At 69.5% G+C, this 56,817-nt stretch carries 60 protein-coding genes and 2 tRNA genes (2 of these 62 only partly in view); 55 read left to right on the top strand and 7 right to left on the bottom strand.

Features of this window, described 5'->3' with window-relative positions; translation table 11 throughout:
* The 8 genes from IPJ78_17605 to IPJ78_17640 form a co-directional block, all read left to right on the top strand.
* Positions 1–34, top strand: partial view of a cytochrome c3 family protein gene (locus IPJ78_17605; protein MBK7908359.1) — the 3' portion only. 692 nt of this gene lie to the left of the window's left edge; only the last 34 of its 726 coding nucleotides appear in the window; its start codon lies beyond the left edge, outside the window; it ends in the stop codon at positions 32–34.
* Between the two features lie 5 nt (positions 35–39).
* The gene (locus tag IPJ78_17610; GenBank protein ID MBK7908360.1) at positions 40–3,096 is read left to right on the top strand and encodes a 4Fe-4S dicluster domain-containing protein; all 3,057 of its coding nucleotides are present in this window, start codon (positions 40–42) and stop codon (positions 3,094–3,096) included.
* A 13-nt stretch (positions 3,097–3,109) separates the two neighbouring features.
* On the top strand, positions 3,110–4,510 hold the full coding sequence (gene nrfD / locus IPJ78_17615) for a polysulfide reductase NrfD (protein ID MBK7908361.1): 1,401 nt from the start codon (positions 3,110–3,112) through the stop codon (positions 4,508–4,510).
* A gap of 1 nt (position 4,511) precedes the next feature.
* Positions 4,512–5,015, top strand: coding sequence for a DUF3341 domain-containing protein (locus tag IPJ78_17620; GenBank protein ID MBK7908362.1), 504 nt, complete (start codon positions 4,512–4,514; stop codon positions 5,013–5,015).
* Positions 5,005–5,751: a c-type cytochrome gene (locus IPJ78_17625; protein MBK7908363.1), complete on the top strand. Its 747-nt coding sequence runs from the start codon at positions 5,005–5,007 to the stop codon at positions 5,749–5,751. Before IPJ78_17620 ends, IPJ78_17625 begins: the two co-directional genes overlap by 11 nt.
* Positions 5,748–7,091: a hypothetical protein gene (locus IPJ78_17630; GenBank protein MBK7908364.1), complete on the top strand. Its 1,344-nt coding sequence runs from the start codon at positions 5,748–5,750 to the stop codon at positions 7,089–7,091. The genes IPJ78_17625 and IPJ78_17630 overlap by 4 nt, the downstream gene beginning before the upstream one ends.
* A gap of 147 nt (positions 7,092–7,238) precedes the next feature.
* Positions 7,239–7,311, top strand: a tRNA-Ala gene (locus IPJ78_17635).
* 181 nt (positions 7,312–7,492) lie between these two features.
* Complete coding sequence (locus IPJ78_17640; GenBank protein ID MBK7908365.1) at positions 7,493–7,960, top strand: redoxin domain-containing protein; 468 nt, start codon at positions 7,493–7,495, stop codon at positions 7,958–7,960.
* A gap of 64 nt (positions 7,961–8,024) precedes the next feature.
* Here the strand turns inward: IPJ78_17640 and IPJ78_17645 are convergent, their stop codons facing one another.
* On the bottom strand, positions 8,025–8,465 hold the full coding sequence (locus IPJ78_17645; protein MBK7908366.1) for an Hsp20/alpha crystallin family protein: 441 nt from the start codon (positions 8,463–8,465) through the stop codon (positions 8,025–8,027).
* 214 nt (positions 8,466–8,679) lie between these two features.
* Between IPJ78_17645 and IPJ78_17650 the strand changes: the two genes are divergently transcribed.
* From IPJ78_17650 to IPJ78_17690, 9 genes are all read left to right on the top strand, one after another.
* On the top strand, positions 8,680–10,230 hold the full coding sequence (locus IPJ78_17650; protein ID MBK7908367.1) for a PAS domain-containing protein: 1,551 nt from the start codon (positions 8,680–8,682) through the stop codon (positions 10,228–10,230).
* Positions 10,231–10,899 (top strand): response regulator transcription factor, encoded by a 669-nt coding sequence (locus IPJ78_17655; GenBank protein MBK7908368.1) that lies wholly within the window; start codon positions 10,231–10,233, stop codon positions 10,897–10,899.
* Positions 10,900–10,907: 8 nt separating this feature from the next.
* Complete coding sequence (locus IPJ78_17660; GenBank protein ID MBK7908369.1) at positions 10,908–12,407, top strand: HAMP domain-containing protein; 1,500 nt, start codon at positions 10,908–10,910, stop codon at positions 12,405–12,407.
* A 113-nt stretch (positions 12,408–12,520) separates the two neighbouring features.
* Positions 12,521–13,234, top strand: a complete 714-nt coding sequence (locus IPJ78_17665; GenBank protein ID MBK7908370.1) for a TonB family protein — start codon at positions 12,521–12,523, stop codon at positions 13,232–13,234.
* A 41-nt stretch (positions 13,235–13,275) separates the two neighbouring features.
* Positions 13,276–14,013, top strand: coding sequence for a MotA/TolQ/ExbB proton channel family protein (locus tag IPJ78_17670; protein ID MBK7908371.1), 738 nt, complete (start codon positions 13,276–13,278; stop codon positions 14,011–14,013).
* A gap of 30 nt (positions 14,014–14,043) precedes the next feature.
* Positions 14,044–14,511, top strand: a complete 468-nt coding sequence (locus tag IPJ78_17675; GenBank protein MBK7908372.1) for a biopolymer transporter ExbD — start codon at positions 14,044–14,046, stop codon at positions 14,509–14,511.
* Between the two features lie 17 nt (positions 14,512–14,528).
* On the top strand, positions 14,529–14,939 hold the full coding sequence (locus IPJ78_17680; protein ID MBK7908373.1) for a biopolymer transporter ExbD: 411 nt from the start codon (positions 14,529–14,531) through the stop codon (positions 14,937–14,939).
* Between the two features lie 115 nt (positions 14,940–15,054).
* A complete protein-coding gene (locus IPJ78_17685; GenBank protein MBK7908374.1) occupies positions 15,055–15,894 on the top strand; it encodes a hypothetical protein in 840 nt (279 codons plus the stop codon).
* A 36-nt stretch (positions 15,895–15,930) separates the two neighbouring features.
* A complete protein-coding gene (locus tag IPJ78_17690; protein ID MBK7908375.1) occupies positions 15,931–17,439 on the top strand; it encodes an amino acid permease in 1,509 nt (502 codons plus the stop codon).
* Positions 17,440–17,475: 36 nt separating this feature from the next.
* Here IPJ78_17690 and IPJ78_17695 read toward each other — a convergent pair whose 3' ends face one another.
* From IPJ78_17695 to IPJ78_17715, 5 genes are all read right to left on the bottom strand, one after another.
* Positions 17,476–18,420 carry a hypothetical protein gene (locus tag IPJ78_17695; GenBank protein MBK7908376.1) on the bottom strand — a complete coding sequence of 315 codons (945 nt, stop codon included), beginning with the start codon at positions 18,418–18,420 and terminating at the stop codon, positions 17,476–17,478.
* Entirely contained in the window at positions 18,417–20,378 is a 1,962-nt protein-coding gene (gene nagB / locus IPJ78_17700) for a glucosamine-6-phosphate deaminase (protein MBK7908377.1), read from the bottom strand. Before nagB ends, IPJ78_17695 begins: the two co-directional genes overlap by 4 nt.
* A gap of 33 nt (positions 20,379–20,411) precedes the next feature.
* The gene (locus tag IPJ78_17705; GenBank protein ID MBK7908378.1) at positions 20,412–20,759 is read right to left on the bottom strand and encodes an iron-sulfur cluster assembly accessory protein; all 348 of its coding nucleotides are present in this window, start codon (positions 20,757–20,759) and stop codon (positions 20,412–20,414) included.
* Between the two features lie 103 nt (positions 20,760–20,862).
* Positions 20,863–21,921, bottom strand: coding sequence for an acyltransferase (locus IPJ78_17710; protein ID MBK7908379.1), 1,059 nt, complete (start codon positions 21,919–21,921; stop codon positions 20,863–20,865).
* 104 nt (positions 21,922–22,025) lie between these two features.
* Positions 22,026–24,938, bottom strand: a complete 2,913-nt coding sequence (locus tag IPJ78_17715) for a serine hydrolase (GenBank protein ID MBK7908380.1) — start codon at positions 24,936–24,938, stop codon at positions 22,026–22,028.
* On the opposite strand from IPJ78_17715, the gene IPJ78_17720 reads away from it, so the two are divergent.
* The 20 genes from IPJ78_17720 (at position 24,930) to IPJ78_17815 (ending at position 41,330) form a co-directional block, all read left to right on the top strand.
* Positions 24,930–26,240, top strand: coding sequence for a DUF1343 domain-containing protein (locus tag IPJ78_17720; protein MBK7908381.1), 1,311 nt, complete (start codon positions 24,930–24,932; stop codon positions 26,238–26,240). The two genes, IPJ78_17715 and IPJ78_17720, sit on opposite strands and share 9 nt — an antisense overlap.
* An 11-nt stretch (positions 26,241–26,251) precedes the next feature.
* Complete coding sequence (locus IPJ78_17725) at positions 26,252–26,872, top strand: CDP-alcohol phosphatidyltransferase family protein (GenBank protein ID MBK7908382.1); 621 nt, start codon at positions 26,252–26,254, stop codon at positions 26,870–26,872.
* A 58-nt stretch (positions 26,873–26,930) separates the two neighbouring features.
* Positions 26,931–27,362 (top strand): hypothetical protein, encoded by a 432-nt coding sequence (locus tag IPJ78_17730; protein MBK7908383.1) that lies wholly within the window; start codon positions 26,931–26,933, stop codon positions 27,360–27,362.
* Positions 27,363–27,455: 93 nt separating this feature from the next.
* Positions 27,456–27,767, top strand: coding sequence for a hypothetical protein (locus IPJ78_17735; protein ID MBK7908384.1), 312 nt, complete (start codon positions 27,456–27,458; stop codon positions 27,765–27,767).
* A gap of 57 nt (positions 27,768–27,824) precedes the next feature.
* Complete coding sequence (locus IPJ78_17740) at positions 27,825–28,913, top strand: thiamine pyrophosphate-dependent dehydrogenase E1 component subunit alpha (GenBank protein ID MBK7908385.1); 1,089 nt, start codon at positions 27,825–27,827, stop codon at positions 28,911–28,913.
* Positions 28,913–29,890, top strand: coding sequence for an alpha-ketoacid dehydrogenase subunit beta (locus tag IPJ78_17745; protein MBK7908386.1), 978 nt, complete (start codon positions 28,913–28,915; stop codon positions 29,888–29,890). Before IPJ78_17740 ends, IPJ78_17745 begins: the two co-directional genes overlap by 1 nt.
* A 1-nt stretch (position 29,891) precedes the next feature.
* Positions 29,892–30,182 carry a hypothetical protein gene (locus IPJ78_17750; GenBank protein MBK7908387.1) on the top strand — a complete coding sequence of 97 codons (291 nt, stop codon included), beginning with the start codon at positions 29,892–29,894 and terminating at the stop codon, positions 30,180–30,182.
* Between the two features lie 35 nt (positions 30,183–30,217).
* Positions 30,218–31,525: a 2-oxo acid dehydrogenase subunit E2 gene (locus IPJ78_17755; protein MBK7908388.1), complete on the top strand. Its 1,308-nt coding sequence runs from the start codon at positions 30,218–30,220 to the stop codon at positions 31,523–31,525.
* Positions 31,526–31,786 carry a hypothetical protein gene (locus tag IPJ78_17760; protein ID MBK7908389.1) on the top strand — a complete coding sequence of 87 codons (261 nt, stop codon included), beginning with the start codon at positions 31,526–31,528 and terminating at the stop codon, positions 31,784–31,786.
* A complete protein-coding gene (locus IPJ78_17765; protein MBK7908390.1) occupies positions 31,786–32,052 on the top strand; it encodes a hypothetical protein in 267 nt (88 codons plus the stop codon). The genes IPJ78_17760 and IPJ78_17765 overlap by 1 nt, the downstream gene beginning before the upstream one ends.
* On the top strand, positions 32,049–32,924 hold the full coding sequence (locus IPJ78_17770) for a PHP domain-containing protein (protein ID MBK7908391.1): 876 nt from the start codon (positions 32,049–32,051) through the stop codon (positions 32,922–32,924). The genes IPJ78_17765 and IPJ78_17770 overlap by 4 nt, the downstream gene beginning before the upstream one ends.
* Positions 32,921–33,649, top strand: a complete 729-nt coding sequence (locus IPJ78_17775; GenBank protein MBK7908392.1) for an SDR family oxidoreductase — start codon at positions 32,921–32,923, stop codon at positions 33,647–33,649. Before IPJ78_17770 ends, IPJ78_17775 begins: the two co-directional genes overlap by 4 nt.
* Complete coding sequence (locus IPJ78_17780; GenBank protein MBK7908393.1) at positions 33,636–34,412, top strand: hypothetical protein; 777 nt, start codon at positions 33,636–33,638, stop codon at positions 34,410–34,412. Before IPJ78_17775 ends, IPJ78_17780 begins: the two co-directional genes overlap by 14 nt.
* Positions 34,413–34,506: 94 nt before the next feature.
* Positions 34,507–36,192, top strand: coding sequence for an amidohydrolase (locus IPJ78_17785; GenBank protein MBK7908394.1), 1,686 nt, complete (start codon positions 34,507–34,509; stop codon positions 36,190–36,192).
* Positions 36,193–36,380: 188 nt separating this feature from the next.
* Entirely contained in the window at positions 36,381–37,313 is a 933-nt protein-coding gene (locus IPJ78_17790) for an FAD-dependent oxidoreductase (GenBank protein MBK7908395.1), read from the top strand.
* The gene (locus tag IPJ78_17795) at positions 37,313–37,963 is read left to right on the top strand and encodes an MBL fold metallo-hydrolase (protein ID MBK7908396.1); all 651 of its coding nucleotides are present in this window, start codon (positions 37,313–37,315) and stop codon (positions 37,961–37,963) included. The genes IPJ78_17790 and IPJ78_17795 overlap by 1 nt, the downstream gene beginning before the upstream one ends.
* A 101-nt stretch (positions 37,964–38,064) precedes the next feature.
* The gene (locus IPJ78_17800) at positions 38,065–38,826 is read left to right on the top strand and encodes a hypothetical protein (GenBank protein ID MBK7908397.1); all 762 of its coding nucleotides are present in this window, start codon (positions 38,065–38,067) and stop codon (positions 38,824–38,826) included.
* Complete coding sequence (locus IPJ78_17805) at positions 38,823–40,232, top strand: aspartate ammonia-lyase (protein MBK7908398.1); 1,410 nt, start codon at positions 38,823–38,825, stop codon at positions 40,230–40,232. The genes IPJ78_17800 and IPJ78_17805 overlap by 4 nt, the downstream gene beginning before the upstream one ends.
* A gap of 51 nt (positions 40,233–40,283) precedes the next feature.
* Positions 40,284–40,754, top strand: coding sequence for an Rrf2 family transcriptional regulator (locus IPJ78_17810; GenBank protein ID MBK7908399.1), 471 nt, complete (start codon positions 40,284–40,286; stop codon positions 40,752–40,754).
* Between the two features lie 9 nt (positions 40,755–40,763).
* Entirely contained in the window at positions 40,764–41,330 is a 567-nt protein-coding gene (locus tag IPJ78_17815; protein MBK7908400.1) for a hypothetical protein, read from the top strand.
* 154 nt (positions 41,331–41,484) lie between these two features.
* Here IPJ78_17815 and IPJ78_17820 read toward each other — a convergent pair.
* Positions 41,485–41,568: transfer RNA gene (locus tag IPJ78_17820), tRNA-Leu, on the bottom strand.
* A 63-nt stretch (positions 41,569–41,631) separates the two neighbouring features.
* Here IPJ78_17820 and smpB point away from each other — a divergent pair.
* From smpB to IPJ78_17910, 18 genes are all read left to right on the top strand, one after another.
* Positions 41,632–42,102 (top strand): SsrA-binding protein SmpB, encoded by a 471-nt coding sequence (gene smpB / locus IPJ78_17825; GenBank protein ID MBK7908401.1) that lies wholly within the window; start codon positions 41,632–41,634, stop codon positions 42,100–42,102.
* Positions 42,102–43,457: an N-acetylmuramoyl-L-alanine amidase gene (locus IPJ78_17830; GenBank protein MBK7908402.1), complete on the top strand. Its 1,356-nt coding sequence runs from the start codon at positions 42,102–42,104 to the stop codon at positions 43,455–43,457. The genes smpB and IPJ78_17830 overlap by 1 nt, the downstream gene beginning before the upstream one ends.
* On the top strand, positions 43,454–44,380 hold the full coding sequence (locus IPJ78_17835; GenBank protein MBK7908403.1) for a dihydroorotate dehydrogenase: 927 nt from the start codon (positions 43,454–43,456) through the stop codon (positions 44,378–44,380). The genes IPJ78_17830 and IPJ78_17835 overlap by 4 nt, the downstream gene beginning before the upstream one ends.
* Before the next feature lie 5 nt (positions 44,381–44,385).
* Entirely contained in the window at positions 44,386–45,072 is a 687-nt protein-coding gene (gene pyrF / locus IPJ78_17840) for an orotidine-5'-phosphate decarboxylase (protein MBK7908404.1), read from the top strand.
* Between the two features lie 184 nt (positions 45,073–45,256).
* Complete coding sequence (gene rpmJ, locus IPJ78_17845) at positions 45,257–45,373, top strand: 50S ribosomal protein L36 (GenBank protein MBK7908405.1); 117 nt, start codon at positions 45,257–45,259, stop codon at positions 45,371–45,373.
* A 6-nt stretch (positions 45,374–45,379) separates the two neighbouring features.
* Positions 45,380–45,757 (top strand): 30S ribosomal protein S13, encoded by a 378-nt coding sequence (gene rpsM / locus IPJ78_17850; GenBank protein MBK7908406.1) that lies wholly within the window; start codon positions 45,380–45,382, stop codon positions 45,755–45,757.
* Positions 45,757–46,134: a 30S ribosomal protein S11 gene (gene rpsK / locus IPJ78_17855; GenBank protein MBK7908407.1), complete on the top strand. Its 378-nt coding sequence runs from the start codon at positions 45,757–45,759 to the stop codon at positions 46,132–46,134. Before rpsM ends, rpsK begins: the two co-directional genes overlap by 1 nt.
* A gap of 3 nt (positions 46,135–46,137) precedes the next feature.
* Positions 46,138–46,770, top strand: coding sequence for a 30S ribosomal protein S4 (gene rpsD / locus IPJ78_17860; protein MBK7908408.1), 633 nt, complete (start codon positions 46,138–46,140; stop codon positions 46,768–46,770).
* Between the two features lie 185 nt (positions 46,771–46,955).
* Complete coding sequence (locus IPJ78_17865) at positions 46,956–48,026, top strand: DNA-directed RNA polymerase subunit alpha (GenBank protein MBK7908409.1); 1,071 nt, start codon at positions 46,956–46,958, stop codon at positions 48,024–48,026.
* Positions 48,027–48,031: 5 nt separating this feature from the next.
* On the top strand, positions 48,032–48,388 hold the full coding sequence (rplQ, locus tag IPJ78_17870) for a 50S ribosomal protein L17 (protein MBK7908410.1): 357 nt from the start codon (positions 48,032–48,034) through the stop codon (positions 48,386–48,388).
* Positions 48,389–48,392: 4 nt separating this feature from the next.
* Positions 48,393–48,614: a 50S ribosomal protein L28 gene (locus tag IPJ78_17875; protein MBK7908411.1), complete on the top strand. Its 222-nt coding sequence runs from the start codon at positions 48,393–48,395 to the stop codon at positions 48,612–48,614.
* Between the two features lie 97 nt (positions 48,615–48,711).
* Entirely contained in the window at positions 48,712–49,689 is a 978-nt protein-coding gene (gene gmd, locus IPJ78_17880) for a GDP-mannose 4,6-dehydratase (GenBank protein ID MBK7908412.1), read from the top strand.
* A gap of 1 nt (position 49,690) precedes the next feature.
* Entirely contained in the window at positions 49,691–50,650 is a 960-nt protein-coding gene (locus IPJ78_17885) for a GDP-mannose 4,6-dehydratase (protein ID MBK7908413.1), read from the top strand.
* Complete coding sequence (gene carB, locus IPJ78_17890) at positions 50,637–53,864, top strand: carbamoyl-phosphate synthase large subunit (GenBank protein ID MBK7908414.1); 3,228 nt, start codon at positions 50,637–50,639, stop codon at positions 53,862–53,864. The genes IPJ78_17885 and carB overlap by 14 nt, the downstream gene beginning before the upstream one ends.
* On the top strand, positions 53,861–54,445 hold the full coding sequence (locus IPJ78_17895) for an N-acetyltransferase (GenBank protein MBK7908415.1): 585 nt from the start codon (positions 53,861–53,863) through the stop codon (positions 54,443–54,445). Before carB ends, IPJ78_17895 begins: the two co-directional genes overlap by 4 nt.
* Positions 54,442–55,488 carry a Gfo/Idh/MocA family oxidoreductase gene (locus IPJ78_17900; GenBank protein MBK7908416.1) on the top strand — a complete coding sequence of 349 codons (1,047 nt, stop codon included), beginning with the start codon at positions 54,442–54,444 and terminating at the stop codon, positions 55,486–55,488. Before IPJ78_17895 ends, IPJ78_17900 begins: the two co-directional genes overlap by 4 nt.
* Before the next feature lie 100 nt (positions 55,489–55,588).
* Positions 55,589–56,701, top strand: a complete 1,113-nt coding sequence (locus IPJ78_17905) for a DegT/DnrJ/EryC1/StrS family aminotransferase (GenBank protein ID MBK7908417.1) — start codon at positions 55,589–55,591, stop codon at positions 56,699–56,701.
* A 22-nt stretch (positions 56,702–56,723) separates the two neighbouring features.
* Positions 56,724–56,817, top strand: partial view of a nucleotide sugar dehydrogenase gene (locus tag IPJ78_17910; protein ID MBK7908418.1) — the 5' end (the start) only. Its footprint extends 1,250 nt past the window's final position; 94 of the gene's 1,344 nt are visible here — the first part of the coding sequence; it begins with the start codon at positions 56,724–56,726; its stop codon lies beyond the right edge, outside the window.

The raw sequence follows: 56,817 nt of genomic DNA on the forward strand, positions 1-56,817 counted from the left end.
GGCGACGTACGACTGCGCCACCTGCCACTACTAGACCCCATGACCACTGATTCGAAGGACGTGACCCACGGGGCGCAGGGCGAGTCGGGCGTCGATCGCCGCGGCTTCCTGAAGGTCCTCTCCGTCACCGGCGCGGCCACCGCCGCCGTCGGATGCGGCACCGCGAACGTCGAGAAGCTCATCCCGTACCTCGTCTCGCCCGATCAGACGACGCCGGGGGTCTCGAACTACTATGCGACCACCTGCCGCGAGTGCGCGGCCGGCTGCGGCCTGATCGTCGAGGTCCGTGACGGGCGCGCCATCAAGGCCGAGGGCAATCCGGAGCACCCCGTCAATCGGGGCGCCCTCTGCGCCCGCGGGCAGTCCGGCCTGCAGGGCCTCTACAACCCGGATCGCTTCCGCGGCCCGATGAAGCGCGAGGGCGACAAGCTCGTCCCGACCACGTGGACGGAGGCGATGCAGACCCTCGCCACCAAGCTCGGCGAGATCAAGTCGCGCGGGCAGGGCAGCAAGGTCGCCTTCGTCAACCAGCACGAGCAGGGCTCGTTCCCGGCCTTCCTCGACGGCATCCTCGCCGGCTACGGCATCGCGCCGCACATCAGCTACGACGCCGAGGCGCCGATCGCCGTCGCGCAGGCCAACAAGGCCGCCTACGGCGCGTCGTGGCCGCACATCGACTTCTCGGCCGCCTCGCTCATCGTCTCCTTCAGCGCCGACTTCCTCGACGGGTGGGGCCTCCCGGTCCCGCAGCAGCTCGCCTTCTCCGAGGCCCGCGGCAAGGTCGAGGGGGCGCCGCGCTTCATCTATGTCGGTGCGCGTCGCTCGCTGACCGGCCTCAATGCCGACCAGTGGATCCCGGCCAAGCCCGGCTCCGAGATCGACATCGTGAACGCGCTCCTCGGCAAGGCGTCGGCCTCGCAGGCGGCCGAGGCGGCCGGCGTCGGCCTTCATCTGATCGAGGGGCTCATCGCGGAAGTGCGTGGCGCCAGCGCCAGCGCGATCCTCGCCGGCGGTTATGACGCCGAGGCGGGGGCACTCGCCGCCGCGGTCGCCGAGCTCAACAAGTCGCGCGGGAACGTGGGCAAGACCATCAAGCCGGGCGACGGCCTCCTCGCGTTCGAGGGTGTGGCCGGCCACGCCGAGATGCGTGAACTCTCCGGCCGCATGAATGCCGGCGACGTGCCGCTCCTCATGGTGCGCCACGCGAATCCCGCCTACACCACCGCCCCCGCCGTCGCCTTCGGCGTCGCGATGGCGAAGGTGCCGTTCAAGGTCTCCTTCTCCAGCGTGCCGGATGAGACGACGTCGCTCTGCGACCTCGTGCTCCCCGACCATCACGCGCTCGAGAGCTGGGGTGACGCCGAGCCGGTGCGCGGCACGCTCTCGCTCCAGCAGCCGACGATGGACCCGGTGTTCGACTCGCGCGCGACGGCCGATGTCCTCCTCGCGGTCGCGAAGGGCGACCAGTCGATGGCGGCGCGCTACCCGCAGGCCGACTATCGCGGCTGGCTCGCGAACCGGATCGGCGGGAACCAGGCGCTCAAGAACGCGCTCCCGACGGCAATGATGGCCGGTGGGGCGGCGACGCGCTCCAGCACGTCGAAGACGGTCTCGGGCCGCCCGACGATCGCCGCCCAGACGGGGGACTACACCCTCATCGCCTATCCCTCGCCGACGCTCGGCGACGGGCGCGGCGCGAACAAGCCGTGGCTCCAGGAGCTGCCGGACCCGGTCACCAAGATCGTCTGGCAGACCGTGGTGGAGATGCACCCGGAGACGGCCGAGAAGCTCGGCGTCACCGACGGCGAGCACGTGACGGTGAAGACGGGCGCGGGGGAGATCACTGCGCCGGCCTTCGGCTACATCGGACTGCGGCCCGACACCATCGCCATCGCGCTCGGGCGCGGCCACACCGCCTCGGGCCGGTATGCGGTCGCCGGCCAGAACGCGTGGACGCTGTTGGCGCCCGCCGAGGATCGCGCCGGTGGCGTCGCGCTCGGCGCGACGAAGGCATCGGTCACCAAGGCGAACGGCAACGAGCGCATCGTCACCGTCGAGGGCTCGGGCCGTCAGCACGGCCGCGGCATCGCGCAGGCGATCGCCCTCCCCGCGCTGCTCGCGGGTGAGGAGGAGCATCCGCACACGTTCGACGGGCAGGCGAGCACCGAGTTCCTCCCGGGGCTCCGCTCGCCGACCGCGAACGACGCGCAGGGCGAGTTCGGCGTGCCGGGCTCGAAGGACAAGGGCCAGTACGACCCGAACCACTGGTCGGGGGCCGCGAAGCGCCGCTGGGCGATGACCATCGACCTCGCCAAGTGCACCGGGTGCTCGGCCTGCGTCACCGCCTGCTACGCCGAGAACAACATCCCCACCGTCGGCGCGGCCTGGCAGGGCGCGCAGGTGATGCCGGATCGCACCGGCTTCGGTGCCAACATCACGCGCTCGCGCGAGATGGCCTGGATCCGCCTCGAGCGGTACTGGGAGCTCGACCGCGAGCCGAAGGACGTGAAGTTCGATCCGGAGCACCCGGACTTCGAGACGCGCTTCATCCCGATGATGTGCCAGCACTGCGGCAACGCGCCGTGCGAGCCCGTCTGCCCGGTGTACGCGACCTACCACGCGCCGAACGGCCTGAACGTGCAGGTCTACAACCGCTGCGTCGGCACGCGCTACTGCTCGAACAACTGCCCGTACAAGGTCCGGTACTACAACTGGTTCGGCTATGGCGACCCGAACCGCACCCAGTACGCGTTCCCGGAGCCGCTGCACTGGCAGCTCAACCCGGACGTGACGGTGCGGCAGAAGGGCATCATGGAGAAGTGCTCGTTCTGCGTGCAGCGCATCAAGGAGGCCGAGAACCGGGCCTCGCTCGAGCAGCGCGACCTGCACGTGGACGAGTTCACGACGGCCTGCGCGCAGGCCTGCCCGTCGCGCGCGATCGTCTTCGGCGATGCGGCCGACGAGAACTGGTCGGTGGCGAAGTGGGCGAAGGATCGCCGCGCGTACCACGTGTTCGAGGAGCTCAACACCTTCACGGCGGTGGTCTACTTGAAGAAGGTCAACCATCCGGCGCCGACGGCGTCGGCCACGGCGTAAGGGGGCGCGACCAATGACTGCCATCGCGCATCCGGACGAGCCGCGCCGGCCGAACATCGCATCGGCCGACATCCAGCTCCCCGCGGTCAAGGACTACGAGCAGGTCGATCGCGAGATCCTCGCGATCCTCAAGCCGACGAAGGCCTGGTTCGGCGGGCTGTTGCTCGCCCTGACCTGCCTCGCGTTCGGCGCCGCGTCCTGGGCCTACCAGATCCACCAGGGCCTCGGCGTCGCCGGCTACAACCCGCCGGTGATGTGGGGCGTCTACATCATCACGTTCGTGTTCTGGGTCGGCATCGGTCACGCGGGCACGCTGATCTCGGCGATCCTGTACCTGTTCCGGGCCGGGTTCCGCACGACGATCTACCGCGCCGCCGAGGCGATGACGGTCTTCGCGGTCATGACCGCGGGGCTCTTCCCGATCATCCACATCGGCCGGCCGTGGAAGTTCTTCTGGCTCATCCCGTACCCGAACTGGCGGCTGATCTGGCCGAACTTCAAGTCGCCGCTCGTGTGGGACGTGTTCGCGATCACGACCTACCTGACGATCTCGACGACGTTCCTCTTCGTCGGCCTGATCCCCGACATCGCGGTGCTGCGTGACCGCGAGACGAACCCGCTGCGCAAGCAGATCCTGTCGGTCCTGAGCTTCGGCTGGCGCAACAGCGAGCGCGAGTGGCGCCATTTCGCCCGCGCCTACCTGTTCCTCGCCGCCTTCTCGACGCCGCTGGTGCTCTCGGTGCACTCGGTCGTGTCGTTCGACTTCGCGATGGGCATCGTGCCGGGCTGGCACACGACGATCTTCCCGCCCTATTTCGTCGCCGGCGCGATCTTCTCCGGCTTCGCGATGGTGTGGACGATCATCATCCCGATGCGCAAGTGGTTCGGGCTCAAGCACTACGTGACGCTCAACCACCTCGACGCCTCGGCGAAGATGGTGCTCTTCACGTCGCTGGTCGTCGGCCTCGCGTACATGATCGAGTTCTTCATCGCCTGGTACGGCGGCATCCCGGCGGAGCAGGACTACTTCTGGAATCGCGTCTTCGGGCAGTGGTGGTGGGCCGCCTGGATCATGCTCACCTGCAACATGATCCTGCCGCTCTCGCTCTTCTCGCAGAAGCTGCGCCGCAACCCGACCTGGCTCTGGATCCTGTCGATCTTCATCAACATCGGCATGTGGTTCGAGCGCTTCGTGATCGTCGTGCCGTCGCTCTCGCATGACATGGAGCCCTGGCAGTGGTCGAGCTACGTGCCGACCTGGGTCGACTACGGGCTCCTCATCGGCTCGTTCGGCTGGTTCTTCATGTGGTTCCTGCTCTTCGTCAAGCAGCTGCCGGTGATGGCGCTGGCGGAGATCAAGGAGATCATCCCGCCCAAGATGAAGCACGGGCACTCGCACCACGGGGGGCACTGAGATGCATCGCGGAATGATCGGCGTCTTCGCAGAGCTCGACAGCACCGTGGAAGCGATCGAGGAACTGAAGCACAAGAAGCTCGGGGACATCACGGCGTACACGCCGACCCCGCGGCACGAGCTCGAGCACGCGGTCGAGCCGCCGCCGTCGCCCGTCCGGAAGTTCACGCTCGTCGGCGCGCTCGCGGGCGTCTGCTTCGGCTACTGGCTCGCGATCTGGGGCTCGGAGTACTGGCCCCTCGTCGTCGGCGGCAAGGCGATCTCCACCTGGATCCCGTACACGGTGTTCGGGTTCGAGGTGATGGTCATGGTCGGCGCGCTCTCGACCGTGTTCGGCATGTTCTACCTGGCCGGCATCCCCCGCCTGACGATGACCGTCGGGTACGATGCGCGCTTCAGCCAGGGCAACTACGGCGTCTGGTGCGAATGCGCGCCGGACAAGCTCGCCGAGGTGGAGGCGATCATGCGCCGCCATGGCGCGGTGGAGGTGCGTGGTGACCGGTAACCTCATGCGTCGGCTGGCCGTCGTCGCGCTCCCGCTGGCCCTCGCGGCCTGCGACCCGAACGACTGGCTGACCGACATGAAGCAGCAGCCCTCCATCGGGACCTGGCAGAAGTTCTCCAGCGACTCGGCGGCGGGCGACACGATCCCGTTCCGCGGCAACCCGCAGGGCTCGGTCCCGACGCACGGCCTCGCCGTCGCGTCGTGGCAGGTCTCCTACGCGGTGATGCCCGCGACGATCGACTCGCTCTCCGGCGTCGCGAACCCCGTCGCGGCGGACGCGCGGTCGCTCGAGAACGGCCGCAAGCTCTACCAGATCAACTGCGCGGTCTGCCACGGCGACCTCGGCGACGGCAACGGCGCGCTCAAGCAGCTCAACCCGATGTACGGCTTCGCTCCGCCGATCAACGGCGCGGCGACCCAGGCGCGGACCGATGGCTACATCTTCGGCATGCTGCGCAACGGGCGCGGCCTGATGCCACCCCAGAACCGCATCCCCGAGGAGATGCGCTGGGATGTGGTGAACTACCTGCGCGGCCTCCAGGGCCGCTACGCCGTCCAGACCGGCCCGGTCGGGTTCCCCGGCCAGACCGGCACCGCGCTCCCGGGCTACTCGAAGGTCGGCCCGACGGTCCCGCACCCCTACGCGCGGCCGAGCACGACGGGCATCACCCTGAAGGCCGAGAAGCCCGCTGGTGAGGCCAAGGCCGACCCGGCGCACAACGGAGGTCACGAATGAGCGGCCAGCACCATTACTCCCCGCCGCGCGACCAGTTCGTCGGCATCCTGCAGAAGAAGTCGATGCCGGCCGCCCTCAAGAAGGGCGGACTCGTGGTCGGCGTCCTCGGCATGATCCTCTTCGCCGTCGGGGCGGCCACCGGAGAGGCGCGGGCCTGGCAGGCCTTCCTCCTCAACTGGCTCTTCTTCACCACCATCGCCTCGGCCGCCGTCATGTTCTCGGCGGTGCAGCGCATCACCACCGCGCGCTGGTCGCGCGGCGTGATCCGCTTCCTTGAGGGGTATGTCGCCTTCCTGCCGATCGCGGCGGTCGGCCTGCTCGTGATCATCATCGGTGGCAAGTCCCACATCTATCCGTGGTGGGACCTGGTCGGCACCGGCGAGCTGATCAAGGAGAAGGAGACCTACTTCAATCACGGGTTCTTCTACGCCCGCTCGGTGATCGCGTTCGGCGCGCTGTTGCTCCTGCAGGTCTGGTACGTCTGGACCTCGGTCCGCCTCGACGTGGGCATCACGCCGGAGCATGGCGCCTCGTGGGCCGCCGGCCTGCGCGCGAAGATGCGCGCCGGCTTCGGCGAGGAGCGGCGCGAGCTGCACTCGACGCACTCGCTGCAGGGCAAGCTCGCGGTGATCATGGCGATCGTCTTCGGCTTCGCCTGGTGCGTCCTCGCGTGGGACCACTCGATGTCGCTCGACTTCCACTTCTTCAGCACCATGTACGGCTGGCAGGTCTTCATGGGCGGCTGGCTCGTGGCGCTCATGACGTGGGCCGTGCAGCTCCGGTGGTGGAAGGGCCAGTTCCCCGAGCTCCCCGAGCTGATCACCGACAAGCACTACCACGACATCGGCAAGCTCTGCTTCGCGTTCACCGCGTTCTGGGGCTACCTGACCTTCTCGCAGTTCCTGATCATCTGGTACGGCAACCTCGCCGAGGAGACGCACTTCTTCACGCTGCGGCTCTCGGGCGCGTGGAAGCTGACGACCATGGCCGCCGCGGTCCTCACCTTCGTCGTGCCGTTCTTCGGCCTGCTCTCGGTCAAGGCCAAGCTCTACTCGCCGACGATGATCCTCTTCGCGGCGGCGTCGTTCGTCGGCCTCTGGTTCGCGCGCTACACCGAGATCTATCCGTCGATCTACGGCACGCGCGTCGATCATGCGCCGCTCGGGTTCTGGGAGCTCGGCATCTTCGCCGGCTTCCTCGGGCTCTTCGTCTGGAGCTACGCGCAGTTCATGGACGCGTTCCCCAAGGCGCAGGTCTTCAAGATGACGTCGCCCTACCGCGACGAGGTGCAGGTCCCGGTGAATCCGGACACGATGGAGCCGCTCCCGGCGCACGAGTAGCGCGACGCGGGGGGCAGGTGACGGGGGCGGCGTGCCGAGGTGGCGCGCCGCCCTCTCGCGCGTTCAAGAGCCCCGAGATCGTGCTGGCGCGGTCGAGGCGCGGACGTCCATTCGCTGGAGGCGGCGGCCTGATTATATTGTGTTCGCGGGGCGTTAGCTCAGCTGGGAGAGCACCTGCTTTGCAAGCAGGGGGTCGCCGGTTCGATCCCGGCACGCTCCATCGCAGGCGCCGGGCCACCTCGTGGTCCGGCGCTTCGCCGTTCCGGGGGACAGGACCCGCGGGCGCGCGGCTCGCCCCCCTCCGGCCCTCACGCGGCCCGCACGCCCCTTCGACCGACGGGAACCCCCGTCCGACGCGTCCGGTTCATCCCTGAGTCCATCCTCCACCCTTCTCTCCGATCATGAGCGCCTCCGTCCCCGCCATCGGCACGCCCGCCCCCGACTTCACGCTCGACACCACCGCCGGCAGCGCGGTCACGCTCTCGAGCTTCCAGGGCAAGCAGAACGTCCTGCTCGCGTTCTTCCCCCTCGCCTTCACCTCCACCTGCACGGCCGAGCTCTGCGCCTTCAGCGACGACTACTCGGCTTTCGCGGGGAAGGACGTGACGGTGATCCCGATCAGCGTCGATGCCGTGCCGTCGCTCAAGGAGTTCAAGGCGAAGTACGCCATGGGCGTCGATCTCGCCTCCGACTTCAAGCGGACCGCCTCGCGCGCCTACGATGTGCTGCATCCCGAGCGCTACTTCTCGCAGCGGGCCTACTTCCTGATCGACAAGGCGGGCGTGGTGCGCTGGTCCTACGTCGAGGCGACGCCGGGCACCAAGCGGGAGAACGCCGAGATCCTGGCCGAGATCGCGAAACTGAGCTGACCGGCGGTTGCGGACGCAGGCCGCAGGACGAGGGGCGACGCCCTCATCCTGCGGCCTGCGTCGTTCACGCCACGGTCACGTCGATCTTCCGCGCCCGAGGGGCTTCCTTCGGCACCACCACCGTCAGCAACCCGTTGGCGAAGCTCGCGGCGATCCGGTCTTCCGACACTGCCTGCGGCAGCTGGAACGTCCGCTTGAACGCGCCCTGCACGCGCTCGGCCACGTGCCACTTCGGGGCGGCGGCCTCGGTCGTCGTCGCGGTCGTCGCTCGCTTCTCACCGCGGACCGTCAGGACGCCCTGCTCCAACGTCACCTCGACCTGCTCGGGGGCGATGCCGGGCAGCTCGATCTCGAAGCGATAGCCGTCCGCCTCCTCGCGCACATCCGTCGCGGGACTCCAGGTCGCCGGCGCGGCCGCGGCGCGACCGAACGCATCCTCGAAGAGGCGGTCGACCTCGCGGCGGAGCGTGAAGAGCGGGGGCAGGGTCGTCGTGCGATATACCATGGGTCGATCCTCCGAAGGGCAGATGTGAGACGCTGATGGCACAGGCACCCGTGTGCCCGTCTGTCTCCTCCTCGCGCATGCGGTGTGCCCGCGCCGCCCGGCCGTCACGGCACATCCCTCTGCCGACGCGACCGGAGCCGCTGTCAGCTTGACCGTTCCCGACCTTGTCGCGCGCCCCGGCCGCGGCATAGCTTCCGCTCATCCCTCCGCACCGATGACCACCCCGCCCACCCTGCCGACCGACGCGGACGCGCGCGCTGCGCGCGCCCTCCGTGCCCTCGCCGGCATCAGTGCGGAACTCGCCTCGGCACGCGCCCTGGAGACGAGCATCGAACGGATGCTCACCACGGTGCGCGAACTGGTGGAGGCGTCGGAGACGGCCGTCTGGCTGCACGCGCCGCAGGGCATCATCCGCGGGTGGACCAGCGGCGGGACGAGCATCACCGAAGCGGAGGTGCGAGTCGGACTCGCGGCCGGGGGCGTCCCGGGCGGTCCGCACATCGAACCGATCGTCCTTGGCGAGCGACGGGTGGGCGTTCTCGCGCTGCGTCTCACGCGCCCCCTCGCGTCCGAGGAGCGGTTGCTCGTCACGGCGCTCGCGAATCTCCTCGCGCCCGAGCTCACGCACGCCGAACGGTCGCGCCAGCTCGAGGTGGAGGTGGCCTCGCGCACGGCCGAGATCGAGCGGGGGCGGCGATTCACCGAGAAGATCATCGACTCGCTGCCGCTCGGGCTCTACGTGATCGACCGCGAGTATCGCATCCAGAGCTGGAACCGCAAGCGCGAGACCGGCATGCAAGGCGTCTCGCGCGAGGAGGCGCTCGGCCGCACGATCTTCGAGATCCTGCATCGCCAGCCGGCGGAGATGCTCCGGCGCGAGTTCGATGACGTCTTCTCGACGGGCCGGATGCAGGAGTACCAGATGGAGTCGCTCGCCTCCGGCGAGCAGCGGACCTACCGCATCACCAAGATCCCGATGCGGCTCGGGGACGGCGCGGTCACGCATGTGATCACGATCGGCGAGGACATCACCGACTGGCGGCAGGCGCAGGAGCGGTTCACGCAGGCGGAGAAGCTGGCGGCGATCGGCCAGCTCGCGGCCGGCGTCATGCACGAGATCAACAACCCGCTCGCGACCATCGCCGCCTGCGCCGAGTCGCTCGGCTACCGGATGGAGGACCTGGAGCGCTCCGGCGTCACCATCGCACCCGAGACGCAGGACTTCCTCGACATCATCGACAAGGAGGTCGTGCGCTGCAAGCAGATCGTCGACGGCCTGCTCGACTTCAGCCGGCCCAAGCAGCCGCGCAAGGAGCGGGTCGACCTCAACGACGTCATCCAGCGGACGCTCTTCCTCCTCAAGCATCACGTCCGCTTCAAGCGCCTCCATGTCGAGACCGAGCTCGACCCGCTCCTCGGCCGCGTGCCGCAGGCCAACACCGAGCAGCTCGTGCAGGTCTTCATGGCGCTGCTGCTCAACGCCATGGATGCGATGGGCGAGAAGGGCACGGTGCGCATCGTCACCCGTCGTGACGGCGACACGTCGGCGATCGCCGAGGTGGTCGACACCGGGCACGGGATCGCGCGCGGCGAGCTCGGCAAGATCTTCGAGCCGTTCTACACCACCAAGCCGCAGGGGCAGGGCACTGGGCTCGGCCTCAGCATCTGCTATGGCATCGTGCAGGAGCACGGGGGGAGCATCGAGGTGGACAGCATGCTGGGGCAGGGGAGCACCTTCCGCGTGATCCTCCCGGTGGTGGGCTAGATGAAGGTCCTGGTCATCGAGGACGACCCGACGGTCGGGCAGTTCGTCAAGCGCGGGCTCGAGGAGCAGCGCTGGTCGGTGGATCTCGTCGCCGACGGCGAGGAGGGCGAGGCGCTGGCGCGGTCGCAGCCGTACGACATCATCGTGCTCGACCTGCGCCTCCCGGGGCGCACGGGGCAGCAGGTGCTGCGGAACCTGCGCGCCCGCGGGTTCGAGAAGCCGGTACTCGTGCTCACGGCGCAGGACGCGGTCGACGCGAAGGTCGAGACGTTGCGGGCCGGCGCCGACGACTACGTCACCAAGCCGTTCGCCTTCGAGGAGCTGCTGGCGCGCGTCGAGGCGCTCGCCCGGCGGCCGCGCGCGATCGTCTCCCCGCGCATCACCGTCGCCGACCTCGTGGTCGACCTCGACGCCCGCGAGGTCTCGCGCGCGGGCAAGGCCGTCGAGCTCACGCCGAAGGAGTTCCTCGTACTCGAGTACCTCGCCCGGCACGCGGGGCGCGTCCTCTCGCGCACGCTCATCACCGAGTACGCCTGGGGCTATCACTTCGACCCCGGCACCAACATCGTCGATGTGGTGATCAACCACCTCCGCAAGAAGATCGACGCGCCGCACGACAAGAAGCTCATCACCACCGTGCGCGGGGTGGGCTACGTGCTCAAGGCCTAGGGCGGCGCGTGCGGACGATCCGCGGGCGGCTGACGCTGGCGTACGCGGTCGCGCTCGCCGCGACGCTCCTCGTCTTCGCGGCCGTGATGCTCTCGGCCAGCCGCCGCTCGGCCGAACGCGTGCTGCAGATGCGCGTGGAGAGCATCGCGCGCCTCGGCTCCCGCGTGCTCGAGCAGGCGGGGACGAGCCTCTACGGCAGCGTCGTCATCCCCGAGGATTCGGTCCTCCGCGCGCTCCCGCCGCTCTCGGCGAGCGTGGGGAGCCGGTTGGCCGCGCTACCGGGCTTCGTGCTCGTCGCGGACACGGGACGACTCCTCTATGCCAGCGCGCCGGTCGCGGCCCTCCAGGAGAAGGACCAGACGAAGCTGATCTCCGCGATCCTTCGCGCCTTCACGCCGGAGCGTCCCGCGGGATTCATCACGCTCGATTCGCTCCCGGGTCGCCTCTTCGTCCGCGTGAACTTCGAACGCCCGGCCCAGCGCGGCCCCGCGCTGCGGGTCGTCGCGGCCGAATCGGCGGAGGAACTCGAGTTCTACCGGCTCGACATCTTCACGCCCATCCTCATCGCCTTTCCGCTGATCTTCGTCCTCTCGGTGTTCGCCGCGTGGGCGCTCGCGGGGGCGTATCTCGAGCCGGTGAACCACCTCATCGCCGACATCGAAGCGATCCAGGACGGGCGATCGCTCCACCGCCGGCTCCCGGTGGAGAGCGGCGAGAACGAGCTCGACCGGGTGGCGGAGAAGGTGAACGCGATGATCGCGCGACTCGAGGGCTCCTTCGCCGCACTGCGGCGCTTCACCGCGGACGCGAGCCACGAGCTCAAGACGCCGCTCACCGTGATGCGCGCGGACATCGAGCGCGCCATGTCGGCCCCGAACGTCCCGCCTGACCTGCTCCCGCCGCTCGAGGAGGCGCTCGCCGAGTCGGCTCGGATGGCGGACCTGGTGGACTCGCTGCTCACGCTGGCGAGGGCCGACGAGGGTCGGTTCGACATCCACCGCGAGCGGGTGGACCTGCACGCGATGGTCGAGGACGTCTACGAGACGGCGACGATCCTGGGGGAGGGGCAGGGGGTGAGGGTGTCGCTGGTCGCCATCGAGCCGGTGCAGGTGCTGGGCGACCCGGTCCGGCTGCGCCAGCTGTTCCTCAACCTGATCACGAACGCCGTCAAGTACACGGGGCCGGACGGGTCGGTGACCGTGGCCCTCGAACGGCGTGGGGACCAGGCGGCCTTCGCGGTACACGACACCGGGCTGGGCATCGCCGCCGCCGACCTGCCGTTCATCTTCGACCGGTTCTGGCGCGCCGACCGGGCGCGCTCGCGGGCCTCGGAGCGGGGCGGCTTCGGCCTCGGGCTCGCGATCGCCCAGTGGATCGCCCATGCGCATGGCGGGGCGATCAATGTGGCCTCGCGCCTGGGGCGCGGGAGCACCTTCACGGTGACGATCCCGGCGGAGCCGGCCGCTGCGCCCCCGGCGAAAGCTCACGGGGCATTAAGCGAATCTTAATCTTCCCCCGATTACCAGCGTCATCCGGCGCCCCTAGTTTCCGGCCACGGTCGACGCCCTGACGAACGATCCCGGGCGCCGTCACGCGACTTTTCACCCTCGGAGACGTACGCGTGTTCAACAACCTGATCGAGTCGAAGCCGCAGAAGACGCGCTCGCTGGGCTCGACGATCTTCTCCATGGTCTTCCATGGCCTCGTGATCACCGGGTCGCTCATCGCGACCAAGCAGGTCGGTGAGGCGGTGGCGGAAGAGGTGATGCAGAAGGTCGATTTCGTCGAGATCAAGAAGGACGAGCCGCCTCCGCCGGATGAGCCGCCGCCGCCGCCGCCCGACGCGGTCGCCGCGCCGCCGGTGGCGAAGGGCTTCCAGGTGCTCACCGCGCCGATCAACATCCCGGACGTGATCCCGGAGATCGACCTGTCCAAGAAGCTCACGAACGAGGATGACTTCTCGGGTCGTGGCGTGGCGGGCGGCATCGCGGCGGGCGTGGTGGGTGGCCAGGCGCAGACCATCCAGACGGACCAGCCCTACTTCGACTTCCAGGTCGAGAAGCCGGTGGCGCCGGTCCCGGGCACGGGCGTGCCGCGCTACCCGGACATCCTCCGTTCCGCCGGCGTCGAGGGCGAGGTGCTCGCGCAGTTCGTCGTCGACACGACGGGCCGCGTGGAGCTCAACACCTACAAGACGATCCGCAAGTCCCATGACCTGTTCGAAGCGGCGCTGCGTAGTGCGCTGCCCAACATGCGCTTCCTGCCGGCCGAGGTCGGCGGACGCAAGGTGAAGCAGCTCGTCCAGCAGCCGTTCGTCTTCGCCCTCCAGAAGTAGACCAGACCCTTCCCTATCCGACCCATCAGGAGATTCGTCGCATGAACATGGATATTGGCCACATCTTTGCGCAGAGCCCCGCGTTCGCGAAGGGCATCTGGTTCACGCTCGCCGTGATGTCGCTCTGGTCGCTGACCGTCGCGTTCGGCAAGTGGTGGAACCTGCGCAAGGCCCAGAAGGAGACGCTCAAGTTCGCGCCCGAGTTCTCGCAGTTCCTCGAGGAGGACAACCTCTCCGAGGCGATCAACCTCGCGCAGTCGTACAAGAAGTCGCACGTCGCCCGCGTCCTCGGTGGCGCGCTCGATGAGGTCAAGCCGCTCATCCTCGATGGCTCGGTCACCGTCTCCGACATCAACTCGGCCGAGCGCGCCGTCGAGCGCAACATGCTCGTCGAGATCGTCTCGCTGAAGCGCGGCCTCGCGGTCCTCGCGACGGTCGGATCGACCTCGCCGTTCGTCGGCCTCCTCGGCACCGTGTTCGGCATCATCAACGCCTTCGCCGCCATGGGCACGTCGGGCTCGACCGGCATCGCCGCGATCACGATCGGCATCGCCGAGGCGCTCATCGCGACCGGCTTCGGCCTCCTCGTCGCCATCCCGGCGGTGTGGTTCTACAACTACTTCCAGACCAAGATCGACAACCTCACTTCGGAGATGACCTACGTCTCGAAGGAGATGATCGACTACCTGATCAAGGGCGTCTCGGGCGAGTTCGGCCGTTCGCGCTTCACCCGTGAGTTCTCGACGAAGGCCGGCGGCAACGCCCCGATCTCGCAGTAATCTCCTCGACGATCCCAGGAGGGATTCGCGATGGGTATGTCAGTCAACGCCGGGGGCGGCGTCAAGGCAGAGCCGAACGTCGTCCCCATGATCGACGTGATGCTGGTGCTCCTCATCATCTTCATGGTGGTGACGCCGGCGGTCGCGACGGGCTTCACCGCCGAGCCGCCCTCGGGCATCAACCTGAAGGCGCACCCCGAGGCCGACGAGGATCAGATCCTCGGCATCGACAAGTTCGGGCAGTACTTCCTGAACAAGCAGCCGATCGCCAACGAGACGCTGGGTGATGCCCTGAAGAACATCTACACCGTCCGGACGGTCGACCAGATCCTCTACCTCAAGGCCGACAAGGGCCTCGAGTACGGGAAGATCCTCGACGCGATGGACATCGCCTCGAAGAATGGCGTCCGCGTGGTCGCCGCGATCACGGACCAGACGCCAGGGACCGAATCCTCGGTGGCGGGTGACGAGATCAAGCAACCCACCAAGACGCCGTAAGGGAGCCGACCATGGGAATGAGCGTAGGAAATGACCACGGTGGGCTGAACAACGAGCCGAACGTCGTGCCGATGATCGACATCATGCTCGTGCTGCTGATCATCTTCATGATCATGCAGCCCATGATGCGCAAGGCGATCGACCTCCAGCTGCCCGATCCGCAGCCGGCGGTGGTCACGGCGAACAACGCCTCCGACCAGATCGTGCTCGAGGTCCTGCCCGACGGCTGGTTCGCGGTCAACCGTGACTCGGTCAAGAAGGAAGGCCTCGGTGCGCGGCTCAAGGAGGTCTATGACCCGCGGCCGGAGAAGATCATGTTCATCAAGGGGCATCCGTCCGTGCAGTACCAGGACGTGATCTTCGCGATGGACGTCGCCCGTGGTTCGGGCGTCAAGGTCATCGGCGTCACGCCGAAGGACACGCAGTAAGCGCCTCGGTCCCCGGGGCAGATACGGCGGACGAACCTTTCCAGGCTCGTCCGCCGTATTACTTCAGGAGCCTGACTCGGGAACGCGCCGACCCGTTCGCCCCTTTCATTCCCAGATGAGCACCACCGACCTCACGCCCGCTGGCTTCCCCAAGCGCCCGATCCGGCCCCTCCACGGGATCCCGGACCGTGACCCGCGCGGGCGTGCGGGGCTCGTCTTGTCGACGCTCTTCCATCTGCTGATCGTGGTGCTGCTGGTCCTCCCTCCGATCATCGCCACGTCGGTCGTGTTCGACGAGACCACGGGCGGCGGCGGTCCCGGTCCGGCCGGCGGTGGCGGTGGGGGGCGTGGCGGGACCGGCGGCGAGGAGATCAAGCCGGAGAAGCTTCGATATCTCCAGGTGGCGCCCATTCCGAAGGTCTCCCCGTCCGCGATCCCGCCCGTCGTCCCACCGCCGCCGAAGCCGCCGGAGCCGACCAAGCAGCCGGACCCGACGCCAACGCCGCCCACACCGACCCCGCAGCCGGCGGAGACGCCCTCCAGTGGCCCGACCACCCCGACCCCAGGCGCGGGCGGTGGTACGGGCCACGATGGCAGTGGTGGCAACGGGCCGGGGAGTGGTGGTGGCGTCGGGTCCGGCGTCGGAACGGGGCGCGGGTCCGGGGTGGGGCCTGGCACCGGTGGTGGGCCGGGTGAGATCTCACCGGCCCGCGTGACCGATCTCGCCATCCTGCCGATCCCCGTGCCGAACAAGGTCAAGCCATACGATATGGTCGCCGTGTTCGAGGTGGACGAACGCGGCGTTGGCAGGCTCATCGCCTTCAATCCGTCGCGCGACAGCGGATACAACAAGAAGATCCGCGAGATGCTCGCGTCGGTCCGGTTCCGTCCCGCCGTGCGGCCGGATGGCACGCCGGTGCGCGACACCGTATCGATCCAAGCCTCCGCGCGCTGACTGGTCCGGCGAACCGGGGGCGCGTAGCTTCCCCGGATGAATTCGCTCTGGGCTCGCAAGCCGATCGCTGACGCCGTCCCCGAAGGGCACGAAGGCAAGGGGATGCAGCGCACCCTCGGCACCAAGGACCTCATCGCGCTCTCCATCGGCGCGGTCATCGGTGCCGGCATCTTCTCCACGCTGGGGACCGCCGCGGCCGGTTCGATCGGCCCGAACGGCGAGATCCTGCGCTATGGCGCGGGACCCGCGCTGATCTTCTCCTTCCTGCTGCTCGGCGCGGTCTGCACCCTCGCCGCGCTCTGCTATGCCGAACTCGCGGCGATGATCCCCCAGGCCGGTTCGGCCTACGCGTACAGCTACGCCTCCTTCGGCGAACTCGTCGCCTGGATCATCGGCTGGGACCTCATCCTCGAGTACGCCGTCGGCAACGTCGCCGTCGCGATCTCGTGGAGCGGTTACTTCAACTCGCTCATCTCGCCGTTCGTGGAGCTGCCCGGCTGGCTCACGCACGGCTACTGGCAGGTCGCGGCGAGCAGCAACCCGGAGATCCACGGCCTCCTCGACACCGCGCCGCGGCTCGCCGGCATCCCGATCCTCGTGAACGTCCCGGCCTTCGTGATCGTCATGCTGATCACCTGGCTGCTCGTGATCGGCGTGCGCGAGAGCGCCCGCGCGAATGCGATCATGGTCGGCATCAAGCTGCTCGTGCTGGCGCTGTTCGTGATCGTCGGCTCGCAGCACATCGACACGGCGAACTACACGCCGTTCGCGCCCAACGGCTTCCGGGGCATCCACCAGGGCGCGGCGATCGTCTTCTTCGCCTACATCGGCTTCGACGCCATCTCCACGGCGGCGGAGGAGGTGAAGGACCCGCAGCGGACCATGCCCCGCGGGCTCCTCTGGGGCCTCGGCATCTGCACCCTCATCTATGTGATCGTCGGCGCGGTCGCCACCGGCCTCGTACCCTACCAGCAGCTCGCCTCGTCGGATCCGCTCGCGCACGCCTTCGACGTCGCCGGGTTGCAGCGGTTCGAGTGGATCATCTCGGCCGGGGCCGTCGTCTCGATGTCGGCCGTGCTGCTCGTGTTCCAGTACGGCCAGCCGCGCATCTTCTACGCCATGGCGCGCGACGGCCTGCTCCCCGAGGGCGCCGCCAAGATCCACAAGAAGTACCGGACGCCGCACGTGACGACGATCATCACCGGCGTGCTCGTGGCGCTCGCGGCACTCGTCGCCGACGACGTCGCAACGTACGACCTGACGAACATCGGCACACTCTTCGCGTTCGTGCTCGTCTGCGGCGGTGTGCTCATGCTGCGGATCAAGGACCCGAATCGGCCGCGTCCCTTCCGCGTGCCGTTCGTCTGGATCGTCGCTCCTGCGGGGTTGCTCGCCTGCATCTTCGTGATGGTCGGCCTGCCGATGAACGCCTGGAAGGGCTTCGGCGTCTGGCTCGTGGTCGGCCTGGTGCTGTACGCCGTCTATGGCTGGAAGAACTCGCGCCTGCGCCGCGGGCTCCCGCCGCACGACTTCGGCGCGGAGTGAGGCTGCGGCCCTGGTCGAGACCAGGGCCGCGATGGCTCAGGCGTTGACCAGTGCCCGCCGGGCCAGCTTCACCGCACCGCGCGCGGCGACGACCTCCTCGCCGTGCAGGTGCGACCCCGGCACCGCCGTCTTCAGGCGGTGCTCGACGAGGCGACGGAGGAACGACCCGCGCCTGAGCATCCCGCCTGCGAGCGCCACCGGGACCGCCGCGCGCTCATCGACGAAGAGCTGACGCGCCAGCGTGCGCACGTGGAGCACGAGCTCCTCGGCCGCGATCGTGCAGATGGAGTTCGCGCGCAGGTCACGCTCGGCGGCGAGCGCGACCACCGGGACCGCGAGGGCGGCCAGATCCTTCGGCGTTGCGGCCGCGGCCCATGCGATGAGGTCATCGACCTCGTCGAGTTGCAGCGCGGTCAGCACCGCGCCGACGAGGCGCGTCTCTGGCTCGCGCCCATCGTGCGACGCGGTGAGGACGCTGAGCGCGCGGCGGCCGATCCAGGCGCCGCTCCCTTCGTCGCCGCAGGTCGGGCCCCAGCCGCCGGCCCGCAGCAGCGTCCCGGTGGGACCACGGCCGTACGCCACCGATCCCGTACCCGAGATGAGCAGGATGCCGGCCCCTTCGCCGAACGCGTCCTCCAGGGCGATCTCGCCGTCGGTGGTGACCACCACCTCATCGGCGATGCCTTCGCCCTCGAGCGCGCGGAGCAGGTTCTTCCGCTCCTTCTCTCGCCCGGCGCCGGCGACGCCCACCACCAGCACGCGGGGCCGCTCCTCGCGCTCGGCGGTGGCCAGCGTGTCACGGACCAGCGCGCCGATGACCTCGGCGGAATGCAGCGCTTCACCCGGGCGGATGGCGCTCCCGGCCCCCGTGAGGGTCGCGAGTTCCTTGCCGCGGCCGTCGGCCACGATCACCTGGGTCTTGCTGCCACCACCATCCACACCGACGACGAGATGCGACATGAGCTCACGGGAGGGGGTCAATCGACGACGTACGCTTCGATGGCATTGTACTCGGCCAGCCCGAGCCGGTCCAGCAGGTCGGCGGTGCCCGTGTTCCGCTGCTCCACACGCTGCCAGAACTCGCGCTCGTCCTGGCCGGGGAAGGGGGCGGAGTCCTTCTGCGACTGGTGCTTGAAGATCGCCTGGATCTTGAGGCGCAGCTCCTCCCGCGAGAGCGGGACGAGCCAGGTCGCCTCGGAGACGGGCCATTCCTGCCAGGCCCCGCGATAGAGCCATACCTCGGGGGTCCAGGCGCCGCCGGTCCGCTCGATGTACTCGGGCGGCGGCTCCTGCGCCCCATGCGTGCGGACGGGGTGGAGCTGGGCGACCGCCGCGTCGATCGCGTCCTTGCAGACGCGATGCGTGCCGTGCGGGTCGCTCAGGTCGCCGGCGACGAAGATGTAGTGCGGACGCTTCTCCTCGAGGAGCGCCTTCACGATCGCCACATCCTCGGGACCCACCGGCTTCTTCTCGATGGTCCCGGTGCGGTAGAAGGGGAGGTCGAGGAATCGGCCGTGCGAGCCGTCGAGGCCGAGCGTCTCGATGCCGGAGACGGCCTCGGACTCGCGGATGATGCGCTTCAGGTCGGCCACCTCGGGCGGGTCGATCTCGCCCGGCTGCTTCGCGTCCATCGCTTCGAGCACCCGGTCGGTGTAGGCCTGGAGCTTCCCCTCGGCGAAGCCGCGCTCCCGCGCCACCCGCATCACGACGTCGAGGTGTCGGCGCACGTCGTGATCGAACACGGCGATGTTCCCGCTCGTCATGTACGCGACGGTGATCTCGTTGTCGTTCTGGATGAGCTTGCGCAGGATGCCGCCCATCGAGATCACGTCGTCGTCGGGGTGCGGCGAGAAGCAGACGATGCGGGCATGGTGCGGCAGCTTCGCGCGCCCGCGGATCCGCTCGCTGAGCGCACGGAAGACCTTGCCGTTCACGTCGCCGGCCTCACCGTGTCGCGCGACGAGGCCGGAGAGATGATGCTCCTCGTAGTCCGTCTCGGAGAGCTTGAGCACCGCACGGCCGGTCACCCCGGAGAGCCAGATCGCGGCGCGGATCTCGAGGGCATCCGTCCACTGCACCTCGTCCACCAGCCAGGGCGTCGCGACGCGCGTCAGCTCCGCCGCGGCCGCGCCGTCGCAATAGAACGTCGCGTCGGGATGCCGCTGCAGGAACGTCGCCGGCACGCCGTGGTCGACCTCCCCTTCCACCGCCCGTCGGACGATCGCCGACTTGTGCTCGCCGGTGGCGAGGATCGCGATCTCGCGCGCGGCGAGGATCGTCGCGATGCCCATCGTGAGCGCCTCGCGCGGGACGTTCTTCTCGCTGAAGAAACCGCTCGCGGCGTCACGCCGCGTGACGCGGTCCAGATGCACGCGGCGCGTGCGGCTCTCGAGCCCCGAGCCCGGCTCGTTGAAGCCGATGTGTCCCGTCTTGCCGATGCCCAGCAGCTGGAAGTCGATGCCGCCGGCCGCGGCGATCGCCGCCTCGAAGGCCGCGCAGTGCGCGGCGACCGCGTCGCCGGTGAGCGTGCCGTCGAGGATGTGCACCCGTTCCGGCGCGATATCCACCTGCGAGAAGAGGTGCGTCCACATGAAGCGGTGGTACGAATGCGGGCTCTCCGGGTGCATCGGCAGGTACTCATCGAGATTGAACGTCTCGACCTGCACGAAGCTGAGCCCCTCTTCGCGGTGCATCCGCACGAGTTCCCGATACACACCGATGGGCGTGGAGCCCGTGGCGAGGCCGAGTACCGCACGCCGACCCCCGGCGTTGGCGCGGCGGATGGCCGCGGCGATGCGTTCGGCCACGGCGCGGGCGAGCGCCGGCGGCGTGTCGAAGATGCGGGTGCGGATGCGTTCCCGCGCCTCGGCGATCGGAATGGCGCGAGGCTCGCGGTCCTCATGGGAGCCGCGAGCCTCGGAGTGGTGGTGCCCGGTCATGTCAGTACCGGCGCCATCAGGCGCATCGCAGGGTCAGGCCGAGAAGCTGCTGCCGCAGCCGCAGCCGCCGGTCGCGTTCGGGTTCTTGAAGGTGAAGCCGGAGCCCTGCATCGAAGTCACGTAGTCGATGATGACGCCATTCAGGTACTGCATCGAGAACGGGTCGACGAAGACGTTGAACCCACCCTGCGGCAGGATCGTGTCGTCCTCGGCGGGCTTGTCCTCGATGAGCAGGCTGTACTTGAAGCCCGAGCAACCGCCGGGCTGCACGCTCACGCGGAGCCCGCCGACCTCTGGGGCGACGTTCTCCGCCGTCATGAACTTCTGGACTTCGGTCGTGGCGGCCGACGTGATGGTGACCGCGACCTCGGGCGTATTCATCGTGCTCATGGGTCCCTCCGAAGTGGGATCTGGGCCGCGGGTGCGGCGTGTCCGTACTAATCCTGAATATAGGCTTCGGGGTTCCGCCGACAAGTCGGTACCGTCAGTCAGTCCGGCCTGACAGTCCGAACCGTATCCGGAGTCGACGGCGCCACGGCAGCTCGAACGCCCGGTGGATCCCCACCGCCAGAAGCACCGCGACGGCCAGATAGGCGGCGAAGAGCGGCCACGAAGCATCATACCCTCTCCCCACCAGCCGGTTCGTCGCGGCGAGCAGGTACCCGTGCAGGGGCGCATGGAACAGATAGAGCGCGTAGCTCGCTTCGCCGAGCAGCACGAGGGTGGCCGAATGCAGGCCAAGCCCCGCATGCTCGCGCAGGCCCCAGCAGGCGCCGACCACGAGCACGAACCCGGGCAACGCGACCGGCAGCAGATGGAGCCCATTCGCCGCGACGAAGCCGCGCGCGCTGACGGCGAGAGCGAGCCAGCCGAGTCCGACGGCGAGCAGGAAGAGCCCCGGTGCCCGCGTGGGGGGGCGCCAATCGCGGAGCACCGCCGCCAGTCCGATCCCGGCCAGGAACTCCGGCCACCGCGCGAGCGGGGAGAGCGAGTAGACGGGTACCGGCCAGCTGCCACCGAACCGCTCGCCATTCGGGAAGATCAGCGCGGAGGCGAGGAGCGATACCACGAGGAGCATCGCACCGCGGCGCATCGCAGCGCGCGCGGGCCCGCGCAGGAGCCACGCCCCGAGCCCGGCGATGACGAGCGGGAACGCGAGATAGAACCACGCCTCGACCGAGAGCGACCAGGCCGGGCAGTTCCACTGGCACGCCGTCTCGGGGCGCCACGCCTGCTGCACCGTGAGCACCGACGAGACGATCGCGGTCACGTGCCCGGCGGCGAGTCCCTGCACGTGCGCATCCCGGGTGAAGAGCGCGGCCGCGAAGAGCAGCGCCAGGAGATACGTCGGCGCGAGGCGGGCGACCCGCTCGAGCAGGAAGGTGCGCGGCGTCCCGCGCAGTGCGCCGTTGGGCGCATAGCGCACCGTCAGCAGGAACCCGGAGAGGACGAAGAAGAGGGAGACGCCGAGCCATCCGCTGCCGCCGAGCGCCGCGGTGAACGAGGTCGCGTCGCCCTGCGGCAGGGCGTGGTGCAGCAGCACCCAGAGCGCGGCGAGGAATCGCAGCGCGGTGAGCGGACGGGCGTGCGCGAGCGCGGCGCCGACGGCGGACGCCCCGTCGCGCCCGTCCGCGCGGACGGGCGCGCTCAGGGCGGTGAGCCGCGCACCGCGCCCGACGGTCCGAGCGGCGCGGTGGTGACGAGATCGCCGACGGCCGTCCGGATGGGGCCGATCCGCGAGTTCTCGCGCGTCGGGTTCACCCGGTTGGTCAGCAGGATGACGAAGCGACCGTTCGGCGGGTCGATCCAGATGGAGGTGCCCGTGAAGCCGGTGTGGCCGTACGCCGGCCGCTTCATGAGGCGCCCGGCGGAGTTGGTGCCATTCGGCGTCTCCCACCCCAGCGCACGATTGGACAGCTGCACGTTCTGTACGCGCGTGAAGTCGCGGACCGTCTCGGCGCGCACGATCCGCGTGCCGTCGAGGGTGCCCTCGTTGAGCAGCGCGCGCGCGAAGCGGGCGAGGTCGTGTGCCGAGCTGAAGAGCCCCGCATGCGCGACCGGGCGCTCGAGGAAGTAGGCGTTCTCGTCGTGCACCTCGCCGCGCAGGTGCCGTCCGCGCCACGGATCACGTTCCGTAGGGGCGATGCGGGCACGCCACTCGGCGGGCGGCAGGTACCGTGTCTCCGTCATGCCGAGCGGCGTGAAGACCCGCTCCGCGAGATAGGCGTCGAGGGCCTGGCCGCTGACCCGTTCGATGATCCACCCGAGCAGGATCGCGCCGATGTCGGAATAGACCATCCGGGCGCCGGGCATGGTGTCGAGCGCCGTGTTCATGAGGATGGCCCGCGCCGAATCGGCGGTGCCGGTCATCTTCCAGAGTTGCTTGAAGGCCGGAAGGCCCGCCGAGTGCGTGAGGAGGTGGCGGACGGTCACACGCTCCTTCCAGCGGCCGGTCCATTCCGGGAGGTAGCGCTGTACCGGCGCATCGAGCACGACCTTCCCCTGCTCGGAGAGCTGCATCATCGCGGTGGTCATGCCGACGACCTTCGTGAGTGACGCGAGGTCCCAGATCGTGTGCAGGTCCGGGGCCGGCGCGTCGGCGGCCCAGTCGATGCGGCCGGCGCTCACCTGGGTGACGATGCCATTGCGGTCGCCGACGATCGCGATCGCGCCGGGGAAGACCGAATCGCGGACGCCGCGCGAGAGGAGGGTGCGCAGCGAATCCTCGAGCGATGCCGGCGCCGCGGGCCGTGTGATCGCGAGGCCGTCGCCCGCGCGGAAGAAGCCGGGCAGCGAGATGGGCGCGTGGCCCTGGAAGGGGATCCGTCCCGCGAGGGCCCGCGCGGCGGCCCGCTCCATGGCGTCGCCGCGCCCGAAGGCCGCGACGTAGCCCGAGACCCACCCGAACTCGCGGATGATGTAGGGATTGGAGAACGCCACGACGGTCACCGGCCGCGTGAGCGCCACCGAGTCGACCCAGCGGGCGACGTGCTCGCCGATCGCGAAGCGTCCCTCGCCCTCGATGGTGCGCACGAAGGTCGCGAGCACGACGCGGTCGGCCGGGCGGAGGAGCGAGTCGAGCCGGGCCCGCGGCGTGGTCGGCGCGATGCGGAGCACGCGCGAGTCGGGGAGCAGTGCGCGCAACTCATTGCCGAAGGTCCGCCCGGCACTCACGTCCGACTCGCTCGCGAAGGTGATGATCGCGGTGCGCGGGCCGGGGACGAGCGGTACCTGGCCCTCGTCATTGCGCAGGAGCGTGACGGCACGGTCGGCGATCGCCTGCGCGGTCTGGCGATGCGCGTCGCTGCCGACGATCACCCGCAAGGAATCGAGGTCGACGAACGGGCGCTGGATCGCGCCGGTGCGGAGCTTCCACTCGAGAAGCCGGCGTACCGACGCCTCGATGCGGGCGGGCGGGATCTCGCCGCGCTCGACCGCGGCGGCCACGGCCGAGATCGCGGCGGGGATGTCACCGGGCATGAGGAGCACGTCAGCGCCCGCGAGCACGGCCTTGACCGAACTCTCCTCGACGCCGTAGCCCGCGCCCACGCCGCGCATGTCCATCGCGTCGGTGAAGGTCATGCCGCGGAATCCGAGGGTGTCGCGCAGCAGGTCCTGCATCACCGCCGGGACGAGCGTGGCGGGCGTGCTGTCATGCGAGACCGCGGGCAGCGCGATGTGGGCGCTCATGACGGCCGCGGCCCCCGCGGCGATGGCCGTTCGGAACGGGAGCAACTCGAGCGTGTCCATGCGCGCGCGGGAGGCGGAGACGACGGGGAGCGCGAGATGCGAATCGGTGTCGGTGTCGCCGTGGCCGGGGAAGTGCTTGATCGTCGCGGCCACGCCCGCCGACTGCACGCCCTCCACGAACGCGGCCCCCATCGCGGCGACGGCCCGTGGCTCCTCGCCGAACGACCGCACGTTGATGACCGGGTTGGACGGGTTGTTGTTCACGTCGACGGCGGGGCCGAACGCGACGTGGAGCCCGATCGCGCGCGCCTCGAGCCCGGTGATGCGACCGGCGGCGCGCGCGAGTTCGACGTCGCCCGTCGCGCCGATCGCCATGTTGTTCGGCAGGACCGTGGCATCGCCGCCGCGGAGGAGGCCCGGCGTGAAGGTCCCGCCCTCGAGCCGGCCCAGGCCGGGTTCGACGTCCGACGCCACGAGCAGCGGGAGCGATGCGCGCGCCTGCATCGCATTCACCTTGGCCGCGACCTCGATGGGCGAGCCGAGCGACATCACGACCCCGCCGACGTGGTCGAGCCGGATGCGGTCGATCGCCCAGGCGAACGAGGAGTCCGTCGTGCTCGTATAATCCCCGAGGACCCAGATCATCACCATCTGTCCGATCCGCTCGTGGAGCGGCATCTTGGCCACCGTCTCGTCGATCCACCGCGAAGCGGCGGCGGGGAGGGGACCGGTGAGGGGGACCGTGACACCGCGCAGGGCCACGGGGCCGGGCGTCGGTGCGAGGGTGCCGGGCGACGCGGGCGCGGCGCACGAGAGCAGGGCGAACGTGCCGGCGATGCCGGCCAGACGGAGGTGCGACGAGTGCGACATCAGGCCCTGAGGGGAAGGGGAGCGTGGATCGGCGCGCTGTGGCTGTTGACGAGCGTGGCGTGCGCCACGCCACCGCGGGCACAGGAGGGGCGACGCGCCCCCGACCGGCCGGCCTTCCGGCCGGGGATGACGGTGCTGCTGGAGGACTCGCTCCAGGTGATCGCCGGTCGCCGGATCGCGCTCATCACGAACCATACGGGGGTCGACGCCAAGGGCCAGTCGCTCGTGGACCTGCTGCAGGCCGATCCGCGCGCCAAGCGCGCGAACGTGAGCCTCGTCCGGCTCTTCTCGCCCGAGCATGGCATCCGCGGCGACCAGGACGTGGAGAACCTCCCGGACATGCGCGACACGAGGTCCGGGCTCATGGTCCACTCGCTGTACCTCAGCGGGACCGTCGGGCCGCCCGACAGCCTCCTGCGCGACCTCGACGGGCTCGTCTTCGACCTGCAGGACATCGGCACGCGCACGTGGACCTACGTGGGAGTGATGGTCTATGCGATGCGGGCTGCCGCGCGGGTCGGCATCCCGTTCGTGGTGCTCGATCGCCCCAATCCGCTTGGCGGCCGCACCGAGGGGCTCCTGCTCGACTCGGCCCTCGCCAACCCCGAGGATCCGACGCCGCAACGGCGCGGTCAGGCCTACGCATTATATCCCGCGCCGCTGCGGCACGGTATGACGATGGGCGAGATGGCGCGGTGGTTCGCGGCCGAGCTGAAGATCCCGGTCCAACTCACCGTGGTCGCGATGGGGGGCTATCGCCGCAGCATGTGGTGGGACGAGACCGGCATGCCGTGGACGACCCCGTCTCCGTCCATGACGTCGCTCACCAGCGCTATCGTGTATCCCGCCCTCGTGCCCTTCGAAGGGTCCAACCTCTCGGTGGGCCGAGGGACCGACCTGCCGTTCCAGCGACTGGGGGCCAGCTGGCTCGATGCACGCAAGGTCGCGGCGATGCTCGAGGAGCGAGGCCTGAGCGGCGTCCGCTTCGTCGCCGAACGGTTCACGCCGGTCCGGCCGGGCGACGCGAAGTTCGCCGGGAAGGAGATCCCCGGGGTGCGCATCGTCGTCGAGGACCGCGACCGGGTCCAGGTCGCCCGCGTCGGAACGGCACTGCTGTGGGCGATGCAGAAGGCCCACCCGGATTCGTTGCGGTTGACGGCGCGCACGGTCGACCTGCGCCTCGGGGCGACCGCGGCGCGTGAGGCGCTGGTGCGTGGCGAGGATCCCGATGAGGTGATCGACCGGGCCCAGCCGTCGATCGTGGCGTTCCAGCGGCGCGTGAAGCCGTACCTGCTCTACTGAGCTGGGGCGGCTTGCTGCGGCTCTGGCATGCGATCCGCGACGGGTACCTGCGGCTCATCGAGCCCTTGATCGCCTGGTGCGTCGCCCGACGGATCAGTCCCAACACCATCACCTCACTCGGCACGGTGAGCGCGGTGGGGGTGGGGGTGCTCTTCGCGGCCGGTTGGATCCGCACGGGGGGGTGGACGCTCGGGATCCTCGCGTTCTTCGACGTGGTGGACGGCGCCGTGGCGCGGCGGACCGGGACGGCGACCGCCTTCGGTTCGTTCTACGACGCGACGCTCGACCGGGTCGCCGACGGGGCGCTCCTGGGGGGGCTCATGCTGTTCTATGCTTGGCACGCGGTGCCGCGCGCCGACCCCATGCTCGCGGTGGCCTTCGTGGCGCTGGTCGCGACCTTCCTGACGTCGTACACGCGGTCGCGCGCCGACCTCATCGGGGTCGACATGAAGGGGGTGGGGTGGATGGAGCGGCCGGAGCGGATCACGCTCCTCGCGGCCCCCCAGGCGTTCTTCGGCCGCGACCTCGGGGGGTGGGTCATGGACGGGGTCGTCATCCTCCTGGCCGTGACCGCGGTCGTCACCTTCGCGCAGCGGGTCCGGCACGTCGCCCGCGCGACGGCGCTCCGCTAGGTTTACCTGGTGCGCGCCGCGGCTCCCGCGGCGGCCGCTCGACCCCAGGAGCCCGTCCATGAGCCTCACCCGCCTCCGTTTCCTGGCCTTCGCGATCCTCGCGGCGGCCGCGCTGAGCTGCGGCCCGGCCGACGACCCGTCGGTGATGCGCTTCGCGACCGACGACTTCGAGTTCAAGGTCTGGCCTGACGTCTCCCCGCCGCGGGCGATCGAGCGCATCACGTACACGATCGTGGTGAAGGACAAGGCGACGCAGGAACCGATCGTCGACGGGGAGGGACGCATCTTCGCGACGAATGCTGATCGCAAGACGGTCTGGAACGGCTTCAAGTACGGCCCCGAGGCCGGGACGTATCGCGCCACGCTCACGTTCGTCACCGCGGGCGACTGGATGATGGGCATCCAGTTCCGCCGCGACTCGACGCAGGTCCTGCAGCGGACGCACGACTGGCGACAGCACGTGCGGAACGAAGCCCCGCCCGGGCAGTGAGCGCGCGTCGCTCCCGCGCCCATCGAGTGCCGCCTTCCCGCTGAGTCCCACCCGCTGCCTCTGCCCTCCGCCCCCCGTCTTCCTTCCTCTGCCATGCGCCACTTCCACCGCACCTCGCTCCACCCCGACCAGGTCCTCGCGACCGCGGACAGCTTCTTCCCGACCATCGGCCTCCGCCAGACCGGCGCCACGCCGCGCGGCCGCACCTTCACCGGGGTCGTCGGCGCACCGGACGTGCCGTCCACGCTGGAACTGTCGGTGCGGATGGAGGGCGGGCACTACTGCTTCGTCGAGGCCCACACCGACCAGATGGGGGAGAGCCGGCTCGACCGCAACGTGAAGAAGTTCTTCGTCCAGCTGCATGTGCAGGTGGACGCGCGGCACCAGTTCGCCCCGGCGTACTGAATGAGCGGTCGACGGCGCCGGGCCGGTGAAGGCCCGAGCGAGCGGCACCTCGGCGAGATGCTGCCGCTCGAACGCAAGCTCGAGCTCTACCACTGGATGCGCCTCACCCGCACGCTCGAGGAGCGGCTGGTGGCGCTCTATCGACAGACCAAGGTCGTCGGGGGGCTCTTCCGCTCGCTCGGTCAGGAGGCGGATGCGGTCGGGTCATGCTACGCGCTCGAACGCCGCGACGTGATGTCGCCGCTCATCCGCAACATGGGCGCGATGCTCGTGAAGGGCGCGACCCCGGTCGAGATCCTCAAGCAGTACATGGCGAAGGGCGATTCGCCCACGCGTGGCCGCGAGCTCAACATCCACTTCGGCGACATCGGCGCGGCCGAGACGACGCGCGGCTTCCTCGGCCAGATCTCCCCGCTCGGCGACATGGTCCCGGTCATGGCCGGCGTGACGATGAGCTTCAAGATGCGCGGCGAGGACCGCGTCGGCCTCGTCTACGTGGGCGACGGCGCGACGAGCACCGGCGCCTTCCACGAGGGGATCAACTTCGCCGCGGTCCAGCGGCTCCCGCTCGTCGTGATCATCGAGAACAACGGCTACGCCTACTCCACGCCCACCGAGAAGCAGACCGCGGCCAAGCAGTTCGTCGACAAGGCCATAGGCTACGGCGTGTACGGCGAGCAGGTGGACGGCAACGACGTGCTCGCGGTCTACGACTGCACCAAGCGCGCGGTGGACCGCGCGCGCGCGGGCGGCGGGGTCTCGCTCCTCGAGTTCATGACCTTCCGTCGCAAGGGGCACGCGGAGCACGACAACCAGTCGTACGTGAAGCCGGGGGAGGTCGAGGCGTGGGCGGCGGACAACGACCCGATCGACCGCTTCGTGCGCGTGCTCCTCGATCGCGAGAAGGTGCCGCGGTCGACGCTCGAGGCGATCGACGCGCGCATCATCGCCGAGGTCGATGCCGCGACGGACGTGGCCGAGGCGTCGCCGCTCCCGCAGCCGCTCGATGCGCTCGTGGGAGTCTACGCCGATCCGCCGGCCGAGCGACCGCTCTGGTATCGCGAGGGCGCGGACGTCTCCACGCTCGGCAAGGAGCGCGCTGAAGGCTGGGGGACGTACGACGTCGCGAAGGGAGCGGCGCTCTGATGGCCGAGATCACGTATCTCGAGGCGATCCGCGAGGCCCTCGACGAGGAGATGCAGCGCGACGCGAACGTCTTCATGCTGGGGGAGGACATCGGGGCGTTCGGTGGCGCGTTCAAGGTCACCGACGGGCTCATGGCGAAGTACGGCGAGTCCCGTGTCATCGACTCGCCCATCTCGGAGATCGCGATCGTGGGGGCGGCGGCGGGGGCGGCCCACATGGGGATGCGTCCGGTGGTCGAGATGCAGTTCATCGACTTCGTCGCGAACGCCTACGACATGCTCACGAACTACGTCGCCACGGCGCGCTACCGCGCCTTCCTGCCGTGTCCGATGGTCGTGCGCGGGCCGAGCGGCGGGTACGTGCGCGGCGGCCCGTTCCATTCGCAGAACCCCGAGGCCGGCTTCATCCACACGCCGGGGCTCAAGGTCGTCTATCCGGCCACTGCCGAGGATGCGAAGGGGCTCATGAAGGCCGCGATCCGTGACGAGGACTGCGTCCTCTTCTTCGAGCACAAGTATCTCTATCGCCGGATCAAGGGCGTGATGCCCGCCGGCGACCATGTGGTGCCGATCGGCAAGGCCCGCGTCGCCCGCGAGGGGAACGACCTCTCGATCATCACCTATGCCGCGACGGTGCACAAGGCGCTCGAGGCGGCGGAGCAGCTGCAGGCGGAGGACGGACTCTCGGTCGAGGTGATCGACCTCCGCACGCTCGCCCCGCTCGATGACGAGGCAATCTTCGCCACCACGCGCAAGACCAATCGCGTGCTCGTGGTGCATGAGGACACCCGGACGGGCGGGATCGCGGGCGAGATCACCGCGCGCATCAGCGAGAGCTGCTTCGCGCACCTTGATGCTCCGGTACTGCGGGTGACGGCGCACGACATCCCATTGCCCTATGCGCCCGCGCTGGAGGACTTCGTGCTCCCACAGGTGAACGACATCAAGGTGGCCGCGCGCCGCCTGGCGGCGTGGTAGCATGACCACGCCCCACGCGCCGGTCGCCCCGGCCAAGTCCCGCGTCGCCGCCATCGGGTGCTTCATGGCCGTGATCGGCGCCTTCTCCGGCGGCATGATCGCCGTGCTGATCTCGATGGGAGTCGCCAAGGTGACCGGCGCCCCCCGCTGCGACGGCATCCCGACGTGCAACTGGCACTATTATTGGGGGGTGGGGGCGCTGCTCGGCCTCGTCTCCCTGCCGTGGTTGGTCGTGTCGGCCCTATTGAGCGCGCCGCGGAGTGATGCGGCGGCCCCCGAGTCCAAGAACTGAGCGAGGTTGCGCCCGTGGCCCGTGTAGACGTCATCATGCCCCAGATGGGCGAGTCGATCGCCGAAGGCACCCTGTCGCGGTGGCTCAAGAAGGTCGGCGACGAGATCAAGCGCGACGAGCCGATCTTCGAGATCTCGACCGACAAGGTTGACGCGGAGATCCCCGCTCCCACCGCAGGGGTCCTTGCGGAGATCATCGTGCATGAGGGGACCACGGTCCCGGTGAATGCGATCGTGGCGCGGATCGAGACCGAGAAGGGAGCGTCGATCGCGCCGGTCGCGACGCCCGTCGCGTCGCCTGCCGCCGCTTCGGCGCCGGCCGCTGCGCCGGTCCCATCGGTGGCGCCGGTCGCCGCGTCGGCGCCTGCCGCGCCCGCGCGACCTGCCGCCGCGGCCGGCTCATTCGAGGAACGCATCCGCACCAAGTCCTCGCCGCTCGTGCGCCGCATGGCGGCGGACGCGGGCGTCGACATCAGCGGTCTCTCGGGCTCCGGCATCGCCGGCCGTGTGACCAAGAAGGATCTCGTCGAGCACCTCGAGAAGGGCCCGCGCACCCCGGCACCGGTCGCGATGCCCGGCGGGCTGCCGGCCTCGGTCGCGGTCCCGGTCGGCCACGCGCACGAGCCGACCTTCGCGCCCTGGCCCGGCGACGTCGTCGAGCCGATGAACAAGATCCGCAAGCTCACCGCCGACCACATGCGGCAGGCGAAGCAGGTCGCGGCGCACGTGACGAGCTTCTTCGAGATCGACCTCACGCGCATCGCGCGGATCCGCACCAACACCCGCGCCGCCTTCGAGGCCGAGACGGGGCAGAAGCTCACCTACCTGCCGTTCATCATCCGCGCGGTGGTCGAGAATCTCCGGCGCCACCCCGTGCTGAATGCGACGGTCAGCGGCACCGACGTGATCCTCCGCAAGCGCTTCAACATCGGCATCGCCGTGGCGCTCGATCCGACCGGGCTCATCGTCCCGGTGCTGAAGGACGCCGACGGGCTCAACCTCACCGGCATCACGCGCGGCACGAACGACCTCGCCGCGCGCGCCCGGTCCAAGAAGCTGAGCCCGATGGATGTGCAGGACGCGACGTTCACCATCACGAACCCCGGCGTCTTCGGCTCGCTGATGGGAACCCCGATCATCCCCGTCGGCACGACGGCGATCCTCTGCCTGGGCGCCATCGAGAAGCGCCCGAAGGTCATCACCGGACCCGACGGCGAGGACACCATCGCCATCCGCACCTGCGCCTACTTCTCGATCAGCTTCGACCATCGGGTCGTGGACGGCGCGGACGCCGACCGATTCATGGCCGACCTCAAGAAGACGCTCGAGAACGTCACCGGCTGAGTGGCCCGCTCCCTGACCATCCATCGCACGGTCGTCACGCCGCCGGATCGCGCCCGCTGGCTCGACCGGGTGCGGGCGCGCGAGGCGTACTTCGCGGGTGCGGGGTGCCGTTACTGGGTGTTCGAGGAGCAGTCGCTGCCGGGCGCCTTCGTGGAGTTCTGCGAGGCGAACGACGCCAAGTCCCTGCAGGCCGCGCATGCGGCCGCCCCGGATCCGGTCCTGGATCCGACCCGAATCTATTCCATCGTGGAGCTCGCCTGATGCCGACCCGCTCGCTCGAGATCGACGGCCGCACCTGGAAGGTCTATCCCAGCGGCTACATCACGCAGTATGACGCCGACGAGTTCGGCCTGCTCTTCGTGCAAGGTGTCGCCGACGAACGCGAGGTACGTGTCACGCGCTACTCGCCGTCGGGCGCACGCTCCCGTGAGCGGTCGCTCGCGGACCTGGACGACGCGGCGCTGCGTCGGCTCTTCACGCTGTCGCAGCCGAGCGCGCACTCGCCTGAGGCCGGCTACGCGCCGTGACCGCTGAGCCGGGGACGTCGGCCGCGGCGCCGGCGCCCCACGCGAACCCGCACGTGGACCTGCACGCCCACTCGACGGCGTCCGACGGTGCGCACGCGCCGGCGAGTGCGGTCGCGGTCGCGCATCAGGCGGGACTCGCGGCCTTCGCGCTCACCGACCACGACACGCTCGCCGGCATCCCCGAGGCGCAACGCGCTGCCGATGCCGTTGGCCTGCGCCTCGTGCCGGGCGTGGAGCTGTCGGTGCACCAGGATGGCGTCGAGGTCCACCTGCTTGGCCTGCACATCCGCGACGTGTCCGCGCTGCAGGACCGGCTCGAGCGCTACCGGGACCATCGGCGCGCCCGCGCCGAGGAGATGGTCTCGCGCCTCAACGCGATCGGCGTCCCCGTGACGATGGACGCGGTGCTCGTCGCGGCCGGCGACGGCGCGCTCGGCCGGCCGCACGTGGCGAAGGCGCTCATTGCCGGGGGGTTCGTGAAGGACTCCCGTGAGGCGTTCGACCGCTACCTCGCGGCGGGCCGGCCGGGCTATGTCGAGAAGGAGCGATTGGAGATCGCCGAGGGGATCCGGTTCATCCACGAGGCGGGGGGCATCGCGATCGTGGCCCATCCCGGACCCGATGGGCGCCGCGAGCGCATCGAGCCGCTCGTCCCGCTCGGCCTCGATGGGCTCGAGGTCCGACACCCCAGCCATTCGGCCGAGGACATGAAGCGGATCGCCGCGCTCGCCGCGCACTTCGGCCTCGTGTCGAGCGGAGGCTCCGACTGGCATGGGGCGATGCATGGCGGCCGTGTGCTCGGCGCACTGCAGGTGCCGCTCGCGTGGCTCGATGCGCAGGATGCGCGCGTCGCGCAGGTCCGCGCGGGATGAGCGCCGCGCGTGGCGTCGTCCTCGTCACGGGGGCGGGGCAGCGCGTGGGGCAGGTGATCGCGCGCCATCTCGGGGCGCACGGCTGGCGCGTCGCCGTGCACCATGGCGCGTCGGTCGCAGGCGCCGCGGCGACCGTCGAGGCCATCCGCGGTGCGGGAGGCGACGCCGAGGCCTTCCGCGCCGACCTGCGTGAGGCGGACGCGGCACCGGAGCTCATCGGGGCCGTGGTCGCGCACTTCGGATCGCTCGACGCGCTCGTGAACTCCGCCGCCGGCATGGAGCGCTCGCCCATCGGCGGGACCACCGCCGCGGACTTCGATCGCATCATCGCGCTCAATCTGCGCGCGCCCTTCCTGCTCGCGCAGGCGGCGGCCGGCGTGCTCCGCGATGGCGGGGCCATCGTGAACATCGCGGATCACATGGCGGATGAACCGTGGCCCGACCACGTGGTGCACGGCGTGAGCAAGGCGGGGATCGTCGCGCTCACGCGCCACCTGGCCGCGGCGCTCGCGCCGCGCCTGCGCGTGAACGCCGTCTCGCCCGGCTTCGTGCTCGCACCGCCCGGGATGCCTGCGGCGGTCGCCGAACGCTTCGCGGCGGAGACGCCGCTCCGCCGCCTCGGCACGCCCGATGACGTCGCGCAGGCGGTCGCGTACCTGCTCGACGCCACCTACGTGACGGGCGAGACGTTGCATGTGGACGGGGGACGGCGTGTCCGGCCCTGAACGGCCGATGCAGCGGTTCGGCGATATCGTGGTGGTGGGCGGCGGCTGCTACGGGTCGTACTACGTGCGTCAGTTGCGCCGCGCGCGGGCGGCGGGAGCCGTCGCGTGGGATCGGCTGCTCGTCGTCGACCATGATCCGGGGTGCGCCATCGCGGCGGATGCGCCCGGTGCCTCCCCCGCAGAGGCGGTGACGCTCGTCGTGCGCGATTGGACGCTCTTCTTCAACGAGTACCTCGCGGCCGCGGCCGCGCGGGGCGCCGATGCCGTCGCGACGGATGCCATCGTGCCTTCTCCGCTGATGCCGCATCTCATGAGCCATTGGCTCGTCGCGCGCGCGCGGGCGCGCTGGTCGGGCCGGGGGATCCGGGTGTCCCCGCTCGCGGGGGCGCTCGACGTGCCCTGGCAGCGCGCTGGCGAGGACGGGACGCACTACGTGAGTTTCGCGACGTGGGAGTGTCCCATCAACTGCGTCGAACCGGCGCGGTGCCCGCACACGCGCGGCGCGCGCGCATGGAGCCTCCCGCCCTCGATCGTCGCGTTCGTCGAGACCGAGCGGCTCCGGGGGCGACGGATCGACGGACCGGCGGTGTTCCATTGCGCGCATCGCGCCTACGGCGTGGGCATGTTCGATGTCGCCGCGGTCGTGCGCGCCGATGCGCTCATCGCGTCGGTCGCCGAGGGACGCGGCGCGGAGATCCTGGTCGGGACCGTCTCCCACTGCCATGGCGCCCTCGCGGTGCTGGAACTCGCCGCACCCGCGTGACGGGTAGGCCGCGGGCGGGCCGACTGGCGATCACGACCCGGCGCCTGTAACTACAGGGACGTTCCCCGCGCCCTTTCTCCCATCCGCTTCGACCATGGCCTCGTTCGCGCCTGTATCACTCCGCTCCCTCACCCTCGCCGTCACGTGCGCGCTGCTCCTGCCCTGTGGGGCCGTGCGCGGCCAGGCTGGCCAGCGGCGCCCGACGGCGGCGCCCGCCGTCGACTCGGTCCAGCTCGCGCGCCAGGCGAGTGAGCGCCGCGAGGACCCGGCGCCGGCGCCGCGTCGGCGCGAAGGGGAAGGGCCGTTCGATCGGCTCATCATCCGCGGCGTGAACCTCATCGATGGCTACGGCAGCGCGCCGCGCGGCCCCGTCGACGTCGTCGTCGAGGGGAACCGCATCACCGCGGTCGTCAGCGTCGGGGTCCCGCGCGTGCCGATCGACCCCGCTCGGCGCCCGCGCGGCGCGACGCGCGAGCTCGATGCCACCGGCATGTACCTCATGCCCGGCCTCGTCGACCTCCACGTGCACCAGGGGACGCAGCAGAAGGCCCCCGAGAGCGAGTACTACAACAAGCTGTGGCTCGCGCACGGTATCACCACGGTGCGCGGTGTGCCGTTCGCCAGCTTCGACTATTCGGTGCGCGAGCGCGCGCGCAGTGCCGCGAACGAGATCGCCGCGCCGCGCTACGTCGTGTACCAGCGCCCCGGCACCGGGTGGGGCCGCGGAGTGCCGCGGACGCCAGACCAGGCGCGCGAGTGGGTCCGCTGGGCCAAGGCCAACGGGGCGGACGGGCTCAAGCTCGGCGCCGAGCGTCCCGACCTCATGGCGGCGTATCTCGACGAGGCGAAGAAGCAGGGCCTGGGGACGACCGCGCACCTGCAGCAGAGCGGCGTCGCCCAGATGAACGCCGAGGTCGCGACGCGCCTCGGGCTCGAGACCGTGACGCATTTCTACGGACTCTTCGAGTCGATGTACGACGAGCATCAGGTCCAACCCTGGCCCCTCGACGCCAACCTCGGCGACGAGCAGACGCGGTTCGGCCAGGTCGCCCGGCAGTGGAGCCTCGTCACCCCGCGTGGTCCGAAGTGGAACCAGCTGCTCAAGGATCTCCTCGCCCGCGACGTGACGCTCGACCCGACGATGACGACGTACCTCACCGGGCGCGACGTCATGGCCCGCGTCAACGCGCCGTGGCACGCGAAGTACACCATCCCGACGCAGTGGGACTTCTACGTCTCGGACCGGTCGAATCACGGGGCGTACTTCTACGACTGGACCACCGACGACGAGGTCGCCTGGCGCAACTTCTACCGCGTCTGGATGCAGTTCCTGAATGACTACAAGAACATGGGGGGGCGCGTCACCGCGAGCTCCGACGCCGGATTCATCTACAACACGCCCGGGTTCTCCACGATCCAGGAGCTCGAACTGCTGCAGGAGGCCGGGTTCTATCCGGGCGAGGCGATCCGGGCGGGGACCTTCCACGCAGCGCAGACGATCTTCCAGCCGCGCAACACGCCCATCGAGTATGGCGTCGTCGAGGCAGGGATGCTCGCGGATCTCGTGATCGTCGATGCGAACCCGTTCCAGAACCTGAAGGTCCTCTACGGGACCGGGTGGTTCCGGCTGAACGACGCGACCGGGACGGTCGAGCCGTACGGCGGCGTGAAGTGGACCATCAAGGACGGCATCATCTACGACGCGAAGCAGCTCCTCGCGGACATCGAGGAGATGGGCAACGCCCAGCGGCGCGCGCGCGCAGCGGGGCGCTCGCGCTGAGCCGATCGCGGGCTCGCGCGGCGCCGCCGGAACCGCGTGGGGCCCGGGCGGATTGAGCGGGCGGGGGTGGCCAGTGGTTGGGGCCGAACCCCGCCCGTTACATTTGGGGCTTCCTACCGACTCTTGGGGATCGCACGTTGGCGACGCACGAATACGAAGTGGTGATCATCGGCGCCGGACCGTCCGGCATGTGCGCCGGACTCTATGCCGGCCGCTCCCTGCTGAAGGCCGTGGTGCTCGAGCGTGGCTTCCCCGGGGGCGAGCTGCTCAACACCGAGGTGATCGAGGACTACATCGGCTTCGAGCACATCCTCGGGCACGAGCTCGCCACGAGGTTCCAGACGCACGCGGAGAAGTTCGGGGCCGAGATCCGCACCTCCACGCCCGTCGAGGCCGTGGCCCGGCGGGCCGACGGGCTCTTCGAGACGACCGTCGAGAACGGCGATCTCTTCGTCTCGCCGACCGTCATCGTGACCGCCGGCGGCACGCCGATCAAGCTGGACGTCCCCGGCGAGATCGCCTATGCCGGCAAGGGCGTGTCGTACTGCGCGATCTGTGACGGCGCGTTCTATCGCGGGCACACCATCATGGTCGTCGGCGGCGGCGACGCCGCGCTCGAGGAGGCCGACTTCCTCACGCGCTACGCCGAGAAGGTGTATCTCGTCCACCGGCGCGACACCTTCCGGGCGTCCAAGCTCGTGCAGCAGCGCGCGTTCGCGAACCCAAAGATCCAGGTCATCACCGACACCGTCGTCGACGAGATCGTCGGGCAGGATGGCCTCATGACGCACGCGCGCATCCGGAACACCCGGTCCGGGGCGACCTCGGACCTCGTCGCGACCGGCATCTTCATCTTCGTGGGTTTCAAGCCGAACACGGGGATCATCAGGGACCACATCGAGCATGACGCTTCGGGTTACATCGTCACCGACGCCAACATGATGACGTCGGTGCCGGGCCTCTTCGCCGCCGGCGACGTGCGCGCGCAGCTCACGCGCCAGGTGACCACCGCCGTCGGGGACGCGACCACCGCCGCGATCGCCGTCGAGAAGTTCCTGACCGCGCGCAAGAGCGGGCAGCCGGTCCCGAAGCCGATGCCGATGCTCCTCCCGTCAGCGTGATGGACGTCCGCGCCCTCGTCGTCGGACCGTTCGAGGAGAACTGCTGGCTCCTCCACGACCCGGCGCGCGGAGAGGTGGTGCTGGTGGATCCCGGCGATGAGCCGACGCGCCTCTGCACCGAGATCGAGCGCTTGGGCGCGCGACTCGTCGCCGTCTGGCTCACGCATGCGCATCTCGACCACATCGGCGGGATCGCGGGCGTACGGCGCGCCTGGCCCGAGGTCCCGGTCCACCTGCACCCGCTCGACCTTCCCGTCTATGCATGGGGTGAGAAGTCGGCGCGCGTCTACGGCATCCCGTTCGAGCAGCCGGCGCCGCCCGATCGCACCCTCACCGAGGGGCAGCGGCTCGAGTTCGGCGGGGAGTCCTTCGAGGTGATCCATCTCCCGGGACATGCCCCGGGACATGTGGCCTTCGTCGGGCGCACGCTCTGCTTCAGCGGCGACGTCCTCTTCGCCGGTTCGATCGGGCGCACCGACCTGCCGGGTGCCGATCCGGACGCGATGGAAGCGAGCCTCGCGAGGATGGCCGGGCTGTCTCCCGCGCTCATCGTGCACCCCGGACATGGTCCCGACACGACCATCGGCGACGAACTCGCCGCGAATCCCTTCCTCACCGGGGCGGCCCGGGTCGCACGGCGCCGCGGCTGACGGTGGCAACTCCCCGCCCAGGTGGGGTACTTATCTTGATGCGTACTCTCCTCGAAACCCCCTGGTCCCCCATGCGTTCCCGGATCCCTGTCCTGTTGGCGGTGGCTGCCCTGTCCGCGGCCTGCATCGATCCTCTCGAGACGTCGAACGGTCGCTTTGGAGCGATCACTGCCGCGGCATTCGACGGTGGCGCAGCGAACTACACGATGCGTCCCGAGGCGGCGTTCTACGGCGAGACGGACCTCAGTTACGAGCCGTTCACTTCCGACACCTGCCTTCTCGCCCAGTTTTTTCCGAACTCGACCACCATCAATGGGAGCCTCAGGTTCCTGGATGCCGGCGACCGGCTCCTGACCTCGGTGAGCGGCCGGGTGGATACGCTGGTCCCGGTGTCCAACATCGGCCTGCGCATCTACCAGTCGCCCAACGCGGGCGGCATCCCGTACACGCCGGGGGACACGCTCACCATCACGATCCCGGGCGCCGCCTTCCCCGCGAGCGCAATCTCGGTGCGGACCGCCGAGCCCTTCACGCACAGTGCCGTCGGCGTGCCCGTCGCGGACGAGCCACTGTCCCTCACATGGACCCCGGCGACGGTCGCGGGCTCCCAGATGACGTTCTCCCTTCGGTACGCGAACTCGTTCTCGACGACCGGACTCAACGAGCAGGTCTTCTGCTCGTTCGTGGACGACGGCGCCGCCACCGTGCCCGCCGCGATCCTCGGAGGGTGGATCAATGCCTTGAACGCACAGCGTCAGACCAAGGCGACCCGCATCCGCTCGCGCGAGGTGACGGTTGACGCGCGGACGAGACTGTCCCTGCTCTCGACGTTCTCTCAGCCGATCAACACCACGGTGCAGTGACCCCAGCGCTCCGTCTCGAGCACGACCCGCTGGGCCTAGTAGAGGTCCCCGGGGACGCCTGGTACGGGGCGCAGACGGCCCGAGCCGTCGCGAACTTCCCGGTGAGCGGCCTACGGTCGCATCCCCGCATCATCGACGCCGTCGTGCGCATCAAGCGCGCGGCGGCGTCCGTGCATCGGGGCACGGGACGGCTCGACGCGACCCGCGCCGACGCGATCCTCGTCGCGGCGGACGCGATCCTCGCCGGCGCCCATCGCGACCAGTTCGTCGTCGATGTCTTCCAAGCCGGGGCGGGCACCTCGCTGAACATGAACGTCAACGAGGTGCTCGCGAACCTCGCCAATGTGTCGCTCGGCGCGCCGCGCGGGGCCTACGCCCCCGTGCACCCGAACGATCACGTCAACATGGCGCAGTCGACCAACGACGTGATCCCCACGGCGATCCGACTCGCCGCGCTCGACGCGCTCGGACCGGCGCTCGCAGCCGTCGATGGACTCGCGCGCGCGCTCCGTGAGCGCGCCGCGGCGTTCGACGACCTCGTCAAGGCGGGACGGACGCATCTCCAGGACGCCATGCCCATCCGGCTCGGCCAGGAGTTCGCCGGATGGGCGGGCGCCGTCGAGCGCGGGACCCGGCGCGTGCGGGAGGCCGCGGACTACCTCCTCGACCTCGGCATCGGCGGCACCGCCGTCGGGACGGGGGTGAACGCCGAACCCGTCTACGCGGAGCGTATGGTCGAGGAGTTGCGCGTGCTCACGAGGCTGCCGGTGCGCCTCGGGGCCGATCGCATCCAGCTCATGCAGAGCATGGGGGATGCCGCCGGCGTGAGCGCGGCCTGGCGCACGCTCGCGCTCGACATCGGCAAGATCGCGAGCGATCTCCGGTTGCTCGCGAGCGGGCCTCGGACCGGGCTCGACGAACTCCGGCTCCCTCCGGTGCAGCCCGGATCGAGCATCATGCCGGGGAAGGTCAATCCGAGCATCCCGGAGATGGTGAACCAGGTCGTGTTCCAGGTGATCGGACACGATGCCACCATCGCGGCCGCCTGCGAGCACGGACAGCTCGAGCTCAACGTCATGATGCCCGTCATCGCGCACGACCTCGTGAGCGCCATCGAGATCCTGGGCAACGCCGTGAGGATCCTCGACGAGCGGTGCGTGCGCGGGATCGAGGCCAACACTCCCATGCTCAGCCACTGGGTCGAGCGGTCGGCGGCGCTCGCGACCGCCCTCGCGCCCCGGATCGGCTACGCCGCGGCCGCGGCGCTCACCAAGCGGTCGGTCGCCGAAGGAGTCTCGATCCGAGCGTTGGTCGTCACCGAGGGCCTGCTGAACGCCGAGGAGGCGGATCGCGTCCTGGACCTGCGCCGCCTCACCGAGCCCGGGGTGCCCGGTTCGGACGGGTGAGATTCCGAGCGCCCTTGTCCCGATCGTGCGGGGGAGGGCATCTTGCAGTCGATGCGGATCACCACTTGGGCCGAATACGGCGTCATCTGCGCGCTGCACCTCGCGCGTCGCTCCGATGAGGGGCCCGTGACGGGTCGCGACATCGCCGCGCGCGAACGGTTGCCGGGCGACTACGTCGAGCAGATCCTCCTCCGGTTGCGTCGTGCGGGCATCGTCCAGAGTACGCGCGGTGCCAAGGGCGGGTATGCGCTCGCGCGCCCGTCGGTCGAGATCACGGTGCGCGAGATCATCACCGCGGCCGAACTCGTGACCTTCGACCTCCACTGCGAGACCCATCCACTCGATTCGGAGCGGTGTGCGCAATCGTGCGACTGCAGCATCCGCCCGGTCTGGATGATGCTGCAGAAGCGGATTGACGAGGTGCTCGAGGGCGTGCGTCTCTCCGATCTCTTGCACGCGGAGCCGCAGGTCCGGGAGCGCGTCGGGCTCGAGCGCGCGGGCTTGCCGGTCCTCCAGGCCTGAGCGCGGACGGTGCCGCTCCCGTTCGTCCCGGGGTGGCGCGAGGCGCGAGAGCGCGACCGGCGCACGCGCCTCGTGGTCGATGGACTCCGGCGCGAGCCGGACGAGGCCGACGTCGAATGGCTGGCGGACGCGGCCGCCAATGGCGACCGCGATCATGCGCGCTGGGAACTCCGCTATGCCCGGATCGCCCTCGGGCTGGTGGTCGCGCAGCGGGACGCGCTCGATGACCGGACCGCGGCGGACCTGAGCCACGCCTGCTTGGTCGCGCTCGAGGACGATCCGCGTATCGCGACGGATCTCCGCGACCTCGCCGAGCGGCAGTTCAGCGAGCGGCTGCAGGCGTACCGCGAGGCGATGCTGCTGCGGGGCGGGAGCCTTCAGGCGGCCGATCGCGTCGGGCGGTGCCTCCTCGCCTTCGCGAGCGACGGGGCGCGGACCGCCGGCGCGCCGCTCGCGTACGCCATCGAGCTCCTGCAGCGCTACGCTGACGAGGCCGGCGAACTCCTCCGGACGGCGTTCGGCGAGGCCACGTTGCCCGAGGACGTGAAGCCCTCGGTGTTGCGGGACGCGCGATAGGCGGCGGTCGGCGCGGCGCTCTGGGCGCGCGCCTCAGGGACGCCGTGCGGGCGGCTCGCCGGGACGACGAGGGGGTAGCAGAAGAGCGGGAAGCGCGGTGGCGCTCCCCGCTCTTCTCAATGAGGTTCCGCGCGATGGCGGCCATCCACTCCAGTGCCGAAGGCGGGACTCGAACCCGCACGGGCTAGTGCCCACTGCGCCCTGAACGCAGCGCGTCTACCAATTCCACCACTTCGGCGAGAGGCGAAACGTACCGGGCGCGGATACCCAAGTCAACGCTGACTCGTCTTATTTCACCACGATGCCGAAGCCAGCCCCCGATGACGCGATCGTCACCGTCGCCCGAAACAAGCGCGCCCGACTCGACTACGAGATCTTCGAGACGTGGGAGGCGGGCCTCGTGCTGGCCGGGACCGAGGTCAAGTCGCTCCGCGACGGGCGCGCCCAGATCGGCGATGCGTACGGGGTGGTCAAGGACGGGGAGGTCTGGCTGCTCAACGCGCACATCCCGCCGTACGAGAAGGGCAACGTCTGGAACCATGACCCGACTCGTACCCGCAAGCTGCTCCTGCATCAGAAGGAGATCCGGCACATGATCGGCGCGGTCGAGCGGAAGGGGCTCACGCTCGTGGCGCTTGAGCTGTACTTCAAGCATGGGCGGGCGAAGATCCGGATCGGGCTCGCGCGCGGGAAGAAGTTGCACGACAAGCGCGCCGACCTGAAGGAGAAGGACGACCAGCGCGACATGCAGCGCGCCCTCCGCGTCCGATGATGCGCGCGCGTTCCGTGCTCGTCGCGTGCGCCGCACTCGCGTTCGCCACCGGCCCGGCCGGTGCGCCGCCGCCGGGCGACGTCATCCGGGTGAAGGGCATCGCCGGCGACACGGTCCTGTCGCTCGTGCCGAGCGCCGGCGGGGGCATGGTGCACGCCGGGACGATGGCGCGGCTTCTCGGAGGGTCGCTCGACAGCGTGGCTTCCGGGCGTTGGACGCTCACGCTCTATGGTGCGCGGCTCGAGCTGCGCGAAGGGGCACCGTTCGCCGGGTACAACGGGTTCGCACTGCCGCTCGTCGAACCGACGCGGCGGATCGATGGGGCCCCACACGTCGCGCTGCAGCTCTTCAGCGAGATCCTGCCGCGCTTCGGCATCGGGATCCTGTGGGACCGCACGCGATGGGAGGTCCGCCTCTTCCAGGGGATCGCGCGCCGCTCGGCCCCGAGTGGACCGGGCGATCCGCCGGTCACAGCGGTGCCCGTCGCCGCGGAGCCCGCATCCGTCGCGCCGGCGCCGCGCGCCGCCGCCGGCGTGGCATCGCGCACGCCGCCGCGCAGCACCCCGCGCGACGTCCCCATCGTCACGCCCTCGCGGAGCGCGGTCCCGGTCCGCGCGGGACTCTCGCGCCGCTACACGATCGTGGTCGACGCGGGGCACGGCGGCCGTGATCCGGGGATGCAGGGTGCGGTGGTGAACGGCCGCCGGCTCTCCGAGGCGCGCATCACGCTGCAGGTCGCCAAGCGCCTCGAACGACTCCTCGAGGCGCAGGGCTTCGACGTCGTGATGACCCGCACGACCGACACGCTCATCGCGCTCCACGACCGCGGCCCGATCGCCAATCGCGCCAAGGGGGACGTCTTCCTCTCCATCCACGTGAACTCGGCGAACCCGCGCTGGAAGAACGCCTCGGCGGCGCGCGGCTTCGAGACCTTCTTCCTGTCCACCGCGCGCACCGAGGACGAGGAGCACGTGGCGGCGATGGAGAACGAGGTCGTGCGGTTCGAGACCGAGGCGCCGACGCCCCGCGGCGACGACGCCCTGGCGTTCATCATGAACGACCTCGCGCGCAACGAGCACCTGCGCGAGTCGAGCGAGCTCGCGGCCGTCGTGCAGCAACGGCTCGGTGTGACCCATCCGAGCACCAATCGTGGCGTGAAGCAGGCCGGCCTCGCCGTCCTCGCCACCGCCTACATGCCCGCGATCCTCGTCGAGCTGGGGTTCGGGTCCAACGCCGCCGACGCGCGCTGGATGGCCAGCGATGAGGGGCAGGAGCATGCCGCGCAGGCGATCGCCGATGCGGCGTTCGAATACCTGCAGCACTACGAGCGACGTACGCGCGGCGGCCAACGGTGATTGGTCGACTCGAGGTCACCGCCGCCGGGATCACCTTCCAGAACCCGGTCGTGCTCGCGGCCGGGACGGCCGCCTACGGTCGTGAACTCGCGGACGTGATGCCACTGGAGGAGCTCGGCGGGTTCGTCACGAAGGCGGTCAGCATGGAGGAGCGCCACGGCGCTCCCGCGCCGCGCGTCGCCGACTTCCCCGGGGGGATGATCAACGCGGTGGGGCTCGCGAATCCCGGGGTGGAGAAGGTGCTCACCGAGGACCTCCCCTGGATCGCGCAGCATGTGCATCGCCCGCGCGTGCTGGTGAACGTCGTCGGGCGCGAGGCGCGGGACTTCGGTGATGTCGTCGCGCGGATGGATGGTGCGCCGGGCTACCAGGGCTTCGAGCTGAACGTGAGTTGCCCGAACGTGAAGCAGGGCGGGATGGAATTCGGGGCGGATCCGGCGGCGCTCGCCGAGGTCGTGCGCGGCGCGCGCGCCGCGACACGAAAGCCGCTCTTCGTGAAGCTCTCGCCGACGCTGCCGAAGGTCGGGGAGGCCGCGCAGGTCGCCGTCGACGCCGGCGCGGACGGGATCACGGTGATCAACACGATCCCCGGACTCGTCATCGACGTCGAGCGTCGGAAGCCGATGATCGGGTTCGGGTCCGGTGGCGTGAGCGGCCCCGGGCTTCTCGCCGTCGGCATGCTCGCGGTGCACCGCGTGCGCCAGGCGGTCCGGGTGCCGATCATCGGGGCGGGCGGGGTCCAGCATGCGACCGACGTCCTGCAGTATCTCATCGCCGGCGCGAGCGTCGTGGCGGTCGGCACCGCGGGCCTCGCAGACCCCAAGCTTCCCGCACGATTGGTGCGCGACCTGGACGCCTGGTGTGCCGCGCACGGCGTGGCGCACCTTTCCGAACTCATCGGCACACTGGAGTGGCCTTCGTGACCGCCTTGCGCGCCCAGCCCATCATCGCGCTCGACGTCCCCACGATGGACGCGGCTCGCGCGCTCTGCGACCGACTCGGTCCCGCCGCGGACTACGTGAAGGTCGGCCTCGAGCTCTACACGGCCGAAGGGCCTCGGGTCGTGGAATGGCTGCACGGGCAGGGGAAGCGGGTCTTCCTCGACCTCAAGCTCCACGACATCCCGAACACCGTGAAGGGGGCGGCGCGGAGCGCTTCCTCGATGGGCGTCTCGCTGCTCACGGTGCACGGGTACGGGGGCGCGGCGATGGTGGAGGCGGCGGTCGAGGGGGCCGGGGAGCGCACGGGGATCCTGGTTGTCACGGTGCTGACGAGCTTCGATGCGCGTACGCTCGGCGTGGCCCTCGGTCGTCCCGTGGACGAGATGGGGGCGGAAGTCACGCGATTGGCCGCGGTGGCGAGCGTGGCGCGGGCGCATGGCGTCGTCTGCTCCGGCCATGAGGTGGCGGCCGTGCGCTCCTCCTATCCGGCGCTGCGTCCCCTCGTCCCCGGGATCCGACTGGAGGGCGGGGCGACGCACGATCAGTCGCGGGTCACGACCCCGCAACGCGCGACCGCCGACGGCGCCGCCTATCTCGTTCTGGGGCGCGCAGTTACGGCTGCGGATGACCCGCCGGCGGTGCTGAACGCGGTCTTGTCGTCGCTGCGCGGCTGATACCGCTCCGGCCGCCGGCCGCTCGCGTTCTCCCTCGCGGCCGCGCAACTCACCGTCCTTTTCGTACACGTCAGCTCGGGCCTTGTGTCAAGGCCCTCAGCTGACTATTGTCCGTGTCTGCCCGAAATCGGGCATTCCCAAGCACTTCCGTTCCGTTCCGTAGTTCCGGCCTTCTGGAGTCCTCGTGAAAGTTCGCAGCAGCGTGAAGCCGATTTGCGAGCACTGCAAGGTGGTGAAGCGTGCAGGCGTGACGCGGATCATCTGCAAGCGCAATCCCAAGCACAAGCAGCGGCAGGGTTAACCGACAATGGCTCGTATTTCCGGCGTGGACCTTCCGCGTGACAAGAAGGTCGAGATCGGCCTCACGTACATCTACGGCATCGGGCGCGTCCTGAGCCGTCGAATCCTCGCGGCGACGGGTGTGAACCCGGAGCAGCGCATCCGCGACCTCTCCGACGCTGACGTGAACAAGCTCCGTCAGGAGATCGAGAAGATGTATCGCGTCGAGGGCGCGCTGCGCACCGAGATCGCGATGAACGTGAAGCGCCTCATGGACATCGGCTCGTACCGTGGCATCCGGCATCGCCGGAACCTGCCGGTCCGCGGCCAGCGCACGCACACCAATGCCCGCACGAAGAAGGGGCCCCGCCGCGCGATCGCGGGCAAGAAGAAGGTGACCAAGTAATGGCCATTGGCAAGAAGACCAAGAAGGTCGTGGACGCCGAGGGCGTCGCGCACGTCAACGCGACCTTCAACAACACGCTCATCACGATCACCGACGCGCACGGCAACGCCGTGTCGTGGGGCTCGGCCGGCAAGGCCGGGTTCAAGGGATCGAAGAAGTCGACGCCGTTCGCCGCGACCGTCGCGGCCGAGCAGTGCGCGCGCGAGGCGCTCAGCCTCGGGGTGCGCCGCGTCCACGTGAAGGTCCAGGGGCCGGGCTCGGGTCGCGAGTCCGCGATCCAGGCGCTCGCCGCCGCCGGTCTCACGGTCAAGTCCATCAAGGACGTGACGCCGATCCCGCATAACGGCTGCCGGCCGCCTAAGCGCCGGAGGGTCTAAGCAATGCGTTATACCGGTCCCAGCTGCCGGCAGTGCCGGCGTGAAGGTACGAAGCTCTTCCTCAAGGGCACCAAGTGCTTCACCGAGAAGTGCCCGGTGGAGCGGCGCCCGTACGCGCCCGGCATGCACGGCCAGAACACGGCCCGTCGCCGGAAGGTGAGCGAGTACGCCAAGCAGCTCCGTGAGAAGCAGAAGATCAAGCGCATCTACGGGCTCAGCGAGAAGCAGTTCCGCAACACGTTCGAGCGCGTCTCCGCGCTCCCGGGCGTGACGGGCCACAACCTCCTCGCCGCGCTCGAGAGCCGTCTGGACAACATGGTCTACCGGATGGGCTTCGCCGCGAGCCGCAAGGCCGCGCGTCAGCTCATCCGGCACCGCCACGTCGAGGTGAACGGCAAGTCGGTCGACATCCCGAGCTTCGTGGTCGAGCCTGGCCAGGAGATCCGGATGCGCCAGAAGTCGCGCGAGCTCGTCATCGTCGCGGCGGCCCTCGAGGTCGCGGCGCGTGGGGCGACCCCGGCGTGGCTCGCGGTCGACAAGGACACCTTCTCCGGGCGCATGCTGGAGCGTCCGCAGCGGCAGGCGATTCCGATCGCGGCGCAGGAACAGCTCGTCGTCGAGCTCTATTCGAAGTGATGAAGGCGGAAGGATGAAGGCCGAAGGACGAGAGCGCGCCTTTCAGCCTTCATCCTTGAGCCTTCATCGTCAGCAGGACTAAAGACTCCCTGACAACCGAACGAACGTACCGCGCGTCAGGGGCGGGGTACGGCGTCGGTGGCGCGTCACCGCCATCGTGAAACACTCTCCCAGGATCCAAGGCAATGGCAACCACGATCGATCTCCGCGGCTTGGTCCGCCCGCAGCTCGTCGAGATGACGAAGCGCGAGGACCAGGCGAACGCGGCTGAGTTCCGCCTGCAGCCCCTCGAGCGTGGCTTCGGCCACACGCTCGGCAACAGCATGCGTCGCATGCTGCTCTCGTCGCTGCGCGGCGCCGCCGTCTGGGGCTTCCGCATCGACGGCGTCCTCCACGAGCACCAGACCATCGTCGGGGTCGTCGAGGACGTCCACCAGATCATCGGCAACCTCAAGACGCTGGTGCTCGCGCTCGATGCCGATGTCGAGGACGCGATCCTCCGCCTCAAGGTCCGCAAGGGCGGCGCGATCACCGCGGGGCAGCTCGAGCTCCCGGCCGGCGTGAAGGTCGTGAACGGCGCCCACCACATCCTCACCCTGCAGGATGACCGCGAGCTCGCCATCGAGCTCTACGTCAACAAGGGGCGCGGCTACATCGAGGCCGACCAGCACCCGCTCGACCGCAACCTCCCGGTCGACCTCGTCCGCATCGATTCGATCTACTCGCCGGTCAAGCGCGTGAACTTCTCGGTCGCCGAGACCCGCGTCGGCCAGCGCACCGACTACGACCGCCTGACGCTCTCCGTGGAGACGAACGGCACGGTCACCCCCGAGGAGGCCGTCTCGTACGCCGCCGCCCTCGCGCAGACGCACTTCCAGTACTTCGCGAGCTTCGGCTCGTCCGCCGCGGCCGCCGTCGCCGTGCCGGGCGCCGAGGGCTCGTCCGAGGGCGCTCGCCTCGCTGAGCTCCTCCGCACCCCGATCGACGACCTCTCGCTCTCGGTCCGCTCGGTCAACTCGCTCAAGAACTCCAGCATCCGCTCGCTCGGCGACCTGGTCCGCCAGACCGAGACGCAGATCCTGCAGGTCAAGAATTTCGGCAAGAAGTCCCTCCAGGAGATCGCCGACCTCCTCGAGAAGGAAGGACTCAATTTCGGGATGAAGTTCGAGGAGTCCACGGATGGTGTGCGCGTCGCCGATTGGGGCACGCCGCCGAGCCGGGCCGCCGCGAACGCCCCCGACGACGAAGAGGAGTAGGACCCATGCGTCATCGTAAGGCCGGGCGGAGCCTCCGCCGCACTTCCGAGCAGCGCCTCGCGCTGCTCCGCAACCTCGCGACCTCGCTCATCGAGCAGGGCGCGATCGAGACGACCGAAGCCAAGGCGAAGGAGCTCCGGCCCTTCGTCGAGAAGCTGATCACCAAGGCGCGCGAGGGCACGCTCCACGCGCGGCGCCTCGCCGGCATCCACGTGCAGAAGCGCGAGGCGGCCGACAAGCTCTTCCAGGAGATCGGTCCCAAGAACGCCAAGCGCGCCGGCGGCTACACCCGCATCCTCAAGACCGCGCACCGCAAGGGTGACGGTGCTGAGATGGCCCGCATCGAACTCGTGGAGCGCTAAGACAATGCCCATCGCTCGCAATCGCTGCTATGTGTGCGACAAGGGTGTCGCGCACGGCAACAACCGCTCGCACGCCAACAACTCGACCCGTCGGACCTGGAAACCCAACCTCCAGGTCGCCCGGATCGTCGCGGATGACAAGATCATCAAGATCAAGGTCTGCACCCGCTGCCTGAACGCCGGCAAGATCCAGCGCGCGCCGCGCGGGACCGCTGCCGCGGTCTGAGGCCCGATTCTTGAAGGAATGCGACGGGGAGGGTGCTTCGGCGCTCTCCCCGTTCGTGCGAACCGAATAGGCTCCCACCTCCGTCCAACATCCTCGCTTGAAGACCGCGCTCATCACCGGCATCACCGGACAGGACGGCTCGTATCTCGCCGAGCTGCTGCTCGCGAAGGGCTATCGGGTCGTCGGCATCGTGCGCCGGTCCTCCACGACGCCGTACGAGCGGATCGCGCATCTCGTCGACCGGATCGAACTCCTCTCTGCCGATCTGCTCGACCAGACGTCGCTCATGGATGCCATGGGTGAGGTCCGACCGGACGAGATCTACAACCTCGCCGCGCAGTCCTTCGTCGCGACCTCGTGGAACCAGCCGGTGCTCACCGGTGAGTTCACCGGCATCGGGGTCACACGCATGCTCGAGGCCATGCGGCGCGTCGTGCCGACCGCGCGCTTCTACCAGGCGTCGTCGTCCGAGATGTTCGGCAAGGTGCAGGAGACCCCGCAGCGCGAGTCGACGCCATTCTGGCCGCGCTCGCCGTACGGCGTCGCGAAGGTCTACGGGCACTGGATCACGGTGAACTACCGCGAGTCGTTCGGGCTGTACGCGGTCAGCGGGCTGCTCTTCAATCATGAGTCCCCGCGTCGCGGACTCGAGTTCGTCACGCGCAAGGTGACCGACGCCGTGGCGCGGATCAAGCTCGGCCACGCGACCGAGGTACGCCTCGGGAACCTCGAGGCGCGCCGCGATTGGGGCTTCGCCGGCGACTACGTCGACGCGATGTGGCGCATGCTGCAGCGGGACGAGCCCGACGACTACGTGATCGGCACCGGCGAGACCTGGTCGGTCCGTCAACTCTGCGAGGAGGCCTTCGGATACGTCGGCCTCGACTGGCAGCGCCACGTCGTCACCGATCGGAAGTACGAGCGCCCGGCCGAGGTGGAGCTGCTCGTCGCCGACCCGTCGAAGGCCGCGCGGGAGCTCGGGTGGACGCCGTCGGTCCGGTTCCGCGAGCTGGTCCGGCTGATGGTCGATGCCGACCTCGCGCGACACTCGGTCCCTCCCATCGCGCACCCCTGAGTTGGCCAAGGCACTCGTCACCGGGGCCGCGGGATTCGTCGGCCAGTGGCTCTGTCGGGCGCTGTTGCGGCGTGGCTGGACGGTGACCGGGACGACCATCGGCATGGCGCCGTCGCCGGGGATCCTCGAGCCGGCGGAGCTCATGTCGATGCATTGGCGCGGGATGGACCTGCGGCCGGGCGTCGACCGTCGGACCCTGGCCGGCCTGCTGGACCGGGAGCGTCCGGACGCGATCTTCCATCTCGCGGCCATCGCGTTCGTCCCGGCGGCCAGCGATGACCCCATGCGGGCGCTCGACACCAACGTTTCGGCGGCCGTGCGGCTCGTCGAGGCGATGCGCGCCCACAAGCTCGCCGGGACCGCGGACCCGACCCTGCTGGTGATCGGCAGTGCGGAGCAGTACGGGGCGCAGGAGGGGCCGATGCCCCTTCGCGAGGAGGCCGACCAGCGCCCGCGCACCTTCTACGCCGCGACGAAGTGCGCTCAGGAGGCGTTCGCGCTGGCCGCGGCGCGGGCCGACGGCGTCAAGGTGGTGGCCACCCGCTCGTTCAACCACTCGGGCCGAGGGCAGGGTCCCTCCTTCCTGCTCCCGGCGCTCGTGCGGCGGGCGCGCGAGGCGGGGCCGACGGCCCCCCTGGCGATCGGGAATGCCGGGACGGTGCGCGATTTCCTCCACGTGGAGGACGTCGTGTCCGCGTATATTTCGCTCGTGGAGCGGGGGCGGCCCGGCGAGGCCTACAACGTCTGCAGCGGGGAGGGGATCACGGTGGGCGATGCGGCCGCCGAGGTCCTCGCGCGCGCGGGCGTGGACGCCGAGGTGGTCTCCGATCCTGCTCTCCGCCGCACCGTCGACGTGCCCTGGCTCGTCGGCGACAACACGAAGCTCCGCGCCGACACCGGGTGGGTCCCCGCCCGGTCGCGCGCCGACATCATCGACGACCTCCTCAATGCCACGCCGTAACGACATCCATCGCATCCTCCTGATCGGATCCGGGCCCATCGTCATCGGTCAGGGCGCGGAGTTCGACTACTCCGGGACGCAGGCCGCCAAGGCGCTGCGCGAGGAGGGATACGAGGTCATCCTCGTGAACTCCAACCCGGCGACGATCATGACCGATCCGGAGGTCGCGGACCGGACGTATATCGAGCCGGTGACGCCGGAGTTCGTCGAGCTGATCATCGCGCGGGAGAAGCCGGACGCGCTGCTGCCGACGATGGGCGGCCAGACCGCGCTGAACGTCGCGATGTCGCTCTACGAGAGCGGCGTGCTCGCGAAGTACGGGGTGGAGCTGATCGGCGCCAACGCGCGGGCGATCAAGGTGGCGGAGGACCGCAAGCTGTTCGGCGAGGCCATGGAGAAGATCGGCCTCAAGTGCCCGCAGGGGAAGATCGCGACGACATGGGCGGAAGCGCTGGACATCGCCGAGTGGACGGGGTTCCCGGCGATCATCCGGCCGGCGTTCACGCTGGGCGGGTCGGGCGGCGGCATCGCGTACAACCGCGAGGAGTACGAGGCGATCGTGAAGCGCGGCCTGGCCGAGTCGCCCATCTCGCAGGTGCTGATCGAGCGCTCGCTCCTCGGCTGGAAGGAGTACGAGCTCGAGGTGATGCGCGACTCGCAGGACAACGTCGTGATCATCTGCTCCATCGAGAACATCGACCCGATGGGCATCCACACGGGGGACTCGATCACGGTCGCGCCGGCGATGACGCTGTCGGACCGCGAGTACCAGGAGATGCGCGACGCGGCGATCAAGATCATCCGGGAGATCGGGGTCGAGGCCGGCGGCTGCAACGTCCAGTTCGCGGTGAACCCGGCGAACGGCGAGATGATCGTCATCGAGATGAACCCGCGCGTGTCGCGCTCCTCGGCCCTCGCCTCCAAGGCGACCGGGTTCGCGATCGCGCGGATCGGCACCAAGCTCGCGGTCGGATACTCGCTCGACGAGATCCCGAACGACATCACGAAGACGACGCCGGCGAGCTTCGAGCCGGTCCTCGACTACGTCGTGGTGAAGGTCCCGCGCTTCGCATTCGAGAAGTTCGCGGGCGCCGACCCGACCCTGACGACGCAGATGAAGTCGGTCGGCGAGTCGATGGCGATCGGCCGCACGTTCAAGGAGGCGTTCCAGAAGGGGCTGCGCGCGCTCGAGACCGGCCGGCACGGCTGGGACGTGGGCGCGCGGCCGGTCGATGACCGGGTGGCCGATGATTCGCTGCCGGCCGTGCAGGCGGCGCTCGCACGTCCGGTGCCGGAGCGGATCTTCCAGATCAAGCGCGCGTTGCTCCTCGGGATGTCGGTCGAGGAGCTGTTCGAGCGGACGAAGGTCGATCCGTGGTTCCTTCGGCAGTTCGCCGAGATCGTGGAGGCGGAGCGGGCGTACGCCGCGCTGCCGGCGGTCGGGGAGCCCGAGATGCGTCGGATGAAGCGGATGGGCTTCGCCGACGTGCAGCTGGCGCGCCTCCGCGGCGAGTCGGAGCAGGCGGTGCGGCAGCATCGCTGGGCCCTCGGGGTCCGTCCCGCCTACAAGATGGTGGACACCTGCGCCGGCGAGTTCCCGTCCAATACGCCCTACCTCTACTCGTCCTACGACGAGGAGTCGGAGGCGCCGCGCACGGGTCGCAAGTCGGTGGTGATCCTCGGATCGGGCCCGAACCGCATCGGTCAGGGCGTGGAGTTCGACTACATGTGCGTCCGGGCCGCGATGGCGCTCCGCGACGCCGGGTACGAGACGATCATGGTCAACTCGAACCCCGAGACCGTCTCGACCGATTACGATACCTCGGACAAGCTGTACTTCGAGCCCCTCACGTTCGAGCATGTGCTCGAGATCGTGGAGCGCGAGCAGCCGGTGGGCGTGATCGTGCAGCTCGGCGGCCAGACGCCACTCAAGCTCGTGAAGCCGCTCGAGGCCGCGGGCGTGCCGATCCTTGGCACCAGCCCGGAGGCGATCGACATCGCCGAGGACCGCAAGCGGTTCGAGAAGCTCGCGCGCGAGCTCGGCGTGACCCAGCCGCCCAACGGGACCGCGACGAGCGTCGAGGAGGCGGTGGTGATCGCGAACCGCATCGGCTATCCGGTGCTGGTGCGCCCGAGCTACGTGCTCGGCGGCCGGGCGATGGAGATCGTGTACGACGAGCCGACGTTGCGGGACTACTTCGTACGCGCCGTGCGCGTCTCGGAGGAGCGGCCGGTGCTCGTCGACATGTTCCTCGAGGATGCGTTCGAGGCGGACGTCGATGCGCTGTCGGATGGCGAGACGGTGGTGATCGGCGGCGTGATGCAGCACATCGAGGATGCGGGCATCCATTCGGGCGACTCGGCGTGCGTCCTCCCGCCGTACCGGATCACGAAGGAGCACCAGGACATCATGCGGGCCCACACCGTCTCGTTCGCGAAGGCGCTCGGCGTGGTGGGGTTGATCAACGTCCAGTACGCGGTGAAGGACGGCGTCGTGTACGTGATCGAGGTGAACCCGCGCGGGTCGCGGACGGTGCCCTTCGTCTCGAAGACGATCGGGAAGCCGCTCGCCTCGCTGGCGGCGCGCGTGATGCTCGGGGAGAAGCTCGTCGATCTGGGCTACACCGCGGAGATCATCGCCCCGTTCGTCTCGGTGAAGGAAGCGGTGTTCCCCTTCTCGAAGTTCCGCGAGTTCGACCCGATCCTCGGCCCTGAGATGCGATCGACGGGCGAGGTGATGGGCATCGCCGAGTCGTTCGGGATCGCCTTCGGGAAGGCGCAGCTGGCGGCGGGGAACGGACTGCCGGCGGAGGGGAAGGTGATGATCACCGTGAACCAGCACGACCGGGCGGGGGCGGTGCCGATCGCGCGTCGGTTCCACGACATGGGCTTCGGGATCTTCACCACGCAGGGGACGGGGCGTCACCTCGGCGAGGTCGGGATCCCGTCGCAGCGCGTGTTCAAGGTGAGCGAGGGCCGTCCGCATGCGATCGACCTGATCGTGAACGGCGAGGTCAAGCTCCTGATCAACACGCCGCTGGGGAAGGAGTCGCAGAAGGACGACTACACGTTGCGCCAGGCGGCGATCGCGAACCGGATCCCCTACACGACGACGCTGTCGGGGGCGAGCGCGGCGGCGGATGCGATCCTCGCGTTCCGGTCGGAGCCGCTCTCGGTGCGGTCGCTGCAGGAGTGGCAGGAGACGCTCGCGTGACCGGGCCGGTGGTGCACGAATCGGCGTACGTCGACGAGGGTGCCGTGATCGGCGACGGGACGCGGGTCTGGCACTTCTGCCATGTCCTCGGCGGCGCGGTGATCGGCGCACGCTGCTCGCTCGGGCAGAACGTCGTCGTGATGAACGGGACTCGGATCGGCGACAACGTGAAGATCCAGAACAACGTCTCGATCTACGAGGGCGTCGAGCTCGAGGACGATGTGTTCTGCGGACCCTCGATGGTGTTCACGAACGTCGTGAACCCGCGGAGCCACGTGAGCCGGAAGGACGAGTATCGGCGGACGCTGGTGCGACGCGGGGCGAGCATCGGCGCGAATGCGACGGTCGTGTGCGGCAGCACGCTCGGGGCGTACTGCTTCATCGGCGCGGGCGCCGTGGTGACGAAGGATGTTCCGGCGTATGCACTGATGACCGGGGTCCCCGCGCGCCGGACCGGTTGGATGTGTGCCTGCGGCGTGAAGCTGCCCTCGGGGACGGCGCCGCTCCGATGCACGGCGTGCGGGTCCACGTATGAGTCCGCGGACGGCGGGATCCGTCCCACCGCCGAGGCGGATCGATGACGGCAGAACGGAACTTCCGTGTGGCGGTCGCCGGGTGCGGCCGCATCAGCCAGAACCACTTCGAGGCGCTGGAACGGATCGACGGGCTCTCCCTCTCGGCGGTCTCCGACGTTGTCGAGGAGCGTGCGCGTGCCGCTGGCGAGCGATGGAACGTCCCCTGGTTCACGTCGGTCGAGCAGATGCTGGCCGGGGCGCCGTCGGACATCGTGACCATCGCGACGCCCTCCGGCATGCATCCCCAGCACGGCGCCCTGGCCGCGCGCGCGGGGAAGCATGTCGTTTCGGAGAAGCCGATGGCGATCTCGCTCTCCGCCGCGGACGAACTCGTCAAGGCGTGCGACGATGCCGGCGTCCACCTGTTCGTCGTGAAGCAGAACCGGCTCAACTCGACGGTGCAGCTGCTCAAGCGCGCCCTCGACAAGGGGCGGTTCGGGCGACTCTTCATGATCAACGCGACGGTCCGCTGGGCCCGCCCGCAGGAGTACTACGATCAGGCCAAGTGGCGCGGGACGTGGGAGTTCGACGGTGGGGCGTTCATGAATCAGGCCTCCCACTACGTCGACCTCGTGCAGTGGTTCATGGGCCCCGTGGAAAGCGTGATGGCCAAGACCGCGACGATGGCGCGACGGATCGAGGCCGAGGATTCCGGGGCGGCGGTCCTGAAGTTCCGCAACGGTGCGATCGGTGTGCTCGAGGTGACGATGCTGACCTTCCCGAAGAACCTCGAGGGATCCATCACGCTGCTCGGTGAACGCGGGACCGTGAAGATCGGCGGGACGGCGGTGAATCGGATCGAGCACTGGCAGTTCGCGGACTACGACGATGACGACAAGCTCGTGGAGTCCGCGAACACGAACCCGACCTCGGTGTACGGCTTCGGCCATGAGCCCTACTACCGGAACGTCCTGAAGGTGCTGCGCGGGCAGGCTGCGCCGGAGACGGACGGTCGGGCGGGGCGCAAGTCGCTCGAACTCATCCTGGGGATCTACGAGTCCGCGAAGACCGGACGCGAGGTCCCGCTCCCCCTTGTCGCGCGGGTCTGACACCGCGTGCCGTTGACCTTCGGTGCCCGTCTGACGAACTTCAACTCCTTGCGCGACTTGCACTTCCGTCGTTCAACCACTCCCTAGAGCCCCGATTGCCATGGCCGTCCCGCTTCTCGACCTGAAGGCGCAGCACGCCACGATCCGGAACGAGGTCGTCGACCGGATGCTGCAGGTCGTCGACGAACAGGTCTTCATCCTCGGGGCCGCCGTCTCGAGCTTCGAATGCGAGGTCGCCGGCCTCTCCCGCACCAAGTACGCGGTCGGCTGCGCCAACGGCACCGATGCCATCCTGATCGCCATGCGCGCCCTCGACATCGGGCGCGGCGACGAGGTAGTGACGTCGCCGTTCACGTTCTTCGCGACGGCGGGGACGATCCACAACGTCGGCGCGACGCCGGTGTTCGTCGACATCGACCCGAAGACGTTCAACATCCGCGCCGACCTCGCAGCCGCGGCGGTGACCTCCCGCACGAAGGCCGTGATCCCCGTCGACCTCTTCGGTCAGATGGCCCCGCTCGAGGAGATCCGGCGCCTGTTGCCGTCGATGCCGATCATCGAGGACGCCGCGCAGAGCATCGGGGCGCGCCGGAAGATCGACGGCGAGTGGCGCATGGCCGGTGAGGCCGCGACCATCGGCACCTTCTCGTTCTTCCCGTCGAAGAACCTCGGCGGGTACGGGGACGGCGGCATGATGGTCACGCAGGACGAGACGATCTTCAAGCGCCTGATGCGGATCCGCACGCACGGGTCGGTCCAGACGTACCTGCATGAGGAGGTCGGATACAACTCCCGCCTCGACGCTCTCCAGGCGGTGGTGCTCTCGGCCAAGCTCCCGCATCTCGCCGCGTGGAGTGCCAAGCGCCGCGACAACGCCGCCTACTACGATGCGGCCTTCGCGGACATCGCCGACCTGACGACCCCGTTCATCGACCCGGCGAACGAGTCGATCTTCAATCAGTACACCGTCCGCGTCGACCGTCGCGACGCGCTCAAGGACCACCTGAAGGCGAAGGGGATCGGGCACTCGGTGTACTATCCATTGCCGCTCCACCTGCAGCCCTGCTTTGCCTATCTCGGCTACAAGGAAGGGACCTGCCCCGAGGCCGAGCAGGCGTCGAAGGAAGTGGTCTCGCTCCCCGTCTTCCCGGAACTCACGCGCGCCCAGCTGGACGAGGTCGTGGCCGCCGTGCGCTCCTTCTTCGGCAAGTGAACTGCACCCCATCCCCGCGGACATGACCACCCAGCAGGAACTCCTCCAGAAGATCAAGGATCGCACCGCCGTCAGCTCGGTGATCGGGCTCGGCTACGTCGGCCTTCCGCTCGCGG

This window comes from Gemmatimonadota bacterium, from assembly GCA_016714015.1.
GTDB lineage: Bacteria > Gemmatimonadota > Gemmatimonadetes > Gemmatimonadales > Gemmatimonadaceae > Pseudogemmatithrix.

Excerpts from the sequence above, each read along its gene's own strand:
- IPJ78_17735 (MBK7908384.1), top strand. The coding sequence starts at position 27,456 with ATGCGCCACTTCCACCGCACCTCGCTCCACCCCGACCAGGTCCTCGCG.
- rpsD (MBK7908408.1), top strand. The coding sequence starts at position 46,138 with ATGCGTTATACCGGTCCCAGCTGCCGGCAGTGCCGGCGTGAAGGTACG.
- IPJ78_17675 (MBK7908372.1), top strand. The coding sequence starts at position 14,044 with ATGGGTATGTCAGTCAACGCCGGGGGCGGCGTCAAGGCAGAGCCGAAC.
- IPJ78_17765 (MBK7908390.1), top strand. The coding sequence starts at position 31,786 with ATGCCGACCCGCTCGCTCGAGATCGACGGCCGCACCTGGAAGGTCTAT.
- IPJ78_17630 (MBK7908364.1), top strand. The coding sequence starts at position 5,748 with ATGAGCGGCCAGCACCATTACTCCCCGCCGCGCGACCAGTTCGTCGGC.
- rpsK (MBK7908407.1), top strand. The coding sequence starts at position 45,757 with ATGGCCATTGGCAAGAAGACCAAGAAGGTCGTGGACGCCGAGGGCGTC.
- IPJ78_17610 (MBK7908360.1), top strand. The coding sequence starts at position 40 with ATGACCACTGATTCGAAGGACGTGACCCACGGGGCGCAGGGCGAGTCG.
- IPJ78_17730 (MBK7908383.1), top strand. The coding sequence starts at position 26,931 with ATGAGCCTCACCCGCCTCCGTTTCCTGGCCTTCGCGATCCTCGCGGCG.
- IPJ78_17810 (MBK7908399.1), top strand. The coding sequence starts at position 40,284 with ATGCGGATCACCACTTGGGCCGAATACGGCGTCATCTGCGCGCTGCAC.
- IPJ78_17690 (MBK7908375.1), top strand. The coding sequence starts at position 15,931 with ATGAATTCGCTCTGGGCTCGCAAGCCGATCGCTGACGCCGTCCCCGAA.
- IPJ78_17900 (MBK7908416.1), top strand. The coding sequence starts at position 54,442 with ATGACGGCAGAACGGAACTTCCGTGTGGCGGTCGCCGGGTGCGGCCGC.
- IPJ78_17650 (MBK7908367.1), top strand. The coding sequence starts at position 8,680 with ATGACCACCCCGCCCACCCTGCCGACCGACGCGGACGCGCGCGCTGCG.
- rpsM (MBK7908406.1), top strand. The coding sequence starts at position 45,380 with ATGGCTCGTATTTCCGGCGTGGACCTTCCGCGTGACAAGAAGGTCGAG.
- IPJ78_17670 (MBK7908371.1), top strand. The coding sequence starts at position 13,276 with ATGAACATGGATATTGGCCACATCTTTGCGCAGAGCCCCGCGTTCGCG.
- IPJ78_17705 (MBK7908378.1), bottom strand. The coding sequence starts at position 20,759 with ATGAATACGCCCGAGGTCGCGGTCACCATCACGTCGGCCGCCACGACC.
- IPJ78_17685 (MBK7908374.1), top strand. The coding sequence starts at position 15,055 with ATGAGCACCACCGACCTCACGCCCGCTGGCTTCCCCAAGCGCCCGATC.
- IPJ78_17795 (MBK7908396.1), top strand. The coding sequence starts at position 37,313 with ATGGACGTCCGCGCCCTCGTCGTCGGACCGTTCGAGGAGAACTGCTGG.
- nrfD (MBK7908361.1), top strand. The coding sequence starts at position 3,110 with ATGACTGCCATCGCGCATCCGGACGAGCCGCGCCGGCCGAACATCGCA.
- IPJ78_17785 (MBK7908394.1), top strand. The coding sequence starts at position 34,507 with ATGGCCTCGTTCGCGCCTGTATCACTCCGCTCCCTCACCCTCGCCGTC.
- IPJ78_17655 (MBK7908368.1), top strand. The coding sequence starts at position 10,231 with ATGAAGGTCCTGGTCATCGAGGACGACCCGACGGTCGGGCAGTTCGTC.
- IPJ78_17640 (MBK7908365.1), top strand. The coding sequence starts at position 7,493 with ATGAGCGCCTCCGTCCCCGCCATCGGCACGCCCGCCCCCGACTTCACG.
- IPJ78_17645 (MBK7908366.1), bottom strand. The coding sequence starts at position 8,465 with ATGGTATATCGCACGACGACCCTGCCCCCGCTCTTCACGCTCCGCCGC.
- IPJ78_17715 (MBK7908380.1), bottom strand. The coding sequence starts at position 24,938 with ATGTCGCACTCGTCGCACCTCCGTCTGGCCGGCATCGCCGGCACGTTC.
- IPJ78_17680 (MBK7908373.1), top strand. The coding sequence starts at position 14,529 with ATGAGCGTAGGAAATGACCACGGTGGGCTGAACAACGAGCCGAACGTC.
- rplQ (MBK7908410.1), top strand. The coding sequence starts at position 48,032 with ATGCGTCATCGTAAGGCCGGGCGGAGCCTCCGCCGCACTTCCGAGCAG.
- IPJ78_17755 (MBK7908388.1), top strand. The coding sequence starts at position 30,218 with ATGCCCCAGATGGGCGAGTCGATCGCCGAAGGCACCCTGTCGCGGTGG.
- IPJ78_17775 (MBK7908392.1), top strand. The coding sequence starts at position 32,921 with ATGAGCGCCGCGCGTGGCGTCGTCCTCGTCACGGGGGCGGGGCAGCGC.
- IPJ78_17905 (MBK7908417.1), top strand. The coding sequence starts at position 55,589 with ATGGCCGTCCCGCTTCTCGACCTGAAGGCGCAGCACGCCACGATCCGG.
- IPJ78_17750 (MBK7908387.1), top strand. The coding sequence starts at position 29,892 with ATGACCACGCCCCACGCGCCGGTCGCCCCGGCCAAGTCCCGCGTCGCC.
- IPJ78_17745 (MBK7908386.1), top strand. The coding sequence starts at position 28,913 with ATGGCCGAGATCACGTATCTCGAGGCGATCCGCGAGGCCCTCGACGAG.
- IPJ78_17875 (MBK7908411.1), top strand. The coding sequence starts at position 48,393 with ATGCCCATCGCTCGCAATCGCTGCTATGTGTGCGACAAGGGTGTCGCG.
- carB (MBK7908414.1), top strand. The coding sequence starts at position 50,637 with ATGCCACGCCGTAACGACATCCATCGCATCCTCCTGATCGGATCCGGG.
- IPJ78_17830 (MBK7908402.1), top strand. The coding sequence starts at position 42,102 with ATGCGCGCGCGTTCCGTGCTCGTCGCGTGCGCCGCACTCGCGTTCGCC.
- IPJ78_17620 (MBK7908362.1), top strand. The coding sequence starts at position 4,512 with ATGCATCGCGGAATGATCGGCGTCTTCGCAGAGCTCGACAGCACCGTG.
- IPJ78_17790 (MBK7908395.1), top strand. The coding sequence starts at position 36,381 with ATGTGCGCCGGACTCTATGCCGGCCGCTCCCTGCTGAAGGCCGTGGTG.
- nagB (MBK7908377.1), bottom strand. The coding sequence starts at position 20,378 with ATGACCGGGCACCACCACTCCGAGGCTCGCGGCTCCCATGAGGACCGC.
- IPJ78_17740 (MBK7908385.1), top strand. The coding sequence starts at position 27,825 with ATGCTGCCGCTCGAACGCAAGCTCGAGCTCTACCACTGGATGCGCCTC.
- IPJ78_17865 (MBK7908409.1), top strand. The coding sequence starts at position 46,956 with ATGGCAACCACGATCGATCTCCGCGGCTTGGTCCGCCCGCAGCTCGTC.
- smpB (MBK7908401.1), top strand. The coding sequence starts at position 41,632 with ATGCCGAAGCCAGCCCCCGATGACGCGATCGTCACCGTCGCCCGAAAC.